General features: G+C 41.9%; 59 protein-coding genes and 1 other annotated feature (2 of these 60 running past the window's edge). Of the genes, 39 read left to right on the top strand and 20 right to left on the bottom strand.

The window, feature by feature from the left end; all coding sequences use genetic code 11:
- The 5 genes from MKY11_RS13985 to MKY11_RS13965 all read left to right on the top strand — a co-directional run.
- Nucleotides 1–152, top strand: the final stretch of a protein-coding gene (locus MKY11_RS13985) for a hypothetical protein (RefSeq protein ID WP_060781306.1). 373 nt of this gene lie to the left of the window's left edge; 152 of the gene's 525 nt are visible here — the last part of the coding sequence; its start codon lies off the left edge, out of view; it ends in the stop codon at nucleotides 150–152.
- Nucleotides 153–170: 18 nt separating this feature from the next.
- Nucleotides 171–1,460, top strand: coding sequence for a Gfo/Idh/MocA family oxidoreductase (locus MKY11_RS13980; RefSeq protein ID WP_342501497.1), 1,290 nt, complete (start codon nucleotides 171–173; stop codon nucleotides 1,458–1,460).
- A gap of 24 nt (nucleotides 1,461–1,484) precedes the next feature.
- On the top strand, nucleotides 1,485–2,168 hold the full coding sequence (locus tag MKY11_RS13975) for a YesL family protein (RefSeq protein WP_039168385.1): 684 nt from the start codon (nucleotides 1,485–1,487) through the stop codon (nucleotides 2,166–2,168).
- Between the two features lie 54 nt (nucleotides 2,169–2,222).
- Nucleotides 2,223–2,534: a rhodanese-like domain-containing protein gene (locus MKY11_RS13970; RefSeq protein WP_017358336.1), complete on the top strand. Its 312-nt coding sequence runs from the start codon at nucleotides 2,223–2,225 to the stop codon at nucleotides 2,532–2,534.
- 103 nt (nucleotides 2,535–2,637) lie between these two features.
- On the top strand, nucleotides 2,638–2,820 hold the full coding sequence (locus MKY11_RS13965) for a sporulation protein Cse60 (protein ID WP_003217582.1): 183 nt from the start codon (nucleotides 2,638–2,640) through the stop codon (nucleotides 2,818–2,820).
- 185 nt (nucleotides 2,821–3,005) lie between these two features.
- Here MKY11_RS13965 and MKY11_RS13960 read toward each other — a convergent pair whose 3' ends face one another.
- The 4 genes from MKY11_RS13960 to MKY11_RS13945 form a co-directional block, all read right to left on the bottom strand.
- Nucleotides 3,006–3,530 (bottom strand): CbrC family protein, encoded by a 525-nt coding sequence (locus MKY11_RS13960; protein ID WP_017358334.1) that lies wholly within the window; start codon nucleotides 3,528–3,530, stop codon nucleotides 3,006–3,008.
- Between the two features lie 133 nt (nucleotides 3,531–3,663).
- Nucleotides 3,664–5,196, bottom strand: a complete 1,533-nt coding sequence (locus tag MKY11_RS13955) for a BCCT family transporter (RefSeq protein ID WP_041093413.1) — start codon at nucleotides 5,194–5,196, stop codon at nucleotides 3,664–3,666.
- Between the two features lie 140 nt (nucleotides 5,197–5,336).
- Complete coding sequence (locus tag MKY11_RS13950; RefSeq protein WP_008343027.1) at nucleotides 5,337–5,534, bottom strand: hypothetical protein; 198 nt, start codon at nucleotides 5,532–5,534, stop codon at nucleotides 5,337–5,339.
- A complete protein-coding gene (locus MKY11_RS13945) occupies nucleotides 5,531–6,802 on the bottom strand; it encodes an NAD(P)/FAD-dependent oxidoreductase (protein ID WP_050827578.1) in 1,272 nt (423 codons plus the stop codon). The genes MKY11_RS13950 and MKY11_RS13945 overlap by 4 nt, the downstream gene beginning before the upstream one ends.
- A gap of 175 nt (nucleotides 6,803–6,977) precedes the next feature.
- Between MKY11_RS13945 and MKY11_RS13940 the strand changes: the two genes are divergently transcribed.
- Together MKY11_RS13940 and MKY11_RS13935 are read left to right on the top strand one after the other, a co-directional pair.
- Nucleotides 6,978–8,600 carry a polysaccharide biosynthesis protein gene (locus MKY11_RS13940; RefSeq protein WP_017358331.1) on the top strand — a complete coding sequence of 541 codons (1,623 nt, stop codon included), beginning with the start codon at nucleotides 6,978–6,980 and terminating at the stop codon, nucleotides 8,598–8,600.
- Nucleotides 8,601–8,615: 15 nt separating this feature from the next.
- On the top strand, nucleotides 8,616–9,332 hold the full coding sequence (locus tag MKY11_RS13935) for a pseudouridine synthase (protein WP_017367874.1): 717 nt from the start codon (nucleotides 8,616–8,618) through the stop codon (nucleotides 9,330–9,332).
- Between the two features lie 123 nt (nucleotides 9,333–9,455).
- Here the strand turns inward: MKY11_RS13935 and MKY11_RS13930 are convergent, their stop codons facing one another.
- Nucleotides 9,456–9,677: a DeoR family transcriptional regulator gene (locus MKY11_RS13930; protein WP_008356419.1), complete on the bottom strand. Its 222-nt coding sequence runs from the start codon at nucleotides 9,675–9,677 to the stop codon at nucleotides 9,456–9,458.
- Nucleotides 9,678–10,046: 369 nt separating this feature from the next.
- Nucleotides 10,047–11,345, bottom strand: a complete 1,299-nt coding sequence (locus tag MKY11_RS13925) for an NCS2 family permease (RefSeq protein WP_041093420.1) — start codon at nucleotides 11,343–11,345, stop codon at nucleotides 10,047–10,049.
- Nucleotides 11,346–11,439: 94 nt separating this feature from the next.
- Here MKY11_RS13925 and pepV point away from each other — a divergent pair, with 94 nt between their 5' ends.
- Together pepV and MKY11_RS13915 are read left to right on the top strand one after the other, a co-directional pair.
- Nucleotides 11,440–12,840 carry a dipeptidase PepV gene (gene pepV, locus MKY11_RS13920; protein WP_342501496.1) on the top strand — a complete coding sequence of 467 codons (1,401 nt, stop codon included), beginning with the start codon at nucleotides 11,440–11,442 and terminating at the stop codon, nucleotides 12,838–12,840.
- Nucleotides 12,841–12,867: 27 nt separating this feature from the next.
- Nucleotides 12,868–13,485: a Type 1 glutamine amidotransferase-like domain-containing protein gene (locus MKY11_RS13915; RefSeq protein WP_342501495.1), complete on the top strand. Its 618-nt coding sequence runs from the start codon at nucleotides 12,868–12,870 to the stop codon at nucleotides 13,483–13,485.
- Nucleotides 13,486–13,704: 219 nt separating this feature from the next.
- Here the strand turns inward: MKY11_RS13915 and cysK are convergent, their stop codons facing one another.
- Nucleotides 13,705–14,637, bottom strand: a complete 933-nt coding sequence (gene cysK / locus MKY11_RS13910; RefSeq protein ID WP_160757440.1) for a cysteine synthase A — start codon at nucleotides 14,635–14,637, stop codon at nucleotides 13,705–13,707.
- 90 nt (nucleotides 14,638–14,727) lie between these two features.
- On the opposite strand from cysK, the gene thpR reads away from it, so the two are divergent.
- From thpR to MKY11_RS13890, 4 genes are all read left to right on the top strand, one after another.
- The gene (gene thpR / locus MKY11_RS13905) at nucleotides 14,728–15,279 is read left to right on the top strand and encodes an RNA 2',3'-cyclic phosphodiesterase (protein ID WP_024719290.1); all 552 of its coding nucleotides are present in this window, start codon (nucleotides 14,728–14,730) and stop codon (nucleotides 15,277–15,279) included.
- Between the two features lie 25 nt (nucleotides 15,280–15,304).
- Entirely contained in the window at nucleotides 15,305–16,240 is a 936-nt protein-coding gene (locus MKY11_RS13900; RefSeq protein ID WP_039168403.1) for a hypothetical protein, read from the top strand.
- 47 nt (nucleotides 16,241–16,287) lie between these two features.
- Nucleotides 16,288–17,217 (top strand): YegS/Rv2252/BmrU family lipid kinase, encoded by a 930-nt coding sequence (locus MKY11_RS13895; RefSeq protein ID WP_178930465.1) that lies wholly within the window; start codon nucleotides 16,288–16,290, stop codon nucleotides 17,215–17,217.
- Nucleotides 17,218–17,501: 284 nt separating this feature from the next.
- Entirely contained in the window at nucleotides 17,502–18,302 is an 801-nt protein-coding gene (locus MKY11_RS13890; protein ID WP_025207816.1) for a phosphotransferase family protein, read from the top strand.
- Here MKY11_RS13890 and MKY11_RS13885 read toward each other — a convergent pair.
- A complete protein-coding gene (locus MKY11_RS13885) occupies nucleotides 18,299–18,574 on the bottom strand; it encodes a YtzH-like family protein (RefSeq protein ID WP_024719286.1) in 276 nt (91 codons plus the stop codon). The two genes, MKY11_RS13890 and MKY11_RS13885, sit on opposite strands and share 4 nt — an antisense overlap.
- A gap of 189 nt (nucleotides 18,575–18,763) precedes the next feature.
- Here MKY11_RS13885 and trmB point away from each other — a divergent pair, with 189 nt between their 5' ends.
- From trmB to MKY11_RS13870, 3 genes are all read left to right on the top strand, one after another.
- Complete coding sequence (gene trmB / locus MKY11_RS13880) at nucleotides 18,764–19,405, top strand: tRNA (guanosine(46)-N7)-methyltransferase TrmB (RefSeq protein WP_342501494.1); 642 nt, start codon at nucleotides 18,764–18,766, stop codon at nucleotides 19,403–19,405.
- 115 nt (nucleotides 19,406–19,520) lie between these two features.
- Nucleotides 19,521–20,369, top strand: coding sequence for an MBL fold metallo-hydrolase (locus MKY11_RS13875; RefSeq protein ID WP_024719284.1), 849 nt, complete (start codon nucleotides 19,521–19,523; stop codon nucleotides 20,367–20,369).
- Between the two features lie 73 nt (nucleotides 20,370–20,442).
- On the top strand, nucleotides 20,443–22,140 hold the full coding sequence (locus MKY11_RS13870; protein WP_342501493.1) for an NAD-dependent malic enzyme: 1,698 nt from the start codon (nucleotides 20,443–20,445) through the stop codon (nucleotides 22,138–22,140).
- 40 nt (nucleotides 22,141–22,180) lie between these two features.
- Here the strand turns inward: MKY11_RS13870 and MKY11_RS13865 are convergent, their stop codons facing one another.
- Nucleotides 22,181–22,495 carry a PepSY domain-containing protein gene (locus MKY11_RS13865; protein ID WP_003217759.1) on the bottom strand — a complete coding sequence of 105 codons (315 nt, stop codon included), beginning with the start codon at nucleotides 22,493–22,495 and terminating at the stop codon, nucleotides 22,181–22,183.
- Nucleotides 22,496–22,694: 199 nt separating this feature from the next.
- Between MKY11_RS13865 and MKY11_RS13860 the strand changes: the two genes are divergently transcribed.
- Nucleotides 22,695–23,768 carry a M42 family metallopeptidase gene (locus tag MKY11_RS13860; protein WP_341017205.1) on the top strand — a complete coding sequence of 358 codons (1,074 nt, stop codon included), beginning with the start codon at nucleotides 22,695–22,697 and terminating at the stop codon, nucleotides 23,766–23,768.
- A 207-nt stretch (nucleotides 23,769–23,975) separates the two neighbouring features.
- Here MKY11_RS13860 and MKY11_RS13855 read toward each other — a convergent pair whose 3' ends face one another.
- Nucleotides 23,976–24,422 carry a YtoQ family protein gene (locus MKY11_RS13855; RefSeq protein ID WP_007501817.1) on the bottom strand — a complete coding sequence of 149 codons (447 nt, stop codon included), beginning with the start codon at nucleotides 24,420–24,422 and terminating at the stop codon, nucleotides 23,976–23,978.
- 200 nt (nucleotides 24,423–24,622) lie between these two features.
- Between MKY11_RS13855 and MKY11_RS13850 the strand changes: the two genes are divergently transcribed.
- The 11 genes from MKY11_RS13850 (at nucleotide 24,623) to ccpA (ending at nucleotide 36,198) form a co-directional block, all read left to right on the top strand.
- Complete coding sequence (locus MKY11_RS13850; protein ID WP_019743715.1) at nucleotides 24,623–25,651, top strand: PTS sugar transporter subunit IIC; 1,029 nt, start codon at nucleotides 24,623–24,625, stop codon at nucleotides 25,649–25,651.
- On the top strand, nucleotides 25,638–25,958 hold the full coding sequence (locus tag MKY11_RS13845; RefSeq protein ID WP_003217665.1) for a thioredoxin family protein: 321 nt from the start codon (nucleotides 25,638–25,640) through the stop codon (nucleotides 25,956–25,958). The genes MKY11_RS13850 and MKY11_RS13845 overlap by 14 nt, the downstream gene beginning before the upstream one ends.
- An 18-nt stretch (nucleotides 25,959–25,976) precedes the next feature.
- On the top strand, nucleotides 25,977–26,789 hold the full coding sequence (locus MKY11_RS13840; RefSeq protein WP_008343044.1) for a DUF1444 domain-containing protein: 813 nt from the start codon (nucleotides 25,977–25,979) through the stop codon (nucleotides 26,787–26,789).
- 16 nt (nucleotides 26,790–26,805) lie between these two features.
- Nucleotides 26,806–27,411, top strand: coding sequence for a YtpR family tRNA-binding protein (ytpR, locus tag MKY11_RS13835; protein ID WP_342501492.1), 606 nt, complete (start codon nucleotides 26,806–26,808; stop codon nucleotides 27,409–27,411).
- A 196-nt stretch (nucleotides 27,412–27,607) separates the two neighbouring features.
- Nucleotides 27,608–30,361 carry a DNA translocase FtsK gene (locus MKY11_RS13830; protein ID WP_342501491.1) on the top strand — a complete coding sequence of 918 codons (2,754 nt, stop codon included), beginning with the start codon at nucleotides 27,608–27,610 and terminating at the stop codon, nucleotides 30,359–30,361.
- Nucleotides 30,362–30,663: 302 nt separating this feature from the next.
- Entirely contained in the window at nucleotides 30,664–31,962 is a 1,299-nt protein-coding gene (gene murC, locus MKY11_RS13825) for a UDP-N-acetylmuramate--L-alanine ligase (RefSeq protein WP_008343047.1), read from the top strand.
- A gap of 222 nt (nucleotides 31,963–32,184) precedes the next feature.
- Nucleotides 32,185–32,601, top strand: coding sequence for a DUF948 domain-containing protein (locus MKY11_RS13820; RefSeq protein WP_017367864.1), 417 nt, complete (start codon nucleotides 32,185–32,187; stop codon nucleotides 32,599–32,601).
- A 29-nt stretch (nucleotides 32,602–32,630) separates the two neighbouring features.
- Entirely contained in the window at nucleotides 32,631–33,101 is a 471-nt protein-coding gene (locus MKY11_RS13815) for a YtxH domain-containing protein (RefSeq protein WP_007501807.1), read from the top strand.
- A 30-nt stretch (nucleotides 33,102–33,131) separates the two neighbouring features.
- Nucleotides 33,132–33,455: a bacillithiol system redox-active protein YtxJ gene (ytxJ, locus tag MKY11_RS13810; RefSeq protein ID WP_144667122.1), complete on the top strand. Its 324-nt coding sequence runs from the start codon at nucleotides 33,132–33,134 to the stop codon at nucleotides 33,453–33,455.
- A gap of 214 nt (nucleotides 33,456–33,669) precedes the next feature.
- Nucleotides 33,670–34,746 (top strand): bifunctional 3-deoxy-7-phosphoheptulonate synthase/chorismate mutase, encoded by a 1,077-nt coding sequence (locus MKY11_RS13805; RefSeq protein ID WP_017358315.1) that lies wholly within the window; start codon nucleotides 33,670–33,672, stop codon nucleotides 34,744–34,746.
- A gap of 450 nt (nucleotides 34,747–35,196) precedes the next feature.
- Nucleotides 35,197–36,198, top strand: a complete 1,002-nt coding sequence (gene ccpA / locus MKY11_RS13800; RefSeq protein WP_008343056.1) for a catabolite control protein A — start codon at nucleotides 35,197–35,199, stop codon at nucleotides 36,196–36,198.
- Nucleotides 36,199–36,241: 43 nt separating this feature from the next.
- On the opposite strand, the gene MKY11_RS13795 is transcribed toward ccpA, so the two are convergent.
- Genes MKY11_RS13795 through MKY11_RS13785 form a run of 3 tightly spaced genes read right to left on the bottom strand, consistent with a single transcriptional unit; the run spans nucleotide 36,242 to nucleotide 38,711 of the window.
- Nucleotides 36,242–37,402 carry an acetoin utilization protein AcuC gene (locus MKY11_RS13795; protein WP_024718705.1) on the bottom strand — a complete coding sequence of 387 codons (1,161 nt, stop codon included), beginning with the start codon at nucleotides 37,400–37,402 and terminating at the stop codon, nucleotides 36,242–36,244.
- On the bottom strand, nucleotides 37,399–38,040 hold the full coding sequence (locus MKY11_RS13790; protein WP_017358312.1) for a CBS and ACT domain-containing protein: 642 nt from the start codon (nucleotides 38,038–38,040) through the stop codon (nucleotides 37,399–37,401). The genes MKY11_RS13795 and MKY11_RS13790 overlap by 4 nt, the downstream gene beginning before the upstream one ends.
- A 38-nt stretch (nucleotides 38,041–38,078) precedes the next feature.
- The gene (locus MKY11_RS13785; protein WP_047945276.1) at nucleotides 38,079–38,711 is read right to left on the bottom strand and encodes a GNAT family N-acetyltransferase; all 633 of its coding nucleotides are present in this window, start codon (nucleotides 38,709–38,711) and stop codon (nucleotides 38,079–38,081) included.
- 155 nt (nucleotides 38,712–38,866) lie between these two features.
- On the opposite strand from MKY11_RS13785, the gene acsA reads away from it, so the two are divergent.
- Nucleotides 38,867–40,591 (top strand): acetate--CoA ligase, encoded by a 1,725-nt coding sequence (acsA, locus tag MKY11_RS13780; protein ID WP_163116461.1) that lies wholly within the window; start codon nucleotides 38,867–38,869, stop codon nucleotides 40,589–40,591.
- A 59-nt stretch (nucleotides 40,592–40,650) separates the two neighbouring features.
- Nucleotides 40,651–40,888, top strand: a binding site (T-box leader).
- A 53-nt stretch (nucleotides 40,889–40,941) separates the two neighbouring features.
- Entirely contained in the window at nucleotides 40,942–42,210 is a 1,269-nt protein-coding gene (tyrS, locus tag MKY11_RS13775; RefSeq protein WP_135009408.1) for a tyrosine--tRNA ligase, read from the top strand.
- Between the two features lie 126 nt (nucleotides 42,211–42,336).
- Here the strand turns inward: tyrS and MKY11_RS13770 are convergent, their stop codons facing one another.
- Nucleotides 42,337–42,678, bottom strand: a complete 342-nt coding sequence (locus tag MKY11_RS13770; RefSeq protein WP_135009407.1) for an antibiotic biosynthesis monooxygenase — start codon at nucleotides 42,676–42,678, stop codon at nucleotides 42,337–42,339.
- A gap of 202 nt (nucleotides 42,679–42,880) precedes the next feature.
- Between MKY11_RS13770 and MKY11_RS13765 the strand changes: the two genes are divergently transcribed.
- From MKY11_RS13765 to MKY11_RS13755, 3 genes are all read left to right on the top strand, one after another.
- Entirely contained in the window at nucleotides 42,881–43,528 is a 648-nt protein-coding gene (locus MKY11_RS13765; protein WP_072367428.1) for a triacylglycerol lipase, read from the top strand.
- Between the two features lie 95 nt (nucleotides 43,529–43,623).
- Complete coding sequence (locus MKY11_RS13760) at nucleotides 43,624–43,836, top strand: hypothetical protein (RefSeq protein ID WP_342501490.1); 213 nt, start codon at nucleotides 43,624–43,626, stop codon at nucleotides 43,834–43,836.
- Nucleotides 43,837–43,885: 49 nt separating this feature from the next.
- Complete coding sequence (locus MKY11_RS13755; protein WP_268381819.1) at nucleotides 43,886–44,485, top strand: cysteine hydrolase family protein; 600 nt, start codon at nucleotides 43,886–43,888, stop codon at nucleotides 44,483–44,485.
- A gap of 8 nt (nucleotides 44,486–44,493) precedes the next feature.
- Here MKY11_RS13755 and MKY11_RS13750 read toward each other — a convergent pair whose 3' ends face one another.
- From MKY11_RS13750 to MKY11_RS13740, 3 genes are all read right to left on the bottom strand, one after another.
- Nucleotides 44,494–45,054, bottom strand: coding sequence for a hypothetical protein (locus MKY11_RS13750; protein WP_024718693.1), 561 nt, complete (start codon nucleotides 45,052–45,054; stop codon nucleotides 44,494–44,496).
- 243 nt (nucleotides 45,055–45,297) lie between these two features.
- Nucleotides 45,298–45,900, bottom strand: coding sequence for a 30S ribosomal protein S4 (rpsD, locus tag MKY11_RS13745; protein WP_007501777.1), 603 nt, complete (start codon nucleotides 45,898–45,900; stop codon nucleotides 45,298–45,300).
- Between the two features lie 310 nt (nucleotides 45,901–46,210).
- On the bottom strand, nucleotides 46,211–46,711 hold the full coding sequence (locus MKY11_RS13740; protein WP_039170268.1) for a GAF domain-containing protein: 501 nt from the start codon (nucleotides 46,709–46,711) through the stop codon (nucleotides 46,211–46,213).
- 126 nt (nucleotides 46,712–46,837) lie between these two features.
- On the opposite strand from MKY11_RS13740, the gene refZ reads away from it, so the two are divergent.
- The gene (refZ, locus tag MKY11_RS13735; protein ID WP_008343081.1) at nucleotides 46,838–47,503 is read left to right on the top strand and encodes a forespore capture DNA-binding protein RefZ; all 666 of its coding nucleotides are present in this window, start codon (nucleotides 46,838–46,840) and stop codon (nucleotides 47,501–47,503) included.
- Here the strand turns inward: refZ and hisJ are convergent.
- The gene (gene hisJ / locus MKY11_RS13730) at nucleotides 47,473–48,288 is read right to left on the bottom strand and encodes a histidinol-phosphatase HisJ (RefSeq protein ID WP_047945281.1); all 816 of its coding nucleotides are present in this window, start codon (nucleotides 48,286–48,288) and stop codon (nucleotides 47,473–47,475) included. The two genes, refZ and hisJ, sit on opposite strands and share 31 nt — an antisense overlap.
- 336 nt (nucleotides 48,289–48,624) lie before the next feature.
- Between hisJ and ezrA the strand changes: the two genes are divergently transcribed.
- Entirely contained in the window at nucleotides 48,625–50,328 is a 1,704-nt protein-coding gene (gene ezrA / locus MKY11_RS13725) for a septation ring formation regulator EzrA (protein WP_259253256.1), read from the top strand.
- Nucleotides 50,329–50,368: 40 nt separating this feature from the next.
- Here ezrA and brnQ (MKY11_RS13720) read toward each other — a convergent pair whose 3' ends face one another.
- Nucleotides 50,369–51,712: a branched-chain amino acid transport system II carrier protein gene (brnQ, locus tag MKY11_RS13720; RefSeq protein WP_024718689.1), complete on the bottom strand. Its 1,344-nt coding sequence runs from the start codon at nucleotides 51,710–51,712 to the stop codon at nucleotides 50,369–50,371.
- Nucleotides 51,713–51,926: 214 nt separating this feature from the next.
- On the bottom strand, nucleotides 51,927–53,270 hold the full coding sequence (gene brnQ / locus MKY11_RS13715) for a branched-chain amino acid transport system II carrier protein (RefSeq protein ID WP_144667149.1): 1,344 nt from the start codon (nucleotides 53,268–53,270) through the stop codon (nucleotides 51,927–51,929).
- A gap of 202 nt (nucleotides 53,271–53,472) precedes the next feature.
- Here brnQ (MKY11_RS13715) and MKY11_RS13710 point away from each other — a divergent pair, with 202 nt between their 5' ends.
- The 4 genes from MKY11_RS13710 to MKY11_RS13695 all read left to right on the top strand — a co-directional run.
- Nucleotides 53,473–54,615 (top strand): cysteine desulfurase family protein, encoded by a 1,143-nt coding sequence (locus tag MKY11_RS13710; protein WP_259253257.1) that lies wholly within the window; start codon nucleotides 53,473–53,475, stop codon nucleotides 54,613–54,615.
- 4 nt (nucleotides 54,616–54,619) lie between these two features.
- Complete coding sequence (gene thiI / locus MKY11_RS13705) at nucleotides 54,620–55,825, top strand: tRNA uracil 4-sulfurtransferase ThiI (RefSeq protein ID WP_024718686.1); 1,206 nt, start codon at nucleotides 54,620–54,622, stop codon at nucleotides 55,823–55,825.
- 89 nt (nucleotides 55,826–55,914) lie between these two features.
- Nucleotides 55,915–56,127 (top strand): alpha/beta-type small acid-soluble spore protein, encoded by a 213-nt coding sequence (locus MKY11_RS13700; RefSeq protein WP_003216385.1) that lies wholly within the window; start codon nucleotides 55,915–55,917, stop codon nucleotides 56,125–56,127.
- A 220-nt stretch (nucleotides 56,128–56,347) separates the two neighbouring features.
- A protein-coding gene (locus tag MKY11_RS13695) for an acyl--CoA ligase (RefSeq protein WP_249855654.1) crosses the window boundary here: on the top strand, nucleotides 56,348–57,671 show its 5' portion. 257 nt of this gene lie beyond the right edge of the window; the window shows 1,324 of its 1,581 coding nt (coding positions 1–1,324); its start codon is at nucleotides 56,348–56,350; its stop codon lies beyond the right edge, outside the window.

Genomic DNA, 57,671 nt, shown 5'->3' with positions numbered 1-57,671 from the left:
TCGATTATGCGGTCCAAATCAAGAAAGGAACAAAGCAGCTAAATGGCTATACCTTTCGATTACACCGAGATATGGTCGCCTTCATTCCTGTGTATGCGGAGAAATCTAAAGAGGCACTGTCTCTCATGAAGCAGCTTCGTGAAAACCAATAGAAAAAGGGGTGGGGGAATGTGAAAAGGGTCGCTGTTTGCGGGCTCAGTCACCGTGCCTTCAATATGTTTATCAAACCGCTCACCGAGGATTTCAACGAGCATTACAGGATTACAGGGCTCTTAGATGTAGATGAGAAGCGGTATACACTTTGTCAGGAGCGTTTTCCATCACTAAGGGGCGTCTCATTTTTTCATGAGGATGCATTTGGTCAGATGGTGAAGGAAGCAAGACCAGATATCGTCATTGTGGCGGGGCGAGATGATACACATGTCACATATATCCTGCAGGCACTGGATCATGATCTGGATGTCATAACGGAAAAGCCGATGGTCACAACAGCAAAAGACGCCAAACAGGTGATGGAAAAAGAGGCAGAAAGCAAAGGGAAGGTCACCGTCACCTTTAATTATCGCTACAATCCATTCCATCGAAAGATAAAAGAGCTCATTTTAGATGGAAAGATTGGAAGGGTCACGTCTGTTGAGTTAAGCTGGCTCATTGATACGTATCACGGAGCCAGTTATTTTAAAAGGTGGAACCGCTCGCGTCAATATTCAGGCGGTCTGTCTATTCATAAATCGACCCATCACTTTGACTTGGTCAACTGGTGGATTGATCAAAAGCCGAAGCAAGTATTTGCCTATGGCGCACTGAATTATTATGGGGATGAAAGTCCTTGGAATCCTTTGCAGGGTGAAGAGAATCGATATTGTGGAACCTGTCATGTAAGAGATACCTGTCATTATGAAGCAAGGTGGAATCGGCGGGTAGAGCGCACAAAGGTGGAGGATGACCATATTGAATCGGGTGAGCAGCAGTCAAAGCAATACTCAAATTATCGCCCGGATGCTTGTATTTTTGATCGGGAAATTGATATTGAGGATACATATGTGGCGTCAGTGGCTTATGATCAGGGGGCTTTGTTAAGTTATTCGATTCAATTTTCAGCGCCATATGAAGGCTACCGGCTTGCGATTAACGGGACGAAGGGACGGATTGAAACAAATGAGTTTCATGTGCCATCGAGAATCCCTTTTCAATTCCCTGAACAGACAATTGCATACTACCCGATGTTTGGTGGAAAAGAAACGATTGAAGTTGTGAAACAATCAGGTGGTCATGGAGGCGGAGATCCGCTATTATTAGCAGATTTATTTTTAGGAAAAGATCCGCTCATTCCTTATGACATTTCGGCAGGAGCAGAGGCGGGGGCTTATTCCATTGCACTTGGCGAAGGCATGTGGCGCTCAGTTGCAGAAAAACGCCCGATTGAAATAGAAGAATTGTTTCAAAAAGAGACGGTGTAACGAGAAAGAGAGGAGGGAAGAGAGATGGATCATGATGGATCAATGAGTAGAATGCTGCGCATGTGTGAGTGGGTGATGAGACTCGCCTATACGAATTTGTTATGGCTTTTGTTCACTTTACTTGGGCTTGGAATCCTTGGCTTCATGCCTGCAACAACAGCGTTATTTTCTGTGATGAGAAAGTGGATACAAGGGCACGAGCAAGTCAGCGTCTTTCAAACCTTTTGGAAAGTATACCGCGAAGAATTTGTACGCTCTAATGTCATTGGAGTGGTGCTGGTCATCATCGGGACAATTATTTATGTAGACCTTGCTTATATTTATCCAACGAGTTGGTTTTTACACGTGCTTCGCTTTGCGATCTATATCTTTGGTTTTCTGTTTATTGTCAGCTTGTTTTATATCTTTCCGCTGCTGGCTCATTATGATTGGAAAAAGCGTCTTTATTTGAAATTTTCCCTTCTGCTTGGCATCTCGTATTTGCAATATACGCTCTCTATGCTCGTTTTCTCGGCTGTTCTCTTTATCCTATTTGCTTATTTGCCAGGGATCGTGCCGTTTTTTAGCATCAGCATTCTCGCATATGGCCACATGTGGCTAGCCTATCAAGTGTTTAAAAAGATAGAGTTTGAAAGTGAGCAGCCGGCAGTTGATGTGAAGAAACGATTCCCGTCTTTCCTTCAATCCAAGCGGGTGAATACGCAGTGATGTGTATGATTTGCTATAATGGTGTCACCGTGAATAAAAGGAGAGATGAGAGTCGTGTCAGTAAAAGAAATTTCAATAGAAGAATTAAAGCAAAAGCTAGAGCAAGAAGAAGCCATTCAACTCGTCGATGTGCGTGAGGATGAAGAGGTAGCAGAAGGCATGATTCCAGAGGCAGTCCATATTCGAATGGGCGATATTCCTGAGAAGCTAGATGCGTTTGATAAGACGCAAGAGTATTATATTATTTGCCGTTCTGGTAAACGCAGTGAGAATGTCTGCTATTTCTTAGAAGACCAAGGCTATCAAGCAACCAATGTCGTTGGGGGCATGCTTGCATGGACAGGAGAAACAAAACCAAAGCTGTAAAAAGAAGTCCTTTCATCGACAAGATGGAAGGCTTTTTTTTTGTTCATATGTCCGTCTCTATTTGCATAAAAATAGAGTAGCAAGAGAAGGGAGAGTGGCATATGTGCTGAAGGTAGCTGTATTTGATGAAGAACACGAGAAAGATTTGCAAAGCGAAATCAATCTTTTTTTAAAAGGAATGGACGACGACCAAATTATTGACATCAAATACAATGTGGCGGTGATCTGTGAGCAAGGAGGAGAGCAGCTCTACTGTTTTTCAGCGCTCATTTTATATAAAAAATAAAAGGACCTGCTGAAGGGTCCTTTCAGCGTGTAGACAAACCCTCGCATTCGTTGTCAGTCCTGCGTGCTGGTGCTCACGAATGTCAAATTCGCTCCGCGCCAGTACTCGTCCTTCCTAGTCTGCAAAGGTTTTCTATCACGCTGAAAAGAAGAAAAAGGGCTAAAATAAAGGTCCTTTTGACATGATCAACTAGCATCAATATGTAAACGATGCTTTTTGCAGTGAACGCATTGAAAGAGGTAGCCTTGTAAGTCTCCTCCGTTCACGAGCCATTGTTTCAGGTTCTCTTTTGTGAAATGTCCACCACTGCAAATCTCTTCAATATCCTCTGAGAGTTCTTCCTCTAAATGCTCAATTTCTTTCCATCCAACATACTGCACAATCGCGCAAAAATCCCCGCAATGGCTTAACCAATATTCCTGCTGCCATCCGCGGTAACCCGGCGTTCTGTAGATCAGTTCATCTATATATTCTTCATGATCGACGTCATCACAACTCACATCGTCTTGAAACATTCCATTATATGTTTGAGCAGCTGATCCATCTTTAATGCACCAAGGACAAATGCCAGAAACGTCTTCAACAGAATAAAAAGGACCATGATATACATAATCTCGTTCTTTCTCACAAACGGGGCATATCGTCTGCTCTTTTTTAATCACATGTAATGAAACTGGGTCTGGGTTGTACTTGAACGTAGGTAACGTCATATAAACCTCCATTATGTAGAAAAGTGATGATTCAACACTATTTTATCGGAATACGCGATGTCATGACAATCTTCAATTATTTCAACGAGAAAAAAAGCCGTTCGGATGAGGAACGACTTTTCTCTTGTGATGATTATGCTTTTTTTACTCTTGGACTTCTTGGTTTATTGTACTTATTTGCTTGTTTAATCGCTCTTCGTTCTTCATTTAATGATTTGTACAGAGATACAATCATTAAAATGATGACAACAGAGAACGGTAAAGCAGCAAGTTTGGCTGTGTTTTGCAAGGCTTCAAGACCGCCTGAAAATAAGAGCACTGCCGCAACTGCTGACTGGATAATACCCCAGCTGATCTTTACACTATTGGATGGATTTAATGATCCATAGGTTGTCTGCATTCCGAGAACGAATGTAGCTGAGTCTGCTGATGTGATAAAGAATACCGCAATTAAAATAAGAGCTAGAATCGATGTGATCATTGCCAGCGGATATTCATTTAGTACACCAAAAAGCATGGTTTCCGTAGAAAGGCCTGCAACATCGACAATATTCTTTTGCTGTAAGTCCATCGCAGAAACACCGAAAATAGAGAACCAAAGAAATACAAGGATAGATGGAGCAACTAACACACCAACTAAAAACTCTCGAATGGTTCGTCCACGTGATACACGTGCAATAAAGATCCCGACAAATGGTGCCCAAGAGATCCACCATGCCCAATAAAAGATCGTCCATCCGTTAATCCATTCTCTCTTTTCAGGGTCATTTGGAGATAAGCGAAAGCTCATTTGAACGATGTTGGATAAGTATTGTCCAATAGAGTCAGTAAATGAATTTAAAATATAAACTGTTGGACCTACCAAAAGTAAGAAAAACATCAGAACAGCTGCTAATACCATGTTGATATTACTTAAATATTTAATCCCTTTACCAATACCGCTAAGAGCAGATGCAAGGAAGAGCACCGTCACAATGATGATAATAATCAATTGTGTGCTAAAGGCATTTGGAATGTTAAATAGATAATCCAATCCGCCATTGATTTGTGCTGCGCCTAATCCTAAGCTCGTTGCAACACCAACAACTGTCGCAAACACAGCAATACAATCAATGGTTTTTCCGATCCATCCGTGCGTTTTATCTCCTAAAACTGGCTGCAGTGTTGCACTGATTAAGCCAGGCGCATCTTTTCTAAATTTAAAGTATGCAATGCAAAGCGCAACAATGGCATAGATCGCCCATGCATGAAGTCCCCAGTGGAAAAAAGTATAGCGAAGGGAATCACGGAAGGCTTGTGCAGTTTCAGTGTCACCCGTTGGTGATTGAATCGCATAATGACTGATCGGTTCAGCTGCTCCGTAAAAAACAAGCCCAATACCCATTCCAGCACTAAATAGCATGGCAAACCAAGAAAAAAGACCAAATTCAGGCTCTTCACCTGGCTTTCCTAACGTAATTTTTCCGATAGGGCTAAAGATAAAGAATAGACAAAAGCCGACTAGAAGCGATACGACTAATAAATAATACCAGCCAAAGTCATTTGTAATGTATGTTTGAATTTGATCTGTCACATTTTGCAGTGATTCTGGAGAAAAGGCTCCCCATAGAACGGCAATAAATGTGATAGCAATCACAATCCAAAATACACTTGATACGTTTTTCACACCATCTCACTCTCCTGTTGTTCTACACGTTTAAGCAGAGGATTTTGTTTAATATCCCCTGTCTCAACTATTTTCAAACAAAAAGAGGCGAGTTTCTCACTCGACCTCTATTTTACCGTAACATGTTTTGCTTCCATTTATCAACCATCGATATGTGAAGATGACTTTTCTTCAATTCGTTTGCGCAGACGGTAGACATATTCTTTTAAACAAACTGCGAAAATCGTAAACGCTAAAATAATGGCGATTTTTAACGGGGTAATGGACAGCTTCATAAAGAAAGCGGCTGTCAAACTAATGACAACTGCAAGGACAATCGGAAGTGCGCGTCTAATCATTGAAATCTCTCCTTTACTTCTAGTGCGGCATTCATGCCAGCTAACCTGCCTGTCACAAGTGCTGACGTAATATTGTAACCACCTGTGTAACCGTGAATATCTAAAATTTCTCCGCAGAAATAAAGACCGGCCATTTTTTTGGATGCCATTTTCTTCGGTTCAATTTCTTTGACAGAAACGCCGCCACCTGTAACAAAGGCTTTATCTAAAGAAAGCGTCCCATTTGCATGGACGATGAAATGTTTACAATCATGAGCAAAAGCGCGCAGTTTATCTTTAGCCAGACCAGAAAATGTCTCCTGCGGATCAATGCCATTTCGTTCTAAAAGGAACAATAAATAGCGCTCTTGCATCCAAGATTTCAGGACATTTTTAATGGCTTTTTTTGGTTCATCTTTTAGATCGCGATGAAGCTTTTGGAATAGCTCCTCGTCATTGAGCTTTGGGTATAAGTCAATTTGAAGGCGGACGGCCGGCTGCTTTTTCAGTTCCTTCACAACAAATCCGCTGCATCTCAGAACGGCAGGACCTGATAAGCCAAAGTGTGTAAAGATCATATCCATGACATGAGTGACGACGGGTTTTCCTTTTTTATTTAAAACACTCACGGCCACACTTCTTAATGAAAGACCTTGAAGCACTTTGTCCTTAATAAAACGCTCGTCTGACGTGACGGGTACTTCGGTTGGGAAGAGCTCTGTAATGGTATGACCAGCGGCTTCTGCCCATGCATAGCCATCGCCAGTAGAGCCTGTATGCGGCACACTTTTCCCGCCAACAGCAATGACAACGGCATGACTTGAAATTTTTTCATCATTATTTGTAACAATTCCAGCTGCTTGTCCGTCTTGATACAGAACGGTTTTAATCTTTTCATTCGTTCGAATGGTCACATTGAGCACACGGAGCCTATCTAATAGGGCATCCACAACAGATTGTGCTTTGTTTGAGACAGGGAACATACGTCCATGGTCTTCTTCTTTTAGTTCAATACCTAGATTTTCAAAGAACGAAATAATATCCTCGTTATTGAACTCAGAAAATGCACTATATAGAAAACGGCCGTTTCCGGGAATATGCTTGATGATTTCTTCTACTGGAAGGCGATTGGTCACATTGCAGCGTCCACCGCCAGAAATGGCGAGCTTTCTGCCAAGTTTGTTTCCTTTGTCAATTAACAGAACCGATGCACCGTGTTCTGCCGATGCAATCGCGGCCATCAGTCCAGAAGGTCCACCGCCAATGACAATGACATCATAATGTTTCATGTTACATTCCTCTTTCTACTTTCAGTCATTTCTCTATTATAACGAAGATTGGGGAAGGCTGAAATATGAATTGATTGGTTTTGTGACTTCTGTATTGGATTTGTTACCTGTGCGATGAAATGATGTGTTAAAATAGTTAAGTTGAATATTCATTAGAAAAATGGTGGTTAAGCGCATGTCTAATAAACTGCTTCGTGGTACGTTGGTTTTAACGATAGGGACTTATCTCTCTCGTATTCTTGGTATGATTTACTTAATTCCATTTAGCGCAATGGTCGGAGCGACTGGTGGTGCGCTATTCCAATATGGATACAATCAGTATACGATCTTTTTAAGTATTGCTACGCTCGGTTTTCCAACAGCGGTATCGAAATTCGTCTCTAAATATAATGCAATTGGCGATTATGAGACAACAAGAAAAATGTTCAGGGCGGGTATGTCGGTCATGCTTGTCACCGGTATTATCGCCTTTTCTATTTTATATTTGACCGCACCGATCTTTGCCAAGATTCAGCTTGGAGGATCGAATGAAACGGGCGGTTTGACGGTCGATCAAGTGGTTTATGTGATTCGGATGGTCAGTTTGGGTCTATTGGTTGTACCCATTATGAGTCTTGTGCGAGGGTTTTTCCAAGGACACTCGATGATGGGCCCGACAGCTGTTTCCCAAGTCATCGAACAACTTGTCAGAATCATCTTCCTATTAACAGCGACGTTTATCATTTTAAAAGTGCTTGACGGCGGTCTTGTTATTGCGGTTGGTTATGCCACATTTGCCGCACTCATTGGTGCGTTTGGCGGTCTATTTACGCTTTATTTATATTGGCTGAAGCGGAAAGATCGGCTTTTGGCAATGCAGCCGAATACAGGGGACTATTCTGGATTATCTTATAAGCAAATGTTTACAGAGCTGTTCAGTTATGCAGCACCCTATGTGTTTGTTGGGCTTGCCATTCCGATTTATTCTTATATTGATACAAATACAATTAACAGAGCGATGATTGCATCAGGACATCAGGATATTAGTACAGCGGTTCTGTCTATTGTGACGTTATATTTACCGAAGCTTGTCATGATTCCTGTGTCACTTGCAACTGCATTTGGTTTAACATTGATTCCTACCATAACGGAATCCTTTACAGCGCGAAATTACAAGCTGCTGAATCGACAAATTGATCAAACGATGCAGGTCATTTTATTCTTCGTTCTGCCTGCTTCATTTGGTATTTCGGCATTGGCTGGACCAGTTTATTGGTTTTTCTATCCGTCTGTGCATCCTGAGATTGGGACTTCTATTTTGTTTTGGTATGCACCTGTTGCGTTACTGTTTTCTTTATTCACCATTAACGCAGCGATTTTACAAGGGATTAACAAACAAAAATTTGCGATCGTCAGTCTTTTGTTAGGGATTATCATTAAAACGGTTCTCAATATCCCGCTGATTAGCTGGTTGCAAGGAAACGGTTCTGTGCTTGCAACGGCATTAGGCTACAGTGCCTCGATTTTGTATATGTTCATCATGATCAAGCGCCATGCAGGCTATTCGTTCCGCAGGATTTTCAAACGGTTTATTTTAATTGGTATTTTAACAGCAATCATGGCTGTAGTGGCTTATGTGACATGTCAGCTTGTAAGTCAAGTCATTTCATATGAAGGCGGAATCATACAAGCTGGTATTGTTATTTTGATTTCAATGATTACTGGCGGCGGTGTGTATATGTTCTTATCTTATAAAGTTGGATTGTTAGAGCGTGTACTTGGCAGCCGGATGCCGTCATTTTTAAGAAAAAAGAGTTAGAAGGGGTGGAGAAGCATGAGGCTTGATAAATTGCTGGCCAATACCGGCTTTGGTTCAAGGAAAGATGTAAAGAAGCTGGTCAAGGCCCGGGCTGTCACAGTGAATGGAGAAGTGGCGAAGCAGGTGAAAGATCATGTCGATCCAACAAATGATGAAGTGCTCGTGCATGGAGAGCGTGTAGAGTATAAAGAATTCATTTATCTCATGATGAACAAGCCAGACGGTGTCATTTCAGCAACGGAGGATCTGCGAGATGAGACGGTTGTTGATTTACTAGAGCCAGAGGATATTGCAAGGGAGCCATTCCCTGTGGGGAGACTGGATAAGGATACAGTCGGTCTCCTCCTCCTTACAAATGACGGCCAGCTTGCTCATCAATTGTTATCTCCGAAAAAGCATGTCCCGAAAACGTATGAAGTTCATCTAAAATACCCGCTTGGAGATCAAGACATCACTCGTCTTGAAGAGGGAGTTGTGATTTTAGACGACTACCGAACGAAGCCGGCGAAGGTTGAAGTAGATGCCAACCAAGAGGCAGATACACGAATCCGTTTAACGATTACTGAAGGGAAGTACCATCAAGTGAAGCTGATGGCACAAGCAGTCGGCAATGAAGTGATCTTTTTAAAACGGCTCTCGATGGGGGCTGTTTCATTAGACGAAGATCTGGCGCCAGGAGAATACCGTGAATTGACGGAGGAAGAGTTAGACAGCTTAATCAATCGTGATTAATATAGAGAAAAAGAAAAGAAGACAAAGGGCTAAAATGAACTTGATTTTAGCCCTTTGTCAACAAAATGAAAAGAACCGGCGATATCGCCGGTTCTTTTTGTTATATGGAAGTTCATTATTCGCTTATGATGATATTTTTACTTTTTTTCTCGTTGTTTCCCATTTGCCTCTGCTTGGACTATGAACAAGATCGTTATAGGCAAGCACGTTTAAGTCTCTTTGGATGGTTCTAGGTGTGATCCCGAATTCATCAACCAGCTCTTGTGTCGTCACAAGACCTTTCTCTTGAATGAACATATAAACTGATTTTATTCGAGTCATCATACGGTTTGTTGAAGGTTTCAAAAAACCACTCCCTATCAATAAGATCGGATGGACTTGACTAACCACAACTTACTACACTAAAACTGCGACATAAGGACATGCAACAATGGTAAATGTTCGTGTTTCTTAATGTTTTATTCTATTATACACGTTATTATGCATCTAGTTCCACCAAAAAGTCAACTTTACGTGTTTTTAAACTTGTCTTCATGAATGAAATTATGGTATATATCATGATTTGAATCCGGTTACAACCCAATAAACACAAGGTGTATAAAGAAAATTGCCACTTAAGAAAGAGTAAAAAATAAACACAGAAAATTTACAAAATAAAAAATCATTCATACAAAAAAGACACATTCAAATGAGAAATGTGTCTTTTTATTTTGGTTATCCTTCTAAGAAAAAGAGCTGCATGAAAAATAAGACGGCAAAAATGAGCACAAGAATATGCACTTCTTTCCATTTTCCTTTTGCCAGCTTCACAAGTGGATATGAAATAAATCCTAGTGAAATTCCTGTAGAGATGCTAGATGTCAGCGGCATGGAAAGAATCACAAGAAAAGCAGGAAATGCTTCGTCAAGCTCATTCCAGCGAATACGTGACACTGAATTCATCATCAAACAGCCGACAATGATTAAGACAGGTGAAGTGATGGACGGCAAAGACGAAATGGCTTGAACGAGCGGACCAAAAAACAAAGCCACAATAAACAATGCAGCAACGGTTAAAGAGGTCAGTCCAGTTCTTCCGCCAGCAGCCACTCCTGATGAAGATTCAATGTAAGCTGTGGTTGGGCTTGTTCCAAACATTGAGCCAATTGTCGTTGCAGCAGAGTCAGCAAGTAAGGCTCTGCGTACTTTTGGGAGCTGACCATTTTTCATTAAACCTGCTTGTTCCGCAACCCCGATCATTGTTCCTGTTGTATCAAAAATCGTCACAAGTAAAAAGGAGAAGACAACAGCATACAAGTGATGGGAAAATACATCGCCAAACGCAGCGAATGGATTTGTAATCAGCATTCCTTCAGGCAGTGCTGGGGTATCCACTAGCACTTTAGGAAAATGAAGCTGACCTGTTGCAAGTGCAATTAACGTGGTTGCTAACATGCCGATAAACAGCGCTCCATTCACTTGAAGAACCATTAATATGACAGAAATCATTAAACCAACGAGTGTCAAAATGACAACAGGTGAGCTTAAATTGCCAAGCTTCACAAGATTTTGTGGATCAGCAGTGATGATTCCAGACTGTCTTAGCCCAATGAATGCAATAAATAATCCGATACCTGCTGTAATCCCGTACTTTAAATTATCTGGAATCGCCTCAATGAGTTGTTTTCTAAGGGATGTTAACGATAAAATAATAAAGAGTATTCCAGCAACAAATACCGCACTAAATGCTGTTTGATAGCTGAGACCCCCACCACCGACAACAGTGACGGTGAAATAGACATTCAGCCCCATACCTGGTGCAATGGCAATCGGATAGTTTGCAAAGAGTGCCATCCAGAGTGTACCGACAACAGCAGCGATAATGGTTGCAGTAAAGACTTGGTCAAAAGGAATGCCTGCATCTGAAAGGATTCCTGGATTGACGGCTACAATATATACCATCGTAAAGAATGTCGTCATACCAGCGAGTAATTCTTTCTTTATATTGGTTTGGTTCTCTTTTAACTGAAACATAAAATCCTCCATTTACGAACATTATTACAAAACACTTAATATAATATTCGTTTTAAGGGTGGATTGCAACCTTTTTTCAAGGAGGAATGGAAAAATGAATTGGGAAGCAGAAGTCATACGAAAAAAAGACAATTTGATTCAGGATACACAATCTTTTTTACAAATTGAAAGTGTCTTGGATGAAGAAGGCGGCACAGCAGGAAAACCGTTCGGTGAAAAAGTGGATGAGGCTCTTCAGTATATGCTTAAAAAAGGGCAGGACGAGGGCTTCAAAGTGAAAAATGTTGATGGTTATGCTGGTCATATTGAATATGGAGAAGGCGAAGATATCGTCGGTGTGCTATGCCATGTGGATGTCGTGCCTGCGGGAGACGACTGGACAACCCCGCCATTTTCAGCGGACATAAGAGAAAATAAAATCTTTGCAAGAGGAGCCATTGATGATAAAGGGCCGACCATGGCCGCGTTTTACGCATTGAAAATGTTAAAAGATGCCGGTCTGCCGCTGTCGAAAAAGATTCGAATCATCATTGGCACAGATGAAGAAAGCGATTGGAGATGCGTCGATCACTATTTCAAGCATGAGGCGATGCCGCAAATCGGGTTTGCGCCAGATGCTGATTTTCCAATTATTCATGCTGAAAAAGGGATCATAGATGCCATCGTATCCTTTACATACGAACAATCAGAAGAAAACAAGCGTTACATCCTCAAGCAATTCACATCAGGCATGCGTCTCAATATGGTCCCAGATGAGGCTCGCGCGATTGTGGCAGCAGCAAATGATCACGATGCCGAATCCTTAAAAACGGCTTTTGCAGCCTATCTTGCAGAAAATCAGCTAACCGGTAAGACAAACCATACAGCAGATGGACTGACATTCACATTAAAAGGTGTATCAGTTCATGCAATGGAGCCGGCGAATGGCACAAATGCGGGCATTCATATGGCGAATTTCTTATGTGCGCATGAATTAGATGAAAGAGGGCTCGCTTTTACATCACAAATAAATGCTTTATTTGATCAAGACACAAGAGGACAAAAACTCGGCATCGCTTGTAAGGATGATATTAGTGGTGACTTGACCTTGAATGTTGGCACAATCCGCTATTCGCAAAACGAAGAAGCGAAGCTTGGGCTGAATGTCCGCTATCCTGTAACAGCGGACGGTGAGGAAGTCAAAAAAGGGATTGAACGAATAAAAGGGGCAGCGATTGAGAAATTTGATGACAGTCCTCCTCATCACGTCTCAAAAGACCATCCACTTGTGAAAACATTACAGCGTGTCTACGAAGAACAAACAGGAGATCCTGCCCATCTTATTGCGATTGGGGGAGGAACGTATGCAAGGTCATTAGAAGCAGGCGTTGCCTTTGGCCCTCTATTCCCAGGAAGACCTGATTGTGCACATCAAAAGGATGAATATATCGAAATCGATGATTTACTACGAGCAACTGCGCTATATGCACAAGCCATGTATGAATTGGCGAAATAAAAAAGGATAGAGAAGAGGGGATTCACCGTGAAAAAAATGTTCTTATGCTCTTCATTCAAAGATAGCTATTCTCTCTTGTCTGACTTTGCAGGCGGCACCTTAAAAGGAAAAAGTGTGACATTCATTCCGTCAGCCAGTGAAGTGGAAGAAGTCACGCACTATGTCGATGCAGCAAAAGAAGCCTTTCATCAATTAGAAATGCGTGTAGAGACTGTTCAGCTGACCGGGCAAGCGGTTCAGGAGATCACACAGATCATTGGGAAGAATGATGTCATGTATGTATCTGGCGGCAATACCTTTTATTTGCTGCAAGAATTAAGAAAGCACGGGCTCGATCGTGTATTGAAAGAAGAGATCGGCAAAGGCAAGCTGTATATCGGAGAATCCGCGGGGAGTATTATCATGGCGCCAAGCATTGAATACATCTCACTGATGGATGATCAGGAGAAAGCGCTAGAGTTATCTTCCTTTGAAGGATTCAATGAGATCAGCAGCTATCCGGTACCGCATATAAACAATCCTTATTTAGGTGAAGCCGCGCAGCATATCATAGAGAAAGATCAAAATACGCTCTCTTTATGCCCGCTCACTGATGAACAAGTTTTACTTGTGACAGGCGAACAGACTGAGGTCAAGACGGTCTGAGTTGTTCCTTTCAGCGTGTAGACAAACCCTCGCATTCTTTGTCAGTCCTGCGCTCTGGTGCTCACGAATGTCAAATTCGCTCCGCGCCAGTACTCGTCCTTCCTAGGGCTGCAAAGGTTTTCTATCACGCTGAAAAGAAGACAAAGGGCTAAAATAAAGTTCATTTTAGCCCTTTGTCAACAATCTGAAAGGAACAGGAGCATATGCCCTGTTCCTTTTTTAATCTTGAAACACATCACTTGATAAATAGCGTTCACCCGTGTCTGCTGTCATACAAATGACAATGTGATCCTTTGGCATTTGCTTGGCTGCTTCAATGGCTGCATAGCATGCTGCGCCAGATGATGGACCGACTAAAATACCTTCAAGACGGGCGAGCTTTCGTGTGATGTCGTAAGCATCTTCATCACTCACTTGCACAATCTCATCATACACCTGTTCGTTTAAAATTTGTGGGATAAATCCTGGACTTGTGCCAACAAGCTTATGTTTGCCAGGTTTCCCGCCTGATAAAACAGGAGACCCCTTTGGCTCTGCCACATGTATCGTCAATTCCGGGAATGCTTTTTTGAGTTCCTCTCCAGTGCCTGTAATGGTTCCGCCCGTTCCAGCAGTTGCGACAAAAGCGGCAAGCGGCTGTCCAATCTGTTGCACTGCATCAATAATTTCTACAGCCGTTGTCCCTCTATGAGCATCGGGGTTCGCATCATTGTCAAATTGCATGGGAATAAAGCTGTTAGGAATTTGAGCAGCTAATTCTTCTGCCTTGCGAATACAGCCTGGCATTTTTTCCTCCCCCGGGGTTAAGACGACCTGTGCGCCGTATGCCTTTAAAATATTGATTCTTTCTTGGGTCATCGTATCAGGCATGATCAGAATGGCTTTGTAGCCTCTTGCAGCAGCGTTCATCGCTAAGCCAATTCCTGTATTCCCGCTTGTTGGTTCAATAATCGTTGCCCCTTTTGTGAGCTTTCCTTGTTTTTCTGCCTCAAGGATCATATTGTAAGCAGCCCGATCTTTTACACTTCCGCTAGGATTAAATGATTCCAGTTTTAAATAAATAGCAGCGCCATGTTCTGGCTGAAGGCGCTGTAATTTTACAAGTGGTGTATGACCTATTAATTCAGCTATATTTTGTGCAACCTTCATCATGTGACACCCTTTCTTCTCATTCCGCATTACTTTAGTTATACTATCATCAATGGGGATTCGTAAAGTTTGTTAAAAAGGACAGGTGAAAATATGGCCGAAAGCCGTCATTATTTTATCGGGATTCCAATCCCTGAACAACTCGCGTATCAAATGAAAGCGGATATAGACAAGAGGAGCGGACTTTCCTTTCAAAAATGGACAGCACCCATTGATTATCATGTCACCCTTGTGTTTTTAGGTGCGATTCCAGAGGACCGTTTAAATAAGATTTCTGAGCTACTTGCACAGCTGTCTCCTGAGGTGTCTGCTTTCCCGCTGAAGCTGAATGAAGTAGGGATATTTGGCCAAAAGGAGCGGCCGAGAGTCTTTTTTGCAAAGCCTAGTGAAAGTAAGCCTTTGATGGATCTTAGAGAAAAAGTGAAAGCAGCCGTTTTGACAGCAGGTCATCCTGTCGAAAAGAGACCCTTTCATCCACATATGACGATTGCGCGCAAATGGAATAGGGAACAGTCCTATATAGAACAAGCACCCTTACGGAAAGAACCATATTCGATGGAGGTTTCTAGTATCGCTTTATTTGAAATCCGTCTAAAAGAAACCCCGCGTTATCACGCGATCAAACAATTTACACTACATAAATGATTCTAGAGGTTGGAGTGAGCAGCAGATGGCGCAAATTATTAAAATCCAAGATTATATATCACGATATGAACAAGACCCGCATCATTACATCAATCAGTTCATTCGGTTGAAAAAACAAAGATGGGACGAGTTAAAAAAGGCTTCCAAAGAGCAGGTGCAAAAGCAGGCTGACCAAGCCATCGAGCAAGCACCTGAACAAGAGGAAGAAAAGAGAAAGAAATTCTCCTTAAAAAGAAAGCAAAAAGAAGCCGATATGAAAAAGGAACGGGACCTGAGTCTTTTTAACGAGCCAACAGATATAGAACAAGGTGTCTTTACAAACGTTCCTACCGATGAAACGAAGCTGATTCACTTTTTTAAAGATCATCTTTACGATGTTCAGTTAAAATGGGCCAGCTCGACGATCTCTCATATTTCAACTGTCTCCCATCACATTCGCTATGATGAAAAGCTGCGGATGCTTGCAAGGCAGCTGCCAGATTCTTATTTTGTGATGTACAAGCCGGTGCTGCTCATTCAAAAAGCTGAGATGGAATTGTGTCCAGTGCTCATTACACCGCTTGAAGTCATCTGTTTATCTTTCTTAGAAGCAGAGCCAGACAGCGTATATATTGGATCGAAGGAACGTTTTTGGGAAAAGCGGGCGACGGGAAAAGCTGTTCAATCCGTTTTAAACCCTTGTGCAAGCCTTCTGCGCTCTGGAACAGTTGTGTCAAAAATTTTACAGCAAAGTGGTGTAGAGCTTCCTGTGAAAAAAATCCTCATCAGCCGCACCTCGTATATTGATTTGCCCGAAGTTCCATTCGGGATGGAGGTTGTCGATAAGAAGAAAGCGGAGGATTGGTTTGACAAGCAGCGGAAAAACACGGCGCCGACAAAGCACCAGCAATTCAAAGCGACAAAGGCATTGCTTGCTTATGGTGAATCAGACAGCAAAAGAAGGCAGGAATGGCTCGATTAAAGGCATATCAAGGTCACCAAAAAATGAGACCTGAGTGGAGCTAATATATGAATGAGTGGTACTTTATCGTCAATCCAGCAGCAGGACAAGGAAAAGGACTCCGCACTTGGAGAAGCATGGAGAAAGAATTACAAAAGGTAGAGATCTCATACAGATCGTTTCTTACCCAGCATGAAGGACATGCCGAAGTTTTGGCGAGACAAATTAGCGCTATGCAAGACGACAGATTGAAACGGCTGATCGTCATTGGCGGTGACGGCACATTTCATGAAGTACTGAATGGTTTGAAAGAAATTGATCATGTGCAGCTAAGCTTTGTCCCAGCAGGTCATTGGAATGATGCTGCGAAGGGGCTGGGCATCCAGCGTCACGATGTGATCAAAGAAGTGAGAAAACAAAAAAGGATGCTGACGAAAACATTTTCTCTCGGTTCCTTTCAAGATCATGCAGAAAGTCCGCAATCTGTTCTTTTTCTCAATCATATTGGTGTTGGTTTTGATGCGCATGTCTTGAAGAGAACGGTCCATTTTAGAGGGAAAAAGTGGCTCAACCGACTCAAACTCGGATTTATCATCTATCCGCTGTCCTTTCTACATTCGTTATGGTCTTTCAAACCGTTTGACCTTGCTCTTTTTATTGAAAATGAGAGAAAAGTTTTTCGCCAAGTGTGGTTTGTGATCGTATGTAATCACCCATATTATGGAGGCGGGCTGGAAGCAGCGCCGGAAGCAAGTGCGAGGCAATCAGGATTTCAAACAATCGTTGTCACGGATTTGAATCCATTGAAAGTCCTCTTATTTTTAAGTGCAATGGTTTTTAAAAAGCACCTTGTAATGGAGGGAGTCACCCTTTTTCAGCATGAAGAAGCCTACTTGGAGGCAGATGAAAAAATCCTATTTCACGCTGATGGAGAAGTGATTGGCGCCACTCCAGTGTTTGTTAAGGCTAGTGAGCGATCGTTAAAATTACGTGGCTAAGAAGCAGCCAGTGTGCGCACGAGCAAAAGAAACATGAAAAAAGACTTCCCTTTTCATAAGGTTCTTGTCCTGTTTTTCTAGTTTTGCTTGACGAGTATAAGAAGGTAGCGATAAAATCTATAGGACGGCTATTGTTTAGCATCTCATTCTCAATAGCTGTCCTTTTTGTTTTTATGATCATATAAATAAAAAATAAACAGCCAATTGATCTCAATCGGCTGAATTTTGTCGACTAAAAAAGCATGATTTAAAATATTTTAAGAAATGATGGGTTGAAAATTGATATGAACTGGTTGGGACAAATATTAGGTAGCGAATGGCACATCTCTCCTGCTGGAGGCGCTACGGGAGATGCGTACTTCGCAACACACAATGACCAAAAGCTATTTTTAAAACGCAATACGTCACCGTTTCTTGCGGTTTTGTCAGCTGAAGGCATTGTGCCGAAGCTTGTCTGGACAAAACGGATGGAAAATGGGGATGTCATCACTGCGCAGCACTGGCTGAGCGGCAGAGAGCTGAAGCCAAAGGACATGAATGACCGTCCTGTAGCGGAGCAGCTAAGAAAAATTCATACATCAAAAGAGCTGCTCGATATGCTGAAACGATTAGAAAAGCACTCGCTTGACCCGGCATCGATCTTGATGCATCTCAAGGCATCGATCTTAAAAGAGCAGATTGACTCACATGATATCACGCGCGCCATCCAGTATTTAGAGAAACATGTGGAGGCAGTTCATTTCGAGGATAAGGTCGTATGCCATTGTGACCTCAACCATAATAATTGGCTGCTGACAGATGAAAACCAGCTCTATTTAATTGATTGGGACGGGGCAATGATTGCGGATCCAGCGATTGATCTTGGACCGCTCTTATACCATTATGTTGAAGAAGAGAACTGGGAAAGCTGGCTCTCTATGTATGGTGCTCCGCTGACCGACAACTTGCGAAAACGCATGGCATGGTATGTGCTGGCTGAAACCGTCTCGTTTGTCGTTTGGCATAAAAGAAAAGGAAATGAAAAGGCGCAAAAAGAAGTGCAAGCCGAGCTACATGCACTCTTAAAACGGTTAAACATCCATTAAGACAGTGGAATGTTCTCGACCCAGTCAGATAGATGCGATTGATGCGCTTCGATATGTGCATCAATTGAACTGACAGAGGTACCTTTTTGGCTGTAATCATAAATATCTGTTAGCAGCTGACGAACGTCAGCATCCAAATCTTCTTTTGCCAGCATTAATTGAATCACGCGTCCCACCTGTTCATATTCTGCAACAGTCCCGCAGCAATCCAGCTGGTGATCAGTTAAAATATCTTTGATTAATTGAAGCTGATGTTGGCGGTTTAATCCCATACGTATGCTCCTTTCAGGGCGTGTCATTTATGTGGTTAAACTGTGCATTCAGCTTTGATTTTATACATGAAGCAGACCAGCCCAATTAGCAGCTGGTCTTTTTCATATGTGCGGATAAGATGCTGTCTTGCGGCTCTTTATGTTTCATGGTATCTTGATAAAATGTAAAGAAAATAGAGGTGTATCAAATTGAGAATGCGACATAAACCATGGGCGGATGATTACTTAGCTGAAAATGCTCATATTGCTTTAGCTAACCCTGAACAATACAAAGGGAAATGGCATGAGCTGTTTGGAAATGATCATCCAATCCATATCGAAGTCGGTACAGGAAAAGGGAGTTTTATTGCCGGAATGGGCAAGCTTCATCCTGAGATAAACTATATCGGCATTGAATTATTTAAAAGTGTCATTGTGACGGCAGTCGATAAAATCAAAGAAACAGATGTAGAAAACGTAAAGCTTCTAAACATCAACGCAGAGACACTGACAGATGTCTTTGCGGAAAATGAGATTGATCGGGTGTATTTGAACTTCTCTGATCCGTGGCCAAAATCAAGGCATGAAAAACGTAGGTTGACGTTTAAAGCCTTTTTAAAGCGATATGAACAGATCCTCCGTCCAGGCGGTGAATTACATTTCAAAACCGATAACCGCGGACTATTTGAATATTCCTTGAAAAGTTTTTCGTCTTACGGACTCCTTTTAACATATGTGAGCCTTGATTTACATGAGGATGGTCTCGAAGGAAATGTCATGACAGAATATGAAGAGAAATTCTCTTCCATGGGACAACCGATTTATCGATCAGAAGTAAAATCCCCTGAATAACAAGCGAACAAAGCTGGCTGCAACGAACGATTGCGGTCAGCTTTTTTTGATAAAAGATTAGCACATGCGATTTTCCTTTGTATTTGCTACGATAGAAAAAGGAGGGATGACAGCAATGGAGACAATGAAAATAGGTGAAATGGAACTGTTCTGGTTAAATGGGGGAGATACACACATGGATGGCGGTGCCATGTTTGGCGTGGTGCCAAAGCCATTATGGTCAAAAAAATACCCTGTGAATGATCGAAATCAAATTGAATTACGGTGTGATCCAATGCTCATACGGTGGAACGGTCTTCATCTGTTAGTAGATTCCGGCATCGGGTCAGGGAAGCTGACAGAGAAACAAAAACGCAATTATGGCGTCACAGAGGAAACGAAAATAGAGGAATCACTTGCGGCTCTCGGTTTGCGCCCATCTGATATAGATTACGTCTTAATGACTCATTTGCATTTTGATCATGCAAGCGGGCTGACAAAACGTGAAGGCGATAAGCTTGTGTCTGTTTTTCAGCAGGCCAAAATCATCACGTCCAAAATTGAATGGGACGAAATGAGGGCGCCGAACATCCGCTCAAGAAATACATATTGGAAAGAAAACTGGGAGCCTGTTGCCGATCAAGTCATGACATTTGAAGATAGCATCGAAGTAACAGAAGGCATTCGCCTGCATCATACAGGTGGACATAGCAATGGGCATAGCATCTTAACGCTCACAAGTCAGGGAGAAACAGCTATTCATTTAGCGGATATCATGCCGACACACGCTCATAAAAACCCGCTTTGGGTGTTGGCATACGATGATTATCCAATGACCTCGATCCCGGCGAAGCAAAAATGGCAGGCATTTGCCGAAGAAAACAATGCATGGTACTTGTTTTATCATGATGCCATCTACCGTGCTGTCAAGTGGGATGAAGACGGGGCAATGACCCATGAGGTCAAAAGAGAAACCGGAAGATAAAAGATCATCTGTATGTTTTTTCACCTTTCACACAAAATAACGACAAAATGAACTTGTGAAAGGAAGAGTGCAGGTGAATCAATTTTATCGTGTACATGGTGATGTCATCGAGACACCGTTAAGAGGGATGGAAGTCATGTCTGTCCCTTATTTAAACAAAGGGGTCGCATTTACAAAGGAAGAGCGGGAAGAGCTTGGGTTAAAGGGATTTCTGCCGCCGAAGGTGTTAACACTAGAAGATCAAGCAAAGCGTGCATATGAACAGTTCAAAGCACAGCCAGACGCACTTGGGAAAAATGTTTATTTAACTGCGCTTCATGACAGAAATGAAGTGCTCTTTTATAAATTATTAAATGAGCATTTGGCAGAAATGCTGCCGATTGTTTACACACCGACCGTAGGAACAGCGATTCAGCGTTACAGCCACGAGTATAGAAAGCCAAGAGGAATTTATTTATCCATTGATGATCTAGAAGGAATGGAAGAAATTTTTGCATCTTACGGAGTGGATGAATCAATTGATCTCATTGTCGCAACAGATGCAGAAGGAATTTTAGGCATCGGTGACTGGGGTGTTGGTGGAATCGCCATTTCAGTCGGAAAACTGGCTGTTTATACAGCCGCAGCAGGTATTGATCCTAGTCGTGTGCTGGCAGTGGTACTTGATGCTGGGACCAACCAGGAAAGCCTTTTAAATGATCCGCTTTATGTGGGAAATCAGCACTCCCGCGTTCGAGGAGAGCGCTATGATCAGTTTATTGATCAATATGTTGAGCTTGCCCGTGCGACTTTTCCAAATGCACTTCTTCACTGGGAAGACTTCGGTACAAAAAATGCGCGCGCCATTTTGGAAAAATATAAGGACCGTATTTGTACATTTAATGATGATATTCAAGGAACTGGAGCCGTTTCACTTGCTGCCGTTCTGGCTTGTGCAAAAGCATCGAAGGTTCCGCTGAAAGATCACCGAATCGTGATCTTTGGAGCAGGTACAGCAGGGATTGGTATAGCCGAGCAAATTCGTGATGCCATCGTGAGAGATGGTGTCAAAGAAGAGGAATCATATGATCATTTCTGGTGTATTGATAAAACGGGATTGCTCACAGATGATTCACCCGACATTCAGCCATTCCAAAAGCCGTATGCAAGACGTTCTGATGAAGTGAAGGATTATGCACGTAATGGTCCAAAGAATTCAATTGATTTGTTAGAGGTCGTGAAGCAGGCGAAACCTACGATCTTAATTGGTACCTCAACTGTAGGTGGGGCATTTACAGAGGAAATAGTGAAAGAAATGGCGTCACATGTAGAGCGGCCAGCGATTTTACCGATGTCAAACCCGACACCTCTTTCAGAGGCAAAGCCGGAAGATCTCATTGAGTGGACAAAAGGACGTGCGCTTGTCACAACGGGAAGCCCGTTTGATCCAGTTGAATATGGCGGTGTGACATATGAAATTGGGCAGGCAAATAATGCTCTTGTGTTTCCAGGGCTTGGTCTTGGAACGATTGTGTGTAAAGCCCGTCTCATGACAGACAGCATGTTTGTTGCGAGTGCTGAAGCGATTGCGAGCATGGTCAATGTCGGAAAACCGGGTGCTGCGATGCTTCCAAGTGTTGATCAGCTCAGAACGGTTTCAGCGACAGTGGCTGTCCGTGTGGCACAAGCAGCGATTGACGAAGGAATTGCGGAAGAAACCCCTGATGACCTCATTCAGGCTGTGCAAGACGCCATGTGGCACCCTGTATACAAAAAAATCAAAGCCATCTAAAAAAAGCTTCGCAAGGACTTGTCTTTGCGAAGCTTTCTTATTAAGCAACAGAATCAATGACATCAACGATCATGCCTGTTTTTGCATCAATCATGACTTCATACTGTTCCAGCTCGCCAAAGGCGGAGCGTGTAATGCCAGATTTGTACACATCAATCGTTTCACCATTTACGGTATACGGTTCTGGTACAGTATAAATCCAAGAGCCATCAATCGGGCCGCGCTGTTTAAAAGCGGATTTCACAATTTTTAACGCTTTTTCAGACGAGATATACGTCGGGAAAAAGACTTTCTTTGCAACAATTGCAGCGGCTACGCCAATACTCGCACCAATCAGAACATGTTTTAACTTCAACGTGCTGCACCTCCGTATTGCTGTTTTTTCCATTATACAAAACTTGTCCAGCGATGTTAAGAAATCCGAATACTTGAAAGCATATTCAAAATTTCTGGAGAGATACTTGGAAAACCGAAAGAATTCTTATAGTATAAAGTGAGTGTTATTTTTATAGGAATTTATATGGTCATTACATAGAAATGAGGGTAACTGTCAAATGAACGAAGAAACAATGTCGCTTTTCCGAAATTTAACAGAACTACAAGGGACTCCAGGTAATGAGCACCATGTGCGTGCTTTTATGAAAAAGGAACTTGAGAAATATTCCGATGAACTCATACAGGATCGTCTTGGTGGAGTGTTTGGTGTCCGCAAAGGCCCAGAGAACGCGCCGAAGATTATGGTGGCTGGTCATATGGATGAAGTCGGTTTTATGGTGTCATCCATTACGAAAAACGGAATGATTCGTTTTCAAACACTTGGCGCCTGGTGGAGTCAAGTGATGCTTGCGCAGCGTGTGGATGTTCATACGGATCACGGGCCAATTCCGGGCGTTATATCGAGCACACCTCCTCACCTTCTGACACCAGAACAAAAAAGCAAATCAGTAAAACCGTCAGATATGCTGATTGATATTGGTGCAGACAGTGAAGAAGAAGCGAAAGAGCTTGGCGTTCGCCCAGGACAGCAAATCGTTCCTGCAACGGTCTTTACCCCAATGGCCAATCCAAAAAAGATTTTAGCCAAAGCTTGGGATAACCGCTATGGATGCGGACTTGCCATTGAATTATTAAAAGAATTAAAAGACGAAACCCTTTCATGTCAATTGTATTCAGGCGCCACCGTACAAGAGGAAGTAGGGCTCAGAGGGGCTGAGGTAGCTGCGAATATGATTCAGCCTGATCTGTTCTTTGCTCTAGATGCGAGTCCCGCAAATGATGTGACGGGAGACAAATCACAATTTGGCCAGCTTGGAAAAGGTGCACTTCTTCGTATTTATGATCGCACGATGATTACGCATCGAGGCATGAGAGAATTTGTTCTCGATACAGCCGAAACAAACAATATTCCATATCAATATTTCGTATCGCCAGGCGGTACGGATGCTGGACGTGTCCATATCTCAAATCAAGGTGTACCGTCTGCTGTTATTGGTGTATGTGCGCGTTACATTCATACAAGTCACTCTGTCTTGCATGTGGATGATTATGCAGCGGCAAAAGAATTAATTGTTCGTCTTGTGAAAAATTGTGATCAAAGCACGGTGGATTCGATTTATCAACAAGTGTAAACGATAAGAAAAAGGCTGCCTCTTTTAAGAGCACAGCCTTCAGCGTGTAGACAAACCCTCGCATTCTTTGTCAGTCCTGCGTGCCGGTGCTCACGAATGTCAAATTCGCTCCGCGCCGGTACTCGACCTTCCTAGGGCTGCAAAGGTTTTCTATCACGCTGAAAAGAAGAAAAAGGGCTAAAATCAAGTTCATTTTAGCCCTTTTTCTTATTCTTGTTCAAACACGTATGACAACGCCTTAATTGCTTGATTCACTGTTTCGACAGTGATATTTGCTTTGTTTGATAGTTCCTTTAGGGGATGATGTAATTCTTTAGGACGAATCAAAATAAGGGGTTTTCCTTTGGCAATGGCAGAAGAAGCATCCATTGCCGTGTTCCACTGTTTATATTTCTCACCAAAGCGGGCGATGACGACGTCTGCCTTATTTAATAATAGTTCGGTGCGGAAATTGTTCAAATCAGAAGCCGCATCGTCTTTCAAGATGGCATTTGGCTGCCCGCCTAAAATATCTTCTCCGATGTTATCTGATCGGTCATGATTCTCCATTGGGCCAACAAACGTCACTGGTAGTTTCAAAGACTGGCTTTTTTCCTTAATTTCATCGCGCCACTGGCTATGAATTTCTCCAGCTAAATAAACCGTTAATTGCATAACAATCTCCTCCTTGTGCACAAACTTAGTAAAGGTTTGCCCTGTTTCTTTTCATGTTACACAAGAAGTGCTTGATAAAGCAAAAAAAATATGATTATGATATTCATGGTAGAGACTATTTTTCATCGTAAGAAGACTACATATAATGGGAAGGACAGGCCTCTTCGTCTTTCCTATGAGAAAGCAGGAAGACGACGTTGATGACTTATTTAAAAAGAAAGGGTATTTCCCTTTCGCCAAAGGTCTATTTTATTGATGCACTCTCTTATATGGCTTTAGGTCTATTTGCTACATTAGTGGTAGGACTGATTTTAAAAACAGCAGGCGGCCTGTTATCATTTCCTCTCATCGTGGAAATGGGAACGCTCGCAATGGGGCTGATGGGACCAGCAATTGGCGTAGCGGTTGCTTATCGCTTAAACGCTTCTCCTTTAATTATTTTCGCAAGTGTTGTTTCAGGTGCCGCCGGAGCAGAGCTTGGGGGACCTGCTGGAAGCTTCGTGGCTGCTCTTATTGGTGTGGAATTAGGCAAACTCATCAGTGGTGAGACAAGAATTGATATTATTTTAACGCCGCTTGTGACCATTATCACAGGTTTTCTCACCGCTGCTTTCATCGGCCCTGGGATTCAGGCGGTGATGACAGGGCTCGGCAGGCTGATCGTATGGGGGACTGACCAAAGTCCACTCATCATGGGCATGCTGGTTGCAACCATTGTTGGACTTGCTCTTAGCTCACCGATTTCAAGTGCTGCGCTTGCGCTGATGCTTGATTTAAGCGGTCTTGCTGCTGGTGCGGCGACGATTGGCTGCTGCGCGCAGATGGTCGGCTTTGCTGCTGCAGGATTTAGGGAAAATCGTTTTGGCGGTCTTGCTGCGGTAGGCATTGGAACATCAAAACTACAGCTGCCGAACATTGTGAAAAATCCGCTCATTCTCATTCCGCCGACGATTGCAGGACTGATTCTTGCACCAATTGGTATCATTGGCTTTGGGATGGTCAATAATGCGGCAGGAGCGGGTATGGGAACTAGCGGACTTGTCGGCCAGCTCATGACACTCACAGTCATGGGATTTCATCCTTCCGTTTTCCTCGCTATTGCTCTCTTGCATATCGTTGGCCCGGCAGTGATTAGTTTGGTAGTATCAGAATGGATGAGAAAGAAAGGCTATATACAATTCGGAGATTTAAGTATACAAACTGGAGGAATCAAACATGAAAAAAATTGAATCAAACGAAGAATTACAAAAAGTGATTCAAGAAGACTTAACCGTATTACTATTTTCAGCTGACTGGTGCCCGGACTGCACATTTATTGAGCCGTTTTTGCCAGAGCTTGAAGCAAACTATCCAGAATTTGAATACTTCTATGTGGATAGAGATCAGTTCATCGACACTTGTGCAGAGTGGGAAATTTACGGAATTCCAAGCTTTTTAGTCTTTAAAAACGGACAAGAGATCAACCGTTTTGTCAGCAAAGATCGTAAGACAAAGGAAGAGATTGAAGCATTTTTAACAGATTCTCTTTCTAAATAACGAAAGGAGAGTCTTATCATGGCGAAAATGACATCAAGACAGCTTGCCAATCAATTGAAAAGCCGTCTGACGAACGACAGTTGGACCCACCAGTTTGACAGGGAAAAAGATACGCTTCGTGTGGAAGATAAACATACAGGAAAGGGCATCACGCTTGAGCTCCCGCCGATTATTGCAAAGTGGGAAGTAAAGCCTGATGAAACACTAGATGAGATCGTTTATTATGTGAAAGAGGCGCTCAGCGCAATGAAAGGTGAAGCGCAGCACATCTCAGGCAAAGAGAAGCACATTTATCCGGTCATTCGTTCAACGTCCTTTCCAGAAACATCAAGTGATGAGATTCCGCTCGTTTTTGATGAGCATACAGCAGAGACAAGAATCTACTATGCACTTGACCTTGGAAGCACCTACAGATTAATTGACGAGAAGATGCTGCAAAAGGAAAACTGGACAAAAGAACGAATCAGAGAAACCGCAAGTTTTAACGTCCGTTCACTAAAGACTGTCGTGAAAATGGATGAAGTGGCGGGCAACCGTTTTTATTTCTTCCGTGCAAATGACGGGTACGATGCAAGCAGAATATTAAATGAATCGATTTTACAAGAATACGCGCAAAAAGTAGAGGGGCAAATGGCCATTTCCGTTCCCCATCAAGATGTGTTCATCATTGCAGATGTACGCAATGAATCAGGCTATGATATTTTAGGGCAAATGTCGATGAGCTTCTTCGCCAGCGGCACGGTTCCGATTACGGCCTTGTCATTTTTATATGACGAAGGCAAGCTTGAACCGATCTTTATTCTTGCAAAAAGCAGACCAAAACAGCAGTAGAAGGGAATTTTGAAGAATGAACGTTTTTTATAATGCAGAAGGTGTCGGCGACACACTCCTTATTTCATTGAAAGATGTAACAAGAGAAGAAGTAGGTCATGAAACGTTTGGAGATGTCGTAAGAATCTTCAATCAAGACACAAAAGAAACAACAGGTTTTAATATTTTCAATGCATCTTCTTACATGAAAATTGAAGAAAACGGATCTGTACCGCTTTCTGAAACGCTTGTTCAAGATATCAATGAAATTTTAAACCGCAACGGTGTCAGTGAAACATTAACAGTTGATCTATCACCTAAGTTTGTGGTCGGTTATGTGAAGGAAAAAGAAAAACATCCGAATGCAGATAAACTGAACATTTGCCAAGTAGATGTTGGCGATGAAGCCTTACAAATCGTGTGCGGTGCACCAAACGTTGATCAAGGTCAATATGTTGTGGTTGCAAAGGTCGGTGCTGTGATGCCGAGCGGTTTGGTGATCAAAGATGCTGAACTAAGAGGTGTTCCTTCAAGCGGAATGATTTGTTCTGCAAAAGAATTAGATCTTCCGAATGCGCCTGCTGAAAAAGGAATCCTTGTTCTAGAAGGAAGCCGCCAAGCTGGCGAACCATTTGAAGCGTAACCTCCCATAAACGGGTACAAATGAGCGAAGAATGTGTTATACCAAAAGTCACTAAGTACGTACTTAGTGACTTTTTTTCATCTACAGACAGCATGAACAGCAAAGCGTAGCACTTTTCTCGCTTTTCTGCATGAAAAAGCAATGGTATACTAAAAATCGCCCAAGAAAACGTAAGGGGAGTTAAAGTGAGTGATAAATGATGAGTTGGTTAGATAAATTTTTTAGTGTATTTTTAGGAGAAGAAAAAAAAGAAGAAAAAGCTGAGAGGCCTGAAACAGGTCCGATTGCACCAAAGCAGCCAGCTGTTGAACAGCATAAAGAATATAAAAAAGTTGAAGATACGAAAGTGTATTATGAATATCCAAAAGGCAATTTCCGCTTTCCTCTCGTTCCAGATGAACCTGCACGTGAGGCAGCAAAGCAACAAGAAAGAAGGCGCACGCGGCCAAGTCAGTCAAAGGCAAAGCAGACGACCTATCAGCCAAAACAAACAGTGCAGCCTGATCTCAATAAAAAGCCTTTTAAACCAGAGCAAATTCCTTCACCCATCTATGGCTACCACCAGGATATGCGTCCAAAACATGCAGCAGCCAAAGAAGACACATCTTCTGTCAAAATGAAATCGGCAGAAGAAACGTCACAGCGTGTCACACTGTTATCAGAAGAAGCAGAGCGTGAACGGAATGTAAGACAGCAAATGAACATCCCGTCTATACGAAAAGAACAACGTATGGAAGACATGATGTCAGCCCAAACAGAAGAACAATTAGAGAAGCAACCTGTCACGACGCCGCTTACTTTGCAAGAGGAACTCGCTTATCAAGATCACGTTCAATCAACGATGGAACGTTTATATGACGAGCCTTTCAGTGAGACAGAGGATCAAGATCAAGCTTTGTCACAGACCAAAGACGACCGGGAAGCATCCTTACATATGGAGCAAGCTGAAGCATCTAACGAGCCTCTAGAGATGGAGCAAGAACAGGCAGTCACCGTTGAACAAGAAGAGCCGATGATTCCGCTTGAAGATGATGCTGAAAAAAAAGAGAGCTTTACATTTGAAACAGCTTTAAGCGCATCACCAGCACTCGACATGGAGATAGAAAGCCCGGTAGAAGAAACTGCGGTGCTGGAAGAGAATGAAGTAGAGGCTATGGAGGAAACAACAGAGGCTGCATGGATAGAAGAAAGTCAAACAGACGTGTCAGCGGCAGCATTTGAACAAGAAGAACCGGTGATCATACAAGATTCGCAAGATGATGATTCTCTGCCGGAAGAAAAATTAACAGATGATGAAGTCATGCCAGTTGAAGAAGCATCAGATGAATTTGCTGACTCTGGACAAGCAGAGATCGCCGGGGATATGGCAGAAGAGCTTGAGGAAACACCTGAAGAAACGCCTGAAATAAAACGTGAAGAACCAAAACCGTCTTCTCCACAGCCAAAGCGCTCAAGCGGTCAAACCTCCACCGTTCCTTTTAATGTCATGATGTTAAAAAGTGATCAGCGCGTGCAAGGACAGAAGAAAACGGCAGATGCACAAGGATATGTATTTCCGAGTTTAGCCCTTCTAGACGTTCCGCCAGCACAAAAAGAAGAGGACGGAACATGGGTGAAAGAACGGGCAGAACTGCTCAATGCCACACTGAAAAATTTCAATGTCAGAGCAAGTGTTGTTCATGTGACGCAAGGTCCTTCTGTTACAAGATTTGAAGTGCATCCTGAACCAGGCGTGAAAGTGAACAAAATTACAAACCTGTCAGATGATATCAAACTCAGTTTGTCTGCAAAAGATATTCGAATCGAAGCGCCGATTCCTGGGAAGAACACGATTGGAATCGAAGTGCCGAACCTTCACAGTAAAATGGTATTCTTAAGAGAAATGATCAGAAGCAGTGCCTTTAGAGACAACCCATCTCCATTAACGGCAGCGCTCGGATTGGATATTTCCGGTCAGCCCGTTGTGGTTGATTTGCAAAAAATGCCGCACGGCTTAATTGCCGGAGCAACAGGTTCAGGGAAAAGTGTCTGTATTAATACTATTCTCGTAAGCCTAATGTTTAGAGCCTCACCTGATGAAGTGAAAATGCTGTTAATCGACCCTAAAATGGTCGAACTGGCGCCATATAATCACATTCCGCATCTTGTGAGCCCAGTTATTACTGATGCCAAGACAGCAACAGCTGCTTTGAAATGGGTAGTAGATGAAATGGAAAGACGCTATGAACTGTTTGCACACTCTGGTGTGAGAGAAATCAAACGATTTAACGAACTGGTGAAAGAAAAACAAATGGGTGAAAAACTGCCATATCTCGTCGTTGTCATTGATGAACTGGCTGATTTAATGATGGTCGCACCAAATGAAGTCGAAGAAAGCATTTGCCGAATTGCTCAAAAAGCAAGAGCATGCGGGATTCACTTACTCATTGCGACGCAAAGACCTTCTGTTGATGTCATTACAGGCCTCATTAAAGCAAACATCCCAACAAGAATTGCTTTCTCTGTTTCAAGCCAAGTGGATTCAAGAACCATTATTGATATGGCAGGTGCTGAAAAGCTTCTCGGAAAAGGAGACATGCTGTTCTTAGAAAATGGCTCTGGCAAACCGACAAGGCTGCAAGGGAACTTTGTATCAGATCGAGAGATTGATGAAGTGGTAGCGCATGTGAGAAAACAGCGCAAACCTGTGTTCCTTTTTGAACAGGAAGAATTGATGCTCCAAGGCTCTGCCATTACAGACGAAGATGAATTGTTTATGGACGCATGCCGATTCGCCATCGAGCAAAATAGTGCAAGTACATCCAGTTTGCAAAGAAGATTTAGAATTGGCTACAATCGAGCAGCGAGATTGATTGATATGATGGAACGTGAAGGGATGATCTCTGGTGCAAAAGGCAGTAAGCCAAGAGAGGTCCTCATGACACTGAGTGATTTAGAACAATTGATCTAAACAAACCACTTCATTTTTTTGATAAACATGGTATGATAGCACATAGGTGCAATTTTTGAATTGGACGCTTTTCGCATGCCTGTCTGAACGCTTTTTAACGAAAATGAGCGAAAGCAGGTGTTAGAAATGGGAAAGTTGTCGGATACTAATCATAGTTAATATTGATTAGAATAGGAAGATCGGAAAAAAATCTTTATTTGGAGCTGCGATTTGTGATCAGCTAGAGACAAAAATCACAAGTTGCAAATTGAAATGAGCGTCATATACTGTAAGTCAGATAGACGTTTGTTGGAGGTACAATTATGACTGTTTATCATTTTGTTGGAATAAAAGGGACAGGTATGAGTCCACTGGCCCAAATTCTTCATGATACTGGGTATACTGTCCAAGGATCGGATATCGAAAAACATATCTTTACACAAAAAGCATTAGAAGAACGAAATATTAAAATTCTTCCATTTGACCCAGATAATATTCAGCCAGGGATGACGGTGATTGCAGGAAATGCATTCCCAGATACACACCCTGAGATTGAGCGTGCTCTTTCTGAAGGGATTCCTGTCATTCGTTATCATAAATTTCTTGGAGAATACATGGATTCATTCACAAACGTTGCAATTACTGGTGCTCATGGTAAAACATCGACAACAGGTCTGCTTGCACATGTGATGCAAGCGGCAAAACCAACTTCCTACTTAATCGGTGATGGATCTGGAATGGGGAAAGAAAACAGCGAGTATTTTGTATTTGAAGCGTGCGAATACCGCAGACATTTCCTCAGCTACCATCCAGACTATGCGATCATGACCAATATTGATTTTGATCACCCTGATTATTTCACGGATATTGATGACGTGTTTGATGCGTTTCAAAACATGGCACTTCAAGTGAAAAAAGCCATCATCGCTTGCGGTGATGATGAGCATCTGCTCAAGATCCAAGCAAAAGTACCTGTTGTGTACTACGGATTCAATGAAGAAAATGATTTCCAAGCACGAAATGTTGTGAAAAACACAGAAGGCACCACATTTGATGTATTTGTACGTAATACGTTTTATGATACCTTCTACATTCCTGCTTACGGAAACCACAATGTCCTTAACTCATTAGCGGTCATTGCATTATGCCACTATGAAGCCATTGATGTAGAGCTCATCAAAGGTGCTTTAACGACATTTGGCGGTGTGAAACGACGCTTTAATGAAAAAGTAGTCGGTGAACAAGTCTTAATTGACGACTATGCGCACCATCCGACTGAAATTGAAGTCACGATCGAAGCAGCTCGCCAGAAGTATCCAGACCGTGATATTGTAGCAGTCTTCCAGCCGCACACTTTCACTCGTACACAGCAATTTTTAAGTGAATTTGCGGACAGTCTGAAAAAAGCAGACTATGTATACCTCTGTGATATTTTCGGCTCAGCTCGTGAAAACATTGGGAAACTAAGCATTGAAGATTTGCGGGAAAAAATTCCGCAAGCCCAATTGATTGAAGAAGAAGAGACATCTGTGCTGAAAGCACATGAAAATGCGATCTTGGTCTTTATGGGAGCAGGAGATATTCAAAAGTATCTTCGTGCTTATGAGAAAGTCGCAGTATAATTACCTGTCAAAAGTGCCGATTCAATCGGCGCTTTTTTATTTTGAATAAAATGTGACAAAGGGGCTAAATGTGACAAGATGTGCCGCTTTTTTTCGTTCGCTGTGGACAGGAATTGGCGAATAAGTGTAGAATTATTATTCAATCGGTCATTCTAGGCGATGTTTGAATGATACAACGAGAGGGTATTGAATTGAATATGCCCGCAGCAAAGGAGGTATCAGATGATTATTATTCTCTATTTAAGCGTTGCACTCATCGCAATCGCTTTCCTCATTCTTGTCATCTACTTGTCCAAAACATTGAAATCCTTACAGCTGACATTAAAGAATGTCGCATCAACTTTAGAAGGTCTTGAAGGACAGATGCAAGGCATCACCACAGAGACAGCACAGTTGCTACATAAGACCAATCAGCTTGCTGAAGATATTCAAGACAAATCGGCAAAACTTAACACAGTTGTGGATGCGGTGCAGGGAATTGGTGGCTCGATCAACCAATTTAATACAAGCATAAAGCAGGCAGCTGGTGCGGTTTCTTCATCCGTTGAACGAAATCAAGAGAAAGTCACGGATGTGGTAAGCTGGAGTAACGCAGCACTTGAAATCTATAAAAAGTGGAAACAGCGTAAACAACAATAAACAACCATTTTCGCATAGGAGGAATAATCATGAGCAAAGACGGAATCAATAGCAAAGACTTTTTGATCGGAACACTTATCGGTGGCATTATCGGTGCAACAACGGCATTATTTTTAGCACCAAAGTCAGGGAAAGAGCTTCGCGATGATTTGAACACCCAAGCGAATGCCCTAAAAGAAAAAACAGATCGTCTTACAACAGATGCAAAGGAAAAAGGCACTGAATATGTGACGATTGCGAAAGACAAAACATCTGAATTGTCTCAGCTCGTAGCAGAGCAGTCAAACCAGATTTTAGACAAAGTAAAAGACATAAAAGATCGTACAGCTGGAAAAGCTAAACAAGTAAAAAGCGAAGCAGAAGATGCTGCAGCAAATATTGCAAATGAAGCTTCAGATGTAGCAGATGAAGCAAAAGTAAGAGCACAAGAAGCAAAAGCAGACATTGAAGACGGCATCAAAGATGTCAAAGAAAAAGTAGAACAATCTACGAAAGGCTAACTCACTGTTTAAGTGTGGAAGGAGCACATCATGTCTAAACAACTCATAGAAACAGAAGAACAGTTTGATCAACTAACGAATCAAGACGGAACCTTTGTCTTTTTTAAGCACAGTTTGACATGTCCAATCAGCCAAGCTGCTTTTCAAGAGTTTGAAGCGTTTGCGTCAGAACATGTGGATGTCCCTGCTTATTTCTTGCAAATTCAAAACACAAGAGAGCTTTCATCCTATGTGACTGAAAAGTCAGGGATCAAGCACGAAAGCCCGCAGGCACTCATCTTTAGCGGTGGCAAAGTAAAGTGGCATGCTTCTCACTCAAGCATTACAAAAGAAGCGCTTGAACATAACATGTAGAAAAACGTCAGCGATTGCTGACGTTTTTTTTATAAAAAAGGTTTACTTGCATCAAAAGTATGCTATAATCTTACACATAATACTTTATCGCTTAAAAGCGTTTGGGTAATAAAGAATTTTTTCGTGACAATTCCGAAATCTTTGTTTATAATAAACCCTATTATAAGAGATCAAAAATAAAAAGCGAGAGCGGGCAGAGGAAAGGATGACAAAAATGAGCAACAATGAATTGGAACAATTGAGACAGCAAGCAGATGAACTAAATCTTCAAATCTTAAAACTGATCAATGAAAGAGGAAACATTGTAAAAGAAATTGGAAAGGCTAAAGAAGCGCAAGGTGTCAACCGTTATGACCCTGTCAGAGAGCGCACAATGCTTAATCAAATTCTTGAAGAAAATGATGGCCCATTTGAAAATTCAACGATTCAACATATTTTCAAAGAAATTTTCAAAGCTGGTTTAGAGCTTCAAGAAGATGACCACAGCAAAGCACTTCTTGTTTCTCGTAAGAAAAAACCTGAAAATACAATTGTAAATATCAATGGAGAAGCGATCGGTGACGGAAAACAACGTTTCATCGTTGGGCCATGTGCCGTTGAAAGCTACGAGCAAGTTGCAGAAGTAGCGGCAGCAGCGAAACAGCAGGGACTAAAACTTCTTCGTGGTGGCGCATTTAAGCCTCGCACAAGTCCATACGACTTCCAAGGACTTGGCGTAGACGGTCTAAAAATTCTAAAACGTGTAGCAGATGAATACGGTCTTGCAGTTATTAGTGAAATCGTGAATCCTGCTCATATTGAAGAAGCGATTGAGCATATCGATGTCATCCAAATTGGAGCACGTAACATGCAGAACTTCGAGCTTTTAAAAGAAGCTGGATCAGTGAACAAACCAGTTCTTTTAAAACGCGGTTTAGCAGCAACAATTTCAGAATTCATCAATGCAGCTGAATACATCATCGCACAAGGAAATGACCAAATCATCCTTTGCGAGCGAGGCATCCGCACATACGAAACAGCCACAAGAAATACACTAGATATCTCGGCTGTGCCAATCTTGAAACAAGAGACACATTTACCAGTCTTTGTTGACGTGACACACTCAACAGGACGCAGAGATCTACTTCTTCCAACAGCTAAAGCAGCTCTTGCGATTGGAGCAGACGGTGTGATGGCAGAAGTGCATCCAGATCCATCTGTTGCCCTATCTGATTCAGCGCAGCAAATGGACATTCCACAATTCGAAAAATGGTTAGATGCGTTAAGACCACTTGTCAACATTCACGCGTAACCATAAATAGAAAAGCCGCCGGATGAAAGCCCGGCGGTTTTTTCATGAAAAAATACGATTAAAATTGGAAATGAAAGGAAAAGAGCACATTGCAAGCTAAAAATACGCTTGTTCACAATGTTTTCATTTTTAAAATTCGATAGAATCTGCTAAGATCATTGTCATAGCTGACGTTCGCGACGATTTTTGGTGAAATATGATTCAATTTACAGGTAACAAGCTCATTAAAGTTTGTTTAATTTAGTTATAAAAAGAAAGGGAACGTTTTCATATGAAGAAAAAACGTGTATAATTTCATAAAAGAATGTCATTTTGATGTAGATTGAAAAATTATGTGTCTCTTTTCATCGTTTTAATGACAAATAGGATATTATTTTCCTCGTATCTGACATGTCTCTATCCAATTGGTGAATGCTATAGATATGAAGTGTATTTGAAGGAGTGATTTATGTGAATAATGTTACAATATATGATGTAGCAAGAGAAGCAAACGTAAGTATGGCAACGGTATCACGCGTTGTTAATGGTAATCCAAACGTAAAACCAACAACAAGAAAAAAGGTGCTTGAAGCAATTGATCGTCTCGGCTACCGTCCAAACGCAGTCGCACGAGGCCTTGCAAGTAAAAAGACCACAACAGTTGGGGTCATCATCCCTGATATTTCAAGTATCTTCTATTCAGAGCTTGCACGAGGAATTGAAGATATTGCGACGATGTACAAGTACAACATTATTTTGAGCAACTCAGACCAAAATACTGATAAAGAACTTCATTTGTTAAACACAATGCTTGGCAAACAAGTAGATGGAATCGTTTTTATGGGCGGAAACATTACAGATGTGCATGTGGAAGAATTTAAGCGCTCTCCTGTACCCATTGTACTTGCAGCATCTGTTGAAGAGCAGGCACAAACACCATCAGTCAACATTAACTATGAACAAGCCATTTATGATTCAGTTCAGCTATTAGTTGAAAAAGGACATAAACGAATTGCGTTTGTATCTGGACCAATGTCAGAACCAATTAACTCTATGAGAAAGCTTGCTGGTTATAAGCGTGCGCTTGAAGAAGCTGGTATCGCATTTGACGAAGCGCTTGTTGCTGAAGGAGACTACTCATATGACTCTGGTATTGAAGCGCTCGCTAATCTGCTTGAGCAATCTGACAAGCCGACGGCTGTGATTGCAGCTACTGACGAAATGGCGCTAGGTGTCATTCATGGAGCGCAGGACAGAGGCGTATCAATTCCTGAAGATTTAGAAGTGATTGGCTTTGATAACACAAGACTATCCCTCATGGTGCGCCCTCAATTGACAACAGTTGTTCAGCCGACTTACGATATTGGCGCTGTTGCGATGAGACTTTTGACAAAGCTCATGAACAAAGAACAAGTAGAAGATCAAATTGTTGAATTGCCACATAGAATCGAAGAAAGACAATCGACGAAATAAAAAAGAAAGCAGGCTCACTTGATCAGTGGACGCCTGCTTTTTTTTATGCCTTTTTCTTTTCTCGTCGAACAGGCATGAGTGCTTTTTCTACCGTTTGTGCATTTTTTTCTGTAATTTCTGCTCTTCTTGGAATCGGTGGATATAAATCGTCAGGATCTAGCCATGTGGATGGAAGCGGAACAGGCGATTGTTTTTCCCATGCCCGAATCCATTCCTGAGGAAGTGCATCTGGTGGTGTAATGCCTTTCATCTCAAGCCAAATGCGGCTCCATGCTCTTGGGACGACACGCCAAATATCATAGCCGCCTCCGCCCACAGCGATCCATTTTCCATCACAATATTGATGCGCCAGCTCATGGGCAATTCTAGGAATTTCCTCATATATTTTCATGGTAGCAGATAAATGCGTCAAAGGGTCATAATAGTGGGCATCTGCTCCATTTTGCGTCAAAATGACATCTGGTTTAAAAAAAGCAGCAATCTCTGTCACTGCTGTTCGATAGGCTTCTAAAAATGATTCGTCTTCTGTAAATGCGTCAAGCGGGATATTATATGCATAGCCATAGCCTTTATCATGACCCCTTTCCTGTACTTGTCCAGTTCCAGGGAACAAATAGCGCCCTGTTTCATGAATGGAAACAGTACATACCTCTGGATCATCATAGAAGCTAAACTGTACACCATCGCCATGATGAGCATCTGTATCAATATATAAAATTCTAGCGCCATATGTCTTTTGAATATACTGAATGGCCACAGAGCTGTCATTATAAATACAAAAGCCAGAAGCACGCCCTTTAAATCCATGGTGAAGCCCGCCGCCAAGATTGAGCGCATGCTGCGAATGTCCAAGCATCACTTGATCAACCGCTGTTAATGTCCCGCCAACTAGGAGAGAAGCTGCCTCATGCATCCCTGCAAACATCGGGGTATCCTCAGTGCCAAGACCATAACGTTCCCCCTCTGCGGTGGACAGTTTTCCTTCACTTGCCCGCTGTACTGCTTGAATGTAGTCTGCTGTATGGACAAGCTTTAACTCCTCCAGCGTCGCCATACGAGGTGCGACAATCTCATCATCCGTTAATGCCTTCATTTTTTGAAGAAGATCATAAGTTAAGTAGACGCGAAGCTGATTGAAGGGATGATCTTGGTGAAACTGGTACGTTTGAAAAGATGGTGAAAAAACAAAGGTCGCTTCCTTCATTTGATCGTCTGCTCCATAGGCCAGAGCACTTTATAGCCTTTTGCACGAATCAGCTTCATCACATGATCTGCATGCATCGTTTGAAGGCGGAAGACGAGCACTTTAGAGGCTTCATTGGCATGTGGGTACACGAGTACACTCAGCATTTGAATATGCTGCTCTTTTAAAATGGACGTAATGTCTGCAAGACCCTCTGTCACTTGCGCTACTTCAACCTCTAAATGTGATCCAGGCTGATCTGCACCTGTTAGTCTTACAAACGTACGAAGTAAATCTGTTTTTGTGATGATCCCTACAAGCTTGCCGCGTCTCACAACGGGAAGACAGCCAATTCCGTGTTCAAAAAAGACACTTGAAATCTCCTCAACGAAATCAAGCGGATGAGCGGTAATCGTCTCTAGCACCATGATGTCTTCAACCGGCCGCTGAATAAAAAGCTGCCTTTTCTCTGTTTCAAAAATACTTGGACTGGCATTTTTAATATCCCGATCTGTCACCATCCCAATGACAGATCCCTGCTCAGATACGATGGGAATATGCCGAATGTGATGTGCACTCATTTTTTGAATGGCCTCTTCAATCGTATCGGTTTTTCGCAGCGTGATCACATCACGCTCCATAATTTGTTCAATCATCATGATTACCAATCCCCTTTGCCAAAAAAACGAATTGAACGTTAATACATAAAGCGCTGATGGAAGCGAAGACGATCGAAACGCTCGATCGAATCAGGACTCACATGTTTTCCAATTCTGGCCATTAAACAATTGGCTGGATGTGAGCTAATCTCTGGCTCGTCTGTTGCAAACCAGACAAGACCGCCGGCGTTCATCATTTTCTCCATCATTTTGCGGTACTCCCACACGTTTTTCTTTGTCCCCTTTAAATCCCAATGCCAGTAATATTCAGTTGTAATGATAATGTAATTCTCCATTTGCTCATCCATCATGCTCACATCCAGTAAATGCTTGCCAAGTGAGCAGCCTCTGAATGGAGGAGCGACTTCAATGGCACCGAGCTCAATTAAATTGTCCATGTTGCCTTCTGACCAGCGTTCAAGCGGATCAGGGTACAAATACGTGACATAGCCTACGACAAGCTCATCCACCCTAGCAATGATAATACGTCCTTCAGGAAGATCTGCTATTTCAACAAGTGCTTGTTTCTGTTCCTCAGGCGTGCGAAATGCCGTTAGTCCTTCATGAAACATATAGTTCGCAAGCTCTGATGCAGGTACCGGTCCTTCAATCAGGATGGAACCTGTTTCTCGCTCAATGGTTTTTGAATAATAAGTTTTAGGATGCTCCACGTATCCACCGCCTCAAATTCTAGTGAGTCGTCTCTATTCTATCTTAAATCTCGCAATAATTAAAACGGTTTCATCAGAAGTTTTTTAAAAATTGAGAAAAAAAGTCATCTATACTATAATGGTCATTGTAAACGTATGCAAAGGGGGACTGTTTGATGAAAGTGGAAACGCTACCATCAGTAAAAGGGGACTATCATTTAAATGATTATGAGCAAGCATACAAAGAATTTTCATGGGAGGAAGCGAGAAAAAATTTCTCTTGGTATGAAACAGGAAAAGTAAATGCAGCTTATGAAGCGATTGACAGACATGCGGACTCGTTTCGTAAAAACAAGGTGGCGCTTCACTACAAAGATTCACAGCGGGATGAAAAGTATACGTTCAGGGATATGAAAATCAAGACAAACAAAGCAGGAAATCTATTAAGAGAACAGGCACATGTGCAAAAAGGGGATCGCGTGTTTATCTTTATGCCAAGATCACCTGAGCTCTATTTTCTACTGCTTGGTGCTGTCAAAATTGGTGCGATCGTCGGTCCGTTATTTGAGGCATTTATGGAAGGTGCCGTCAAAGATCGTTTAGAAAATAGTGAGGCAAAAGTGATTGTGACAACGCCTGATCTTCTTGAGCGGATTCCGTTTGCAGAACTTCCAAAGCTTGAATCCGTCATCATTGTCGGTGGTGAAAAAGAGGATGCAGGTGGTGTGCGGACGATTCACTTTGAAGAAGCATTTGAGCAGTCAGCGAAGGAACTTGAAATCGAGTGGATGGATGAAAAAGATGGATACCTGCTTCATTACACGTCAGGGTCCACTGGTACGCCAAAAGGTGTGCTCCATGTTCATGGCGCAATGGTGCAGCAAGGCCAGACGGGTAAATGGGTACTTGATTTGAAAGAAGAAGATGTCTACTGGTGCACAGCTGATCCAGGCTGGGTAACAGGGACGGTGTACGGTATTTTTTCTCCGTGGCTGAATGGAGCGACGAATGTCATTTTAGGCGGCAGGTTCAATCCTGATACGTGGTACGAAACCATTGAATCGCTTGGTGTGACCGTTTGGTACAGTGCACCGACAGCCTTCAGAATGCTGATGGGAGCAGGAGACGATCTCATTCAAAAATATGATCTCAGCTCACTCCGTCATGTGTTAAGTGTAGGAGAGCCGCTTAATCCAGAAGTGATCCGCTGGGGAGACGCTGTATTCGGTAAACGAATTCATGACACTTGGTGGATGACGGAAACCGGTGCACAGCTGATTTGTAACTATCCATGCATGGATATCAAACCAGGTTCAATGGGGAAACCAATTCCAGGCGTTGAAGCTGCGATTGTAGATAATGCCGGAAATGAACTTCCGCCATACCGGATGGGGAACCTTGCCATCAAAAAGGGCTGGCCGTCTATGATGCATACGATCTGGAACAATCCTGAAAAATATGAATCTTACTTTATGCCGGGAGATTGGTATGTTTCAGGAGATTCAGCTTACATGGATGAAGATGGATACTTCTGGTTCCAGGGACGTGTCGACGATGTCATTATGACGTCAGGAGAGCGGGTCGGTCCATTTGAGGTAGAAAGTAAACTGGTGGAACATCCGGCCATTGCAGAGGCTGGTGTCATCGGAAAACCAGATCCTGTGCGCGGTGAAATTATTAAAGCATTTATAGCGCTTAGAAGCGGATACGAACCGACAGATGAGCTGAAAGAAGAGATTCGTACGTTTGTGAAAAAAGGACTCGCTGCACATGCAGCACCGAGAGAAATTGAGTTTAAAGACAAACTGCCAAAAACACGAAGCGGTAAAATTATGAGACGTGTGCTAAAAGCGTGGGAACTGAATTTACCTGCTGGCGATCTCTCGACAATGGAAGATTAATCGCTTCCGTCAGTTGACTTGATATCAAAAGTATGTTAAAAATGACTTTAGTTGAATATGAAAAGGTTTTGACTGAGATTCAGTAGAATCATCTTTCCCTGTCCAAGAGAGCTGACGGCTGGTGCGAGTCAGTACAAAGAGATATTCGAATTACCCTCACGAACCGCTTTTACGAAAAGGAGCATGCATGTTGCCTGATTAGTGAAAGAACGGATCTGTCCGTTATCAGTGTAAGTGAAAAGACGTGTTGTTTTGTCTTTTAAGCAGGGTGGTACCGCGATATATATCGTCCCTTCGTTCATTCGAAGGGGCGTTTTTTATGTTGAATTGTAAAAAAAGGAGATTTGGATATGAGTCAATTGATGGAAGAATTATCGTTCAGAGGATTAATTCAGCAACAAACAGATGAAGAAGGTTTAACAAAATTATTAGCAGAAGAAAAAATCAAGCTATACTCCGGCTTTGATCCAACAGCTGACAGCTTGCACATTGGTCACTTACTGCCAATATTAACATTGCGCAGATTCCAAGAAGCAGGCCATCATCCGATTGCACTTGTTGGCGGCGCAACTGGACTGATTGGTGACCCAAGTTTCAAAAAAGCAGAACGTTCACTAAACCCAGCAGAAATCGTCGAACAGTGGTCAGAGAAAATCAAAGGCCAGCTCTCTCAATTCCTTGATTTTGAAGCAGGTGACAACCCAGCTGTCATCGTCAATAACTATGACTGGATCAGTCAAATGAATGTCATCACGTTCCTTCGTGATATTGGAAAGAACTTCGGTGTCAACTTCATGCTCGCAAAAGATATCGTCAGCTCCCGTATTGAAACAGGGATTTCGTACACAGAATTCAGCTACGTGATTCTGCAATCGTTAGACTTCTTGAACCTTTACAGAAATGAAAACTGTAAGCTGCAAATCGGCGGAAGTGACCAGTGGGGAAATATTACATCTGGACTTGAGTTGATCCGTAAGTCTGAAGCAGAAGGCGCAAAAGCTTTCGGTCTGACGATGCCGCTTGTGACAAAAGCAGACGGCACGAAATTTGGGAAAACAGAAGGCGGCGCCATCTGGTTAGATAAAGAAAAAACATCTCCATATGAATTCTACCAATTCTGGATTAACACAGATGACCGTGATGTCGTGAAATACTTAAAATACTTTACGTTCCTATCAAAAGAAGAGATCGCATCGTACGAAGAAAAAGTGCAAACAGCCCCTGAAAAACGTGAAGCACAGCGCCGTTTGGCAGAAGAAGTCACAACACTTGTGCATGGCCGTGAATCACTAGAACAGGCTGTCAACATCTCAAATGCGCTATTTAAAGGTGAGATTAAATCTCTTACAGCAGAAGAAGTGAAAGTAGGCTTTAAAGATGTGCCATCAATGGAGAAAGACAGTGCAGAAGAATTAACACTTGTTGATGTTCTTGTCGAATCAAAACTGTCTCCATCAAAACGTCAAGCACGTGAAGATATCACGAATGGCGCAGTTTCCATCAACGGAGAGAGACAAACCGACAAAGACTACGTCCTTTCAGCTGAAGATAGAATTGAAAACCAATTTACCGTCTTAAGAAGAGGGAAAAAGAAATATTTCCTTGTGACGTATAAATAAATCCTTATGAAACAGTAAGTATCATGAAAAGCACCTCAAATGTTCATATACATTGAGGTGCTTTTTTTTTATTCAGAAGTAGGAATTAAGCTTTTACAGAGCGGTTTTCTCTCATTTGTCTGTTTCTTATTCAAGGAGTGAATTTTCGTTTGTATAAGCATGTTCTACCTTACAAATTCGGGTTGTATAGGATTCATACCAATCTTTTTTTCCTTTTTTTTGAACACGCTGATGTGCTGTATGTGCTTTCCATTCTTTGATGGCTGCTAATGAATCCCAGTAAGAGACAGTGATTCCAACACCATGTTCATCTCGTACACTTTCTATTCCAAGAAACCCATCTAGTTCTTTCGCTAATTCTTCCATTTTTTGAGCAGCCACGGCGTATTCTTTCTGCTCGACATTTGTTCGTTTTGATGTGAAAATCACGGCATAATAGGGTAGTGCAGGTGTTTGAGTAAACAGCATCTAGCAGAACCTCCTTTTGTCTATTCACATTATATATGAAAGATAGAGGGGCTCGTAGTCTTTTTGTTTTAATTTAAAAAAGTCCAAGGTGCTTTATGATTATTTATATTTCTGTAAAATCATCTTATAAACATTACCTTGTTCACTTTTCTGACATATTTTTCTTGTATAAAATAGAGTCGAATAAGATGAATAAGGGGGAATGAAAGTGATTCGATTTAAGAAAAAGAGTTTGCAAATTCTTGTTGCCCTTGCCTTAGTGCTAGGTTCAATAGCCATCATCCAGCCGAAAGAAGCCAAAGCGGCCGAGCATAATCCGGTTGTAATGGTACACGGCATGGGTGGTGCGTCTTATAACTTTGCTTCGATCAAACGATACTTAGTGTCACAGGGATGGGATCAAAACCAACTTTTTGCAATCGATTTCATAGACAAAACAGGCAATAACCTGAACAATGGCCCGAGGCTCTCTAGATTCGTCAAAGATGTACTAGCCAAAACGGGTGCCAAAAAAGTAGATATTGTGGCTCATAGTATGGGCGGTGCGAACACGTTATACTATATTAAAAACCTAGACGGCGGAGATAAAATTGAAAACGTCGTCACACTTGGTGGAGCGAACGGACTCGTTTCACTCAGAGCATTACCAGGCACCGATCCAAATCAAAAAATTCTTTACACATCCGTCTATAGCTCAGCCGATCTCATCGTCGTCAACAGCCTCTCTCGCTTAATTGGCGCAAGAAACGTCCTCATCCACGGCGTTGGACATATCGGTCTATTAACCTCAAGCCAAGTCAAAGGCTATGTGAAAGAAGGATTGAATGGCGGAGGACAGAATACGAATTAAAAAATCAAAAAGACAGCGATTTGTGCTGTCTTTTTTGATGTCATGGTTATATGGGTGCTGCTAGGTGTTGAAGAAGATTTTTAGGAGGATAAAAGATGACGCAAAAACTCAAATATGCTTTCTTGGGCTACTTTCTCTATTTCCCAAGTTCATTTCTGATCATCTATATGATCTGGATGGCAATCGTCAAATCAGTGCAATGGGCAGAAGTCATATCTAATTGTACATCCATCATTGGTATCTATTACTTAATAGCCAGTGTGTGGTTTGTCTTTTTACTGCAAAAACAGACAAAACATCGTACATAGCCAAATAAAAACATGTACAAATCAACCGCCATTCCTTACACTACATATAATGAACGAGAATCTTCGGAGGTGGGTATTTGTGCAACATCATCAAAAGGCTTTGATTATGGTCGATGTACAGAAAGCATTCGAGCACGAAAAATGGGGAGAACGGAATAACCTAGATGCAGAGAAGAACATCAGTCGTCTATTGACGTTTTGGAGAGAAAAAGGATGGACAGTCATTCATATTCAGCATACATCGGATCAGCCGCACTCCTTATTTCATCCAGCAAATGAAGGGCACTCCTTCAAAGAGATCGCTAAACCGCTAGATGAAGAAACGGTCATACAAAAGAAAGTCAACAGCAGCTTTATAGGTACAAACTTAGAGGAACAACTAAGATCAAACGAGATCAACACTGTTGTGATTGCTGGACTCACAACACCGCACTGCGTATCTACCACAACAAGAATGAGTGGAAACCTAGGCTTTGAGACATACCTCATGTCAGATGCAACAGCCGCCTTTGGTTTAACAGATCAAACCGGTACATACTATGATCCAGAAACGATCCATCGCCTTTCACTTGCAACACTGCATGACGAATTTGCGACTGTCCTGACAACTGAGCAGCTGATCACAAATTGGGCAAGCAAAAGCTCCTAGAATCATCTCTAGGAGCTTTTTGCTTGTTCATCCAGCGGCTGTTTTCGTTGTTCAATACTTGAGTAGATGAGATCAATTCCAATAAATAAGAAGCTGACAAAGAAAGATAAAATGAGTGTGCCGTGCTCCCAAATTGAGACATTGACTATGTTCATATTAAGTACAAACTTAATTGAGAAATGCACAACGATCCATGAGAGTAAAAATTCAAAGATAAACGTGAACCATTGAGGAAATCTTAGCAAAGAGGAAATTCCTTTACCAATGAATACTAAAAAGATCGACCAAAAAAGAACAATCCCACTGACGAATAGACAGAAGGTCAATAATGAAAGAAATGATGCATAGGTAATATATTCTCCAAAAAGAAAATTCACTCCTAATGAAACAACATAAAGTACAGAACTTGGAATGATGATGACAAAACTAATCGAAAAAAAGATGAGTAAAATGAGGAGAATTTCAGCGATAGCTCCAGGCGCTTCATCGACAACTTTTGTCTTTCTCAAAACCGCATAGATAACAATTGAAATGAGCATAAGTGCTAACATAAATGAAATGATCGACAAATTGCTTTCCTCCTTAACGTTCCTTACATTATTGTTTTAAGTTGTGAGTTATCCAGTAAATGTAATTGTAAGAGGAAAACGAAAAAGAGTAAAGAGTAATCGGTGTTCTAATTTTCTTGTGTGCAAATAAGTTATTTGTAGCTAGAGAGTATCATACAAAAGACCAAACAAAAAACCCTAGAAATCCTTGAACAATCAAGGTCTCTAGGGTTTGTTTGATCACTCTCTGAGAGAGTCATGAAATTAACGAGAGTAGAACTCAACGATTAGTTGTTCGCTGATTTCAGGCGCTAATTCAGAACGCTCTGGAAGACGAGTGAAAGTTCCTTCAAGCTTTTCAGCATCGAAAGTAAGGTATTCAGGTACGAAGTTGTTCACTTCAACTGATTCTTTCACAACTGCAAGGTTTTGAGATTTCTCACGAAGAGCAATCGTTTGACCTGGTTTCACAGAGAAAGATGGGATGTCTACACGGCTTCCATCAACAAGGATGTGACCATGGTTTACTAGCTGACGAGCTTGGCGGCGCGTACGAGCAAGGCCAAGACGGTATACTAGGTTGTCAAGGCGAGTTTCAAGAAGGATCATGAAGTTTTCACCTTGTTTACCAGGAAGTTTAGCAGCTCTGTCAAATAGTGTACGGAATTGACGTTCGTTGACACCGTACATGTGACGAAGCTTTTGCTTCTCTTGTAATTGTAAACCGTATTCAGATAGTTTTTTGCGTTGTCCTGGACCATGTGGGCCTGGAGCGTAAGGGCGTTTTTCAAGTTCCTTACCTGTTCCGCTTAATGAAATGCCTAAACGGCGGGAAATCTTCCAACTTGGACCTGTATAGCGAGCCATAATGTGACTCCTCCTTATTGTTTTTATTTGTGAAAAATAAAAACCGTCTGTTCTTTGTCTTTTCCGTCATTATGTTTTCATGCATCCTCGCTCCAGCAGCAGGGAGTTACAAGATGCACCTCCATATAGAAGGAACAAAATGATACAAAAAAGCCGAACAAAAAGGCTGCCATATTTCACACAAACTCTATTATATGACGCCAGATAGGAGAAGTCAACCTATTTAAAGAGGAGAATGTCAAACGTGGTCGGCATTCATCCGGGAAGAAAGCAAAACAAAAAAGCAGACACATTGTCTGCTTTTCACGCATCATGACGCATCAGTAGAGGCTGATAACGCATTTTGGAGAACCTCTGTAAATTGAACTAAGTACGTTTCATCCACTTCATTGAAACGATCTTTCACTGGACTGTCAATATCGAGTACCCCAATGATTTGTCCATTTACTTTAAGTGGGATCACAATTTCAGATTGCGATGCTGCATCACATGCAATATGACCAGGGAATGCATGGACATCAGCGATACGCTGTACATCACCTGTCGCAAATGCTGTACCGCAAACCCCTTTTCCAGAAGGAATGCGTACACATGCGGGCAGTCCGTTGAATGGACCAAGCACAAGCTCTCCGTCTTTTGCTAAATAAAATCCTGCCCAATTGACTTCAGGAAGCGAGTGATAAAGCAGCGCCGCAGCATTGGCTAGGTTGGCAATGAGATCAGGTTCACCATCCGTAATCGCTTCTACTTGTTTGATGAGTAATTGATAGTCTTTCGATGGATCACCAGACTGTTTTTCGACATGAAACATGAAAATCTCCTACTTTCTATCTCAAAAATACATAACTTGCGCTTCGCATGTGGGATTTGTCGAGCAATGATTAAAGGAACTTCCGCCTTCGCCTTGAAGTATGTACACATGAAGAGGGGTGAGCGGATGAAAACATCAACAACCGTGCAAACAAAAGACCGTATTATTGAAGCTGCCATCAGACTTTTTAACCAAAAAGGATTTTCTGGAACCTCTGTCCGTGAGATTGCGAAGGAAGCAAACGTCAACGTTGCCCATATATCTTATTACTTTCAAGGAAAAGGAGGGCTGCTCGAGCAACTCGTATCCGATTTTTATGAAGGCTATATTCAGATGATTGAATCGCACATCCAGCACATGGAAACCCGTCATGCAAAAGAATGTTTACTTCATGTGGTTTTTGATATTTTATCTTATCAGCATGAAAATCGTCAATTAACCCGTTTCGTTTATCGAGAGGTGACCATTGATTCAACGCTGATCAGGGAAATCATGTCCACCTATTTAACAAAGGAAAAATACTTGTTTCAGCTCATCATTGAAAAAGGAAAAAGCACCCATGTGATTTGTAAGCAGCTGTCACTCTCATCATTTATGATCCAGCTAAAATCACTTCTGATGATGCCATATTTACAGCCGCAATATTTAACAGAGGTGCTTTATATCAACCCAAACGAGCCTTACTTTTATCAAACGTACTATAAGGAACTGAGCCGGTCGCTTCATCATCTGTTAGAACCAAACGAACCCGCACTTGATCCTCACCTGAAACTCATGATGTCTTCAAATTGATCATACGCATACCCGAGATCTTCCGCTTGATGGGCATCAGACCCGAATATGAGCGGAATTTTTTTCTGTTTTGCAAGATCGATCATCCATTGATCTAAATAGATACTTCTGGCATATGTTTTACGAAGACCTGATGTATTAAAATCTAAGGACATGCCTTTTTTTGCCGTTTCTTCAAGACAAAGGGTGACCCTTTGACATAGTTCTGGCGACATTTCGTATGGAAAAAGCTGTTTGAATTTCTGGACAAGGGTGATATGACCGATTCTCTTTGGCTTATATGGACCTAAAGATGATAGAATAGAAGAATGAATTTGGTCATAGTAGCTTTGATAGACGTGTTCGGTGCTGCCATAGATGCTGATCAGCTGCTTGAAGGCGTGCTCATCAAAATCAAGACAAATATAATCATTGCCAGCAGGAAGAAAGTGAACAGATAAAATGCTATCGTCTAGTTCAGGGCCGTAGCAGTCTAAAAAGGCACTTGTTTCCTCTTCATACTCTTTGATATAGTCGACCTCAAGCCCAGTTTTTACTATTAACTGTCCTTTGTATTCCTGTTTCAGCTGATCCAGCTTCGTCAAATAGGCTTCAAGGTCTCGAAGCTTCATGGCGCTATCCTGCTCAGGCGTTGGATCTCGAAACGAAGGAGGCAACGGGGCATGCTCGGTAAAGGTGATGGAATCAAATCCCTTTTTCATTGCTTTTTCAATATAAGAATGAAAAGGATCAAGCGTACCGTGCGGGCAAAATGGCGTATGTAAATGTGCATCTTGTTTCAACATGTCGTCACCTCTTGTCGATATTTTGAAAAACGTCATGTTTATCAGCGAAAATAATGAAAAATCATGACCAAAAATGCTGGTTACATGGTATCATAATAACAATGAAAACGACAGCTTCCGCATACATAAAAACAGGTCACATCAATACATGTGATCAAATGATAGAAAGCCTGAATGACTTTCTTGAAAAAACATACATAAAACCGTGAATGGATCGTATTGGGAAAAATACAATCCTGCTTATAAAAAACAAATGCAAAGCGGACACGAAAGGGTTCTCAGGTCTACTCGGGACACTACCCTGACATCACTTAGATCACAACAAGGGGGCTCATTATGGAGTTTATCATCGGTTTAATTGTCATTTTGCTTGCTTTGTTTTCAGTCGGTTATTTCCTCAGAAAAAATATATATAAAGAGATTGACCGATTGGAAGCATGGAAAATTGAAATTTTAAACAGATCAATTGTAGAAGAAATTTCAAAAATCAAACATTTAAAAATGACCGGAGAAACAGAGCAGTTTTTTGAAAGATGGCGTGCAGAGTGGGACGATATCGTCACAGCCCATCTTCCAAAGGTAGAGGAGCTATTATATGATGCAGAGGAGTATTCTGATAAATATCGATTCTCCAAAGCGAAGCAAGTCCTTGCGCATATAGGAGATCTGCTCACCGCTGCTGATTCAAACATCGAAGACATTTTAAAAGAGATTGCAGACCTTGTCACAAGTGAAGAGCAAAACCGAAAAGACATCGAGAAGGTCAAAGAGCAATATCAAACGGTACGAAAAAATCTACTTGCTTACAGCCATTTATACGGCACCCTTTATGACAAAATGGAGCAGGACTTGGACGAGGCCTGGGAAGGGATTAAGCAGTATGAGGAAGAGACAGAAAACGGAAACTACATGACAGCAAGGAAAATTTTGCTTGAGCAAGACCGCAGACTCGATCAGCTGCAATTATATATCAATGATGTACCGAAGCTCATCGCAGACTGCAAACAAACGGTGCCAGGTCAGCTGACGAAGCTGAAAGACGGTTATAAAGAAATGACAGACAAAGGCTACAAGCTAGAGCACATCCAGATCACAAAAGAGCTGGAGAACTTGAATAAACAGCTGACCCGGGCGGAGAAACTGCTGATTGATGAACTCAATTTAGATGAAGCATCAAGCATTCTGCAAATGATTGATGATGCGATTCAGACGCTGTATGATCAGCTAGAAGCAGAAGTAGAAGCAGGTCAGGAAATCAAGAGCAAAATGCCTGAGCTGACCGAGGCATTTGAAAAACTTGAACAAGACCACACGCAGACAAAGGCAGAAACGGCTCTTGTGAAAGAAAGCTACAAGCTGACAGCGGGAGAGCTGGATCAGCAGAAAGCCTTCGAAAAACGATTAGAAGAAATTGAAAAGCTCATGAAGCAAATACGAGAGAAGCTTGATCGTGACCATGTCGCATACACATTATTAATGGATGAAATCAATCAGCTTGAGACCTTTATTGAGGATGCAAAAACGCTTCATGAAGCGTTTAAAGATCACCTTCAATCGTTACGAAAAGAAGAATTACAGGCAAGAGAAACATTGGCTGAACTTAAAACCATGCTGACAGATACAGTGCGCCAGCTGCACAAAAGCAACATTCCAGGTGTACCTGCTGACATCAAAGACCGTGCTGAAAAAGCGCAGGAGATGATTCAGCAAGTGCAGGAGCAGCTAGAGAATTTGCCGCTGAATATGCCAGCAGTGAACCAACAATTAAAAGAAGCCTCTGAAACAGTTAGACATGTCGTTGATGAAACACATGACATGCTTCGTAAAGTGGATCAAATTGAACGGATTATACAATACGGCAACCGGTTTAGAAGTCAAAACCACATTCTTTCAGAGCAATTAAAAGAGGCAGAACGAAGATTTTATGCCTATGATTATAACGATTCATTTGATGTGGCAGCAGCAGCTGTCGAAAAAGCATCACCTGGAGCCGTTCAGAAGCTTTTAACTCAGCAAGAAAAAGAATATCAGCATCAATAAAAAAGCTGAAGTCCATTTTAGGACTTCAGCTTTTTCCATGTTATGAAGCTTGCTTTTGGCGTTCTTCTGAAGCAGAAGAAGTGAATAGAGAGATAACAAATCCAATTACGATTCCGAGTATGGCAGGTACAATCCAGCCAATGCCAAGGTCATATAGCGGCAAGATCGTTTGAAAGAGATCTTTCACAGGACCAATCGGCAGTTTCGCCGCTGCTAAGCCGTCAAATAGACTGACGCAGCCAGTTAAAATCAAAGTAAGGACATACACAGGTCTTCTATGACCAAGCCATTTGTCAGCAAGTGATAAGACGATAATCACAATCGCTAACGGGTAAATCGCAGTTAACACAGGTACTGAAAAAGCGATAATATGAGCAAGTCCAAAATTTGAAATGATAAAACTGAATAATGTGACGAGTGTAACGACCATTTTATAAGAAAGTTTAGGTAATAAATTTGAGAAATACTCTCCGCACGATGTCACGAGACCGATACTTGTGGTTAAACAGGCAACCGTAATCGCCGCGCCTAACACAATATTACCTAAACTGCCAAAAAGAAATTGCGAAGACTGAGCCAAGATTTTACTGCCATCTCCAACAAAACCAATCGCGTGTGTACTTGAAGCGCCTAAATAAGCAAGTGATAGATAAACAAATGTTAATCCGCAAGCTGCAATGAGGCCTGCTTTGATACAAGCAGATGTGAGTGCTTTTTTACTTGTTACACCACGTCCTTTAATGGCGTTGATGACAACAACTCCAAACACAATAGATGCAAGAGCGTCCATGGTTTTATAGCCTTCTAAAAACCCTTTGAAAAATGATCCATTGCTATAGGACACATCAGGTGTGCCAATGACGCCCATCGGTGTCAAAATGGCTTTGACGATAATAATCAAAATGATCGTAAATTTAATCGGTGTTAACACTTTCCCTACACGATCCACAATTTTCGTTGGATTTAGTGCAAGATAATACGTAATACCAAAAAAGGCCAGTGTAAATAAAAGAAGTGAGAGCCAAGCTGGTACACCAGCTAAAAAGGGTAGTGCACCAATTTCATATGAAACCGTTCCTGTACGAGGAATAGCGAAAAGTGGCCCGATGGATAAATATAAAATGACGGTAAACGCTGTTCCAAAAGCTGGGTGAGCTTTATCAGCTAATCCTTTCGCATCTCGACCTGTCAAAGCGATTGCAATAATCCCTAGAAGAGGTAAACCGACACCTGTTAATAAAAATCCGCCCATTGCTTTCCACACATTTTGCCCAGCATATTGCCCAAGCTCTGGTGGATAAATCATATTACCGGCGCCGAAGAATAGAGCAAACAGCATAAAACCTATGATAACCGTATCTTTCGTCGACAAAGTTGCCTTCATTGCATTTAAAGCCTCCATTATTATGTTGAAATATTCTGTTAATTAGTTGCTAGGTAACCGTTCATCATTAACAATCACTAATTATAAAGGATGTACGCCTGATGTCAACATGTGTTTTCGTACAAAAGTCATGAATTTTTCTATTTTAGTATATGAAGAACAATAAAAAAACATCCCCTTCTTCTTTGGAAGGGGATGTTTTGGCTTGTGATGATTATGAGGCAAGTTGCTTTGGTGGGCTGGTAAACATGGAAATAAGTACACCAATCAGAGCACCGATAATAGCTGGTATGATCCAGCCAATGCCTAAATCGTAAAACGGAACAATTGATTTCAAGATGCCAGGCAATCCGCCTAGATTCACTTTGGCAGCTAATAATCCATCAGTGATGGCAAAGAAACCAGTAAAGATGAGAGAAGTGATATAAATGACTCTTCTGCCGTTAATCCAGCGGTCAAGGAACGATAATAAAATAATGACAATGGCCAGTGGATAGATCGCTACGAGTACAGGCACCGACAGAGAAATGATTTGTGCCAGTCCGAGGTTTGCAACGAATGTGCTAAATAAAGAAACAATTAGAACGACAGTACGATAAGAAAGTGCTGGGAAGAGCTTTGAAAAGTATTCTCCACAAGATGAAATAAGTCCAACACTAGTCGTTAAACAAGCGAATAAAATGGCTGCGCCAAGAACAATGTTACCAGCAGAACCGAATAAAAAGTTGGCAGAAAGTGAAAGCAGTTTGCCGCCATCATTTGCTCCAACCATTCCCGTGGCATCGGGGCTTGAAGCACCCACATAAGCAAGTGAAATGTACACGAGTGCCAGTCCAACAGCTGCTACGATTCCTGCCTTAATACAAGCTGCTGCAAGAGATTTTCGCTCTGTGATGCCTCTGTCCTTAACAGCTGTCACCACGACGATTCCAAATACGATAGAAGCAAGTGCATCCATTGTTTTATAGCCTTCTAAAAATCCAGTGAAAAGCGGATTTGCCTCATATGTTTTATCTGGAGCACCGATCATTCCCATTGGCGTAGCAATGGCTTTAATGACAATAATAGCAATAACAGTTAATAAGATCGGTGTCAAAATTTTACCAATACGATCAACCAGCTTTGAAGGATTTAACGCAAGCAAGTATGAAATAGTGAAAAACACTACGGTAAAGATGAATAGTGGTACCCATGAAGTGGCTTGGGCACCTGAGAGAAATGGAGCTAATCCAATCTCATACGAAACCGTACCAGTTCGCGGAATGGCGAAAAATGGTCCAATGGATAAATACAGAATAACGGTAAAGATAGTCCCGAATTTAGGGTGTGCTTTATCGGCAAGACCTTTGGCGCCGGTACCTGTAAGGGCGACAGCAATAACCCCTAATAGTGGAAGACCTACGCCTGTAAGTAGGAATCCGCCGATGGCAAGCCATACGTTTTCACCAGCATATTGTCCAAGAACAGGCGGGAAAATCATATTTCCTGCACCAAAGAATAATGCAAAAAGCATTAGTCCAATAGCCAATGTCTCTTTTATACTTAAACTATTATTCAAAATAGTCCCTCCTCAATCAGTGTATTGTGTCAAATTTAAATATTCTGACAATTTAGGTGTTTATATGACAATTGCACTATGGATGATATAGTGAAAATAAAAAGTTGTCAACTGCCATTTTCAGAAAATTCTCTGTCTGACTTCATTATGGTAACATATAAATGCATTTATTTTTTAAGTTTTTTTGTAAGGAGTTTAAGATATGATTTATCTTGATAATAGTGCTACAACAAAGCCTTATCCAGAGGTTTTACAAGTACATCAGCAAGTGAGTGAGCGTTTCTTTGGGAATCCGTCTTCGCTGCATCAACTTGGAATTGATGCGAGCCGTCTATTAAGTGAAACGCGAAAACAAATCCTTCACTATACAGGTTTTACACAATATGAGATTATTTTTACTTCAGGTGCAACAGAAGCAAATAACATTGCCATCAAAGGGGCTGCTCTTGCCAAGATGAACCGAGGCAGACATATTGTCACAACAGCGATTGAGCATCCATCTGTCATCGAATCGTTTGAACAGCTGAAAACATTATTTGGCTTTGATATTTCCTATATTCAAGTAAATGAGCATGGCCGTGCAGATATGACGCATTTAAAAGAAGTGCTTCGCCCTGATACAGTGCTTGTCAGTCTCATGCATGTAAACAATGAAACAGGCGCGATTCAGCCGATAGAGGAAGCGGCCAGCATCATTCGGAAGTATGCCAAAGAGGCGATTTTTCATGTTGACGGCGTACAAGGAATTGGCAAGGTTCCGCTGCCTAAAGGGATGGATATTGATCTTTTAACGATGTCAGGCCACAAGATTCACGGCCTGAAGGGAACAGGTGCCCTCTTTTTAAAGAGAGAGATCGTACTTGCACCTTTTATCACAGGAGGAGAGCAAGAACTAGGCCTTCGCTCAGGGACTGAGAACCCTGCTGGAGCTGTCAGTTTAGCAAAAGCCATAAAGCAATCATTTGAATATTTAAACAAGCATCATGATGAGATGATCGCCTTAAAAACGGAGCTAGAGCAGCAGCTTGGAAAGATAGAAGGCGTCGTCATAAACACACCGCTGACGCATAGCGCACCGCACATTGTGAATTTTTCAGTGCCAGGTATTCAGATCGAAGTCCTTCTGCATATGCTCGAAAAAGAAGGCATTTACGTTTCGACAACGTCTGCTTGTTCTGCTAAGAAAAAGGAACCAAGCCGTGTCCTGCTCGCGATGGGAAAATCAGAAGAAGCAGCCAAAAGCAGCATGAGAATCAGTTTGACATATGGACAAGGACCAGAGCTAGCGCCACAAATCATCACATCGATCGCACAAAGTGTGAAAAAATTAAAAGGAATGAGATAACAACATGAAGTATGACCATATTTTAGTCCGTTTTGGTGAGATTTCAACAAAAGGGAAAAATAGAAAGAAATTTATCGAAAAACTAAGACAGCATATCCGGTTTGTATTAAAAGACTTTGAAGCATTAAAGTATGCATCTGACAGAGACCGCATTACGATCATGCTAAACGGAGAAGATCCTGAACCGATTTCAGAACAGCTTAAAGGTGTATTTGGCATTCAAAGCTTTAGCCTGGCTGTGAAATGTGAGACAAATCTTGATGCCATCAAAGAAGCGGCACTCTCAGCGGTTCAGGAAGTGTATAAACAAGGAAATACATTTAAGGTCTCAACGAAACGCTCTTATAAACAATTTGAGCTTGATTCAAATGAAATGAACCGAGAAATTGGTGGACATGTTTTAAGGAATACAGACAACTTAACCGTTAATGTGAAACAGCCAGATGTTCACTTGCGAATTGAAATAAGAGAACACGCGACGTACATTACATTTAAAGATGTAAAAGGTGCAGGCGGACTGCCAGTTGGTTCAAGCGGAAGAGCGATGTTGATGCTCTCTGGCGGCTTTGACAGCCCAGTGGCCGGCTATCAGGCAATGAAACGAGGCATTCAAATTGAAGCGGTTCATTTCTTTAGCCCACCTTATACAAGTGAACGTGCCAAGCAAAAGGTCATTGATCTAGCGGAATGCTTAGCTGCCTATGGAGGCGAAGTCAAGCTTCACATCGTTCCTTTTACGAAAATCCAAGAGCTCATTCACAAACAAGTACCAGAAAACTATACGATGACTTCAACGAGAAGAATGATGCTCAAAATTGCAGATAAAATAAGAGCCAAGCGTGATGCGCTTGCCATTATTACAGGGGAAAGCCTTGGTCAAGTGGCAAGTCAGACACTTGAAAGCATGTATGCCATTAATCATGTCACAAACACACCGATCATTCGCCCGCTGATTGCCGTGGATAAGAATGACATTATCGAAGAAGCGAGACGAATTGGCACATATGAGACAAGCATTCAGCCATTTGAGGATTGCTGCACGATCTTTACGCCGCCATCTCCAAAAACAAAACCAAAGCTTGAAAAAGTAGAACGCTACGAAAGCTTTGCTGAATTCGAGCCAATGCTTGATGAGGCAGTGGAGCAGATCGAAACAATCGTTGTCACAAATGAAAAGAAAGCAGCTGACAAATTCGCTGATTTATTCTAAATAAAAAATTTCATAATAATTACCATAAAATCAATCGCATGAAGTCATGTGTTTCTACACATTCTATATTCACAAGGAGGTGAGAACACATGGCTCAACAAAACAGACAAAGCAGTTCTAATCAATTAGTCGTTCCAGGCGCTGCACAAGCGATCGACCAAATGAAGTACGAAATCGCTTCAGAATTTGGCGTAAACCTTGGACCAGAAACAACAGCTCGCGCTAACGGATCAGTTGGTGGAGAAATCACTAAGCGTCTTGTATCTTACGCTCAACAACATATGGGTGGCGGATCTTTCTAAGACACACAATTAAAAAGCTATGGCTTATGAGCGGGTTCATTCCCGCTCTTTTTTTGTACATAAATTGTTAGAATATTTTTAAAAAAGAAGACGAAATGAAAAAATTATGGCATAATACTAGGAGTAGGTCCTAATTCAAGCATTTTTTAGTTATGAGTGTTAGAATAGGTAAATTGAAACATGATTCGTTTCATAGAAAGAGGCTAAAAGGAGCTGTACCATGAAAAGAGAAGACTTAATTGCACCAGAACAATATAACTTAGTCAGTGAGATTGAAGCGTTCAGTCATGACCAGAAGAAAATCGCCCTGCACTGGCAGGACGGAAATGGCCATGAAGCACATGTGACATATGCAGCATTAGTGGAAGAGGCGAATAAAATTGGTCATGTTCTATTAAATGCAGGCTTTAAAAAAGGCGATAAAATCATTGTGATGGTGCCTCGTATGCTAGAGGCATACAGCATTTATTTAGCCATTCTAAAAACAGGAATGGTTGTGATTCCTTGTTCAGAAATGCTTCGCGCTAAAGATATAGATTACCGAATTGAACATGCAGAAGCAAAAGGAGCGATTGTTTACGCATCATTCATTCAATCGTTTGAAGGAACCAACCAGCCAAAAGATTTCAAAACATTCTCGATTGGTGAGAATGATCATGGCTGGACAAACATTGTTGCGCAAAAGGAAGAGCAGTCAAGCGAGTTGAAATTGGCAGACACAACACGTACAGACATGGCGTTTCTCTCTTATACATCAGGCACAACAGGTAACCCAAAAGGGGTTGTTCATACACATGGCTGGGCGTATGCACATTTACGTACTGCGGCCAAAGCATGGCTCTCCATTAATGAAGGGGATAAAGTATGGGCAACAGCAGGACCAGGCTGGCAAAAATGGGTGTGGAGTCCTCTCTTATCTGTTTTAGGAAGCGGAGCAGAAGGTTTTGTTTATGGAGGGAAATTTAATCCGAATACGTACTTAGAGCTGCTTCAAAAAAATGAAATCAATGTTCTATGCTGTACACCAACAGAATATCGATTTATGGCAAAAGTGGATGACCTCAGTCAGTACGAGCTACCCAAATTGCATAGTGCTGTTTCTGCGGGAGAGCCGCTCAACCGTGAAGTCATCGATACGTTCAAAAAACATTTCGATATCGAAGTGCGAGATGGTTACGGGCAAACAGAAAGCACGCTGCTAGTCGGGGTGCTGAAAGGAATGGACATCAAGCCAGGTAGCATGGGCAAACCAACACCTGGCAATGAAGTAGAGATCATTGATGAGAATGGCCAGATCTGTGCTCCAGGAGAAATAGGTGACATTGCCGTTCATCTTGAAACGCCGGCTTTATTCAAGGAATACTACAAAGATGCAGAGCGTACAAAGGCGCAGCGCCGTGGGGATTACTTTATTACCGGTGACCGTGCGAAAAAAGATGAAGACGGGTATTTTTGGTTTGAAAGCCGCAGGGATGACATCATTGTCAGCTCAGGTTATACAATTGGTCCATTTGAAGTCGAAGATGCACTCATTAAACACCCAG

This window comes from Bacillus sp. FSL W7-1085, assembly GCF_038595035.1.
Taxonomy (GTDB): domain Bacteria; phylum Bacillota; class Bacilli; order Bacillales; family Bacillaceae; genus Bacillus; species Bacillus altitudinis.
Note: the sequence above shows the minus strand (reverse complement) of the source record. Positions and strands in the feature narration are given on the sequence as shown.

Excerpts from the sequence above, each read along its gene's own strand:
- MKY11_RS13975 (WP_039168385.1), top strand. The coding sequence starts at position 1,485 with ATGGATCATGATGGATCAATGAGTAGAATGCTGCGCATGTGTGAGTGG.
- MKY11_RS13960 (WP_017358334.1), bottom strand. The coding sequence starts at position 3,530 with ATGACGTTACCTACGTTCAAGTACAACCCAGACCCAGTTTCATTACAT.
- MKY11_RS13950 (WP_008343027.1), bottom strand. The coding sequence starts at position 5,534 with ATGATTAGACGCGCACTTCCGATTGTCCTTGCAGTTGTCATTAGTTTG.
- MKY11_RS13945 (WP_050827578.1), bottom strand. The coding sequence starts at position 6,802 with ATGAAACATTATGATGTCATTGTCATTGGCGGTGGACCTTCTGGACTG.
- MKY11_RS13940 (WP_017358331.1), top strand. The coding sequence starts at position 6,978 with ATGTCTAATAAACTGCTTCGTGGTACGTTGGTTTTAACGATAGGGACT.
- MKY11_RS13935 (WP_017367874.1), top strand. The coding sequence starts at position 8,616 with ATGAGGCTTGATAAATTGCTGGCCAATACCGGCTTTGGTTCAAGGAAA.
- MKY11_RS13925 (WP_041093420.1), bottom strand. The coding sequence starts at position 11,345 with ATGTTTCAGTTAAAAGAGAACCAAACCAATATAAAGAAAGAATTACTC.
- pepV (WP_342501496.1), top strand. The coding sequence starts at position 11,440 with ATGAATTGGGAAGCAGAAGTCATACGAAAAAAAGACAATTTGATTCAG.
- cysK (WP_160757440.1), bottom strand. The coding sequence starts at position 14,637 with ATGATGAAGGTTGCACAAAATATAGCTGAATTAATAGGTCATACACCA.
- thpR (WP_024719290.1), top strand. The coding sequence starts at position 14,728 with ATGGCCGAAAGCCGTCATTATTTTATCGGGATTCCAATCCCTGAACAA.
- MKY11_RS13900 (WP_039168403.1), top strand. The coding sequence starts at position 15,305 with ATGGCGCAAATTATTAAAATCCAAGATTATATATCACGATATGAACAA.
- MKY11_RS13895 (WP_178930465.1), top strand. The coding sequence starts at position 16,288 with ATGAATGAGTGGTACTTTATCGTCAATCCAGCAGCAGGACAAGGAAAA.
- MKY11_RS13890 (WP_025207816.1), top strand. The coding sequence starts at position 17,502 with ATGAACTGGTTGGGACAAATATTAGGTAGCGAATGGCACATCTCTCCT.
- MKY11_RS13885 (WP_024719286.1), bottom strand. The coding sequence starts at position 18,574 with ATGGGATTAAACCGCCAACATCAGCTTCAATTAATCAAAGATATTTTA.
- MKY11_RS13875 (WP_024719284.1), top strand. The coding sequence starts at position 19,521 with ATGGAGACAATGAAAATAGGTGAAATGGAACTGTTCTGGTTAAATGGG.
- MKY11_RS13860 (WP_341017205.1), top strand. The coding sequence starts at position 22,695 with ATGAACGAAGAAACAATGTCGCTTTTCCGAAATTTAACAGAACTACAA.
- MKY11_RS13855 (WP_007501817.1), bottom strand. The coding sequence starts at position 24,422 with ATGCAATTAACGGTTTATTTAGCTGGAGAAATTCATAGCCAGTGGCGC.
- MKY11_RS13850 (WP_019743715.1), top strand. The coding sequence starts at position 24,623 with ATGACTTATTTAAAAAGAAAGGGTATTTCCCTTTCGCCAAAGGTCTAT.
- MKY11_RS13845 (WP_003217665.1), top strand. The coding sequence starts at position 25,638 with ATGAAAAAAATTGAATCAAACGAAGAATTACAAAAAGTGATTCAAGAA.
- MKY11_RS13840 (WP_008343044.1), top strand. The coding sequence starts at position 25,977 with ATGGCGAAAATGACATCAAGACAGCTTGCCAATCAATTGAAAAGCCGT.
- ytpR (WP_342501492.1), top strand. The coding sequence starts at position 26,806 with ATGAACGTTTTTTATAATGCAGAAGGTGTCGGCGACACACTCCTTATT.
- MKY11_RS13830 (WP_342501491.1), top strand. The coding sequence starts at position 27,608 with ATGATGAGTTGGTTAGATAAATTTTTTAGTGTATTTTTAGGAGAAGAA.
- murC (WP_008343047.1), top strand. The coding sequence starts at position 30,664 with ATGACTGTTTATCATTTTGTTGGAATAAAAGGGACAGGTATGAGTCCA.
- MKY11_RS13820 (WP_017367864.1), top strand. The coding sequence starts at position 32,185 with ATGATTATTATTCTCTATTTAAGCGTTGCACTCATCGCAATCGCTTTC.
- MKY11_RS13815 (WP_007501807.1), top strand. The coding sequence starts at position 32,631 with ATGAGCAAAGACGGAATCAATAGCAAAGACTTTTTGATCGGAACACTT.
- ytxJ (WP_144667122.1), top strand. The coding sequence starts at position 33,132 with ATGTCTAAACAACTCATAGAAACAGAAGAACAGTTTGATCAACTAACG.
- MKY11_RS13805 (WP_017358315.1), top strand. The coding sequence starts at position 33,670 with ATGAGCAACAATGAATTGGAACAATTGAGACAGCAAGCAGATGAACTA.
- MKY11_RS13795 (WP_024718705.1), bottom strand. The coding sequence starts at position 37,402 with ATGAAGGAAGCGACCTTTGTTTTTTCACCATCTTTTCAAACGTACCAG.
- MKY11_RS13790 (WP_017358312.1), bottom strand. The coding sequence starts at position 38,040 with ATGATGATTGAACAAATTATGGAGCGTGATGTGATCACGCTGCGAAAA.
- acsA (WP_163116461.1), top strand. The coding sequence starts at position 38,867 with ATGAAAGTGGAAACGCTACCATCAGTAAAAGGGGACTATCATTTAAAT.
- tyrS (WP_135009408.1), top strand. The coding sequence starts at position 40,942 with ATGAGTCAATTGATGGAAGAATTATCGTTCAGAGGATTAATTCAGCAA.
- MKY11_RS13770 (WP_135009407.1), bottom strand. The coding sequence starts at position 42,678 with ATGCTGTTTACTCAAACACCTGCACTACCCTATTATGCCGTGATTTTC.
- MKY11_RS13765 (WP_072367428.1), top strand. The coding sequence starts at position 42,881 with ATGAAAGTGATTCGATTTAAGAAAAAGAGTTTGCAAATTCTTGTTGCC.
- MKY11_RS13760 (WP_342501490.1), top strand. The coding sequence starts at position 43,624 with ATGACGCAAAAACTCAAATATGCTTTCTTGGGCTACTTTCTCTATTTC.
- MKY11_RS13755 (WP_268381819.1), top strand. The coding sequence starts at position 43,886 with ATGAACGAGAATCTTCGGAGGTGGGTATTTGTGCAACATCATCAAAAG.
- rpsD (WP_007501777.1), bottom strand. The coding sequence starts at position 45,900 with ATGGCTCGCTATACAGGTCCAAGTTGGAAGATTTCCCGCCGTTTAGGC.
- MKY11_RS13740 (WP_039170268.1), bottom strand. The coding sequence starts at position 46,711 with ATGTTTCATGTCGAAAAACAGTCTGGTGATCCATCGAAAGACTATCAA.
- refZ (WP_008343081.1), top strand. The coding sequence starts at position 46,838 with ATGAAAACATCAACAACCGTGCAAACAAAAGACCGTATTATTGAAGCT.
- hisJ (WP_047945281.1), bottom strand. The coding sequence starts at position 48,288 with ATGTTGAAACAAGATGCACATTTACATACGCCATTTTGCCCGCACGGT.
- ezrA (WP_259253256.1), top strand. The coding sequence starts at position 48,625 with ATGGAGTTTATCATCGGTTTAATTGTCATTTTGCTTGCTTTGTTTTCA.
- brnQ (WP_024718689.1), bottom strand. The coding sequence starts at position 51,712 with ATGAAGGCAACTTTGTCGACGAAAGATACGGTTATCATAGGTTTTATG.
- MKY11_RS13710 (WP_259253257.1), top strand. The coding sequence starts at position 53,473 with ATGATTTATCTTGATAATAGTGCTACAACAAAGCCTTATCCAGAGGTT.
- thiI (WP_024718686.1), top strand. The coding sequence starts at position 54,620 with ATGAAGTATGACCATATTTTAGTCCGTTTTGGTGAGATTTCAACAAAA.
- MKY11_RS13700 (WP_003216385.1), top strand. The coding sequence starts at position 55,915 with ATGGCTCAACAAAACAGACAAAGCAGTTCTAATCAATTAGTCGTTCCA.